49 protein-coding genes and 1 pseudogene (2 of these 50 cut by a window edge) are annotated in these 57671 nt (G+C 49.3%); 20 read left to right on the top strand and 30 right to left on the bottom strand.

Translation table 11 applies throughout. From position 1 onward, the window contains the following. Window positions 1–498, bottom strand: the 5' portion of a protein-coding gene (locus CLV25_RS06145) for a Crp/Fnr family transcriptional regulator (protein WP_131838755.1). Its footprint begins 201 nt before the window's first position; only the first 498 of its 699 coding nucleotides appear in the window; the start codon lies at window positions 496–498; its stop codon lies beyond the left edge, outside the window. A gap of 187 nt (window positions 499–685) precedes the next feature. Between CLV25_RS06145 and sqr the strand changes: the two genes are divergently transcribed. The 3 genes from sqr to CLV25_RS06130 all read left to right on the top strand — a co-directional run bounded on the left by sqr (window position 686) and on the right by CLV25_RS06130 (window position 2827). Further along, window positions 686–1918, top strand: coding sequence for a type III sulfide quinone reductase, selenoprotein subtype (sqr, locus tag CLV25_RS06140; RefSeq protein WP_131838754.1), 1233 nt, complete (start codon window positions 686–688; stop codon window positions 1916–1918). 77 nt (window positions 1919–1995) lie between these two features. After that, entirely contained in the window at window positions 1996–2307 is a 312-nt protein-coding gene (locus CLV25_RS06135; RefSeq protein WP_131838753.1) for a TusE/DsrC/DsvC family sulfur relay protein, read from the top strand. A gap of 19 nt (window positions 2308–2326) precedes the next feature. Beyond that, complete coding sequence (locus CLV25_RS06130; RefSeq protein WP_131838752.1) at window positions 2327–2827, top strand: DsrE/DsrF/DrsH-like family protein; 501 nt, start codon at window positions 2327–2329, stop codon at window positions 2825–2827. A 144-nt stretch (window positions 2828–2971) separates the two neighbouring features. On the opposite strand, the gene CLV25_RS06125 is transcribed toward CLV25_RS06130, so the two are convergent. From CLV25_RS06125 to dnaB, 3 genes are all read right to left on the bottom strand, one after another. Beyond that, the gene (locus tag CLV25_RS06125) at window positions 2972–3763 is read right to left on the bottom strand and encodes a carboxylesterase family protein (protein WP_131838751.1); all 792 of its coding nucleotides are present in this window, start codon (window positions 3761–3763) and stop codon (window positions 2972–2974) included. Between the two features lie 198 nt (window positions 3764–3961). Then, window positions 3962–4441, bottom strand: a complete 480-nt coding sequence (locus tag CLV25_RS06120) for an outer membrane beta-barrel protein (RefSeq protein ID WP_131838750.1) — start codon at window positions 4439–4441, stop codon at window positions 3962–3964. A gap of 211 nt (window positions 4442–4652) precedes the next feature. Next, window positions 4653–6221 (bottom strand): replicative DNA helicase, encoded by a 1569-nt coding sequence (gene dnaB, locus CLV25_RS06115; RefSeq protein ID WP_131838749.1) that lies wholly within the window; start codon window positions 6219–6221, stop codon window positions 4653–4655. A 117-nt stretch (window positions 6222–6338) separates the two neighbouring features. Between dnaB and CLV25_RS06110 the strand changes: the two genes are divergently transcribed. Then, window positions 6339–6542 (top strand): hypothetical protein, encoded by a 204-nt coding sequence (locus tag CLV25_RS06110; protein ID WP_131838748.1) that lies wholly within the window; start codon window positions 6339–6341, stop codon window positions 6540–6542. 413 nt (window positions 6543–6955) lie between these two features. Here CLV25_RS06110 and CLV25_RS06105 read toward each other — a convergent pair whose 3' ends face one another. After that, entirely contained in the window at window positions 6956–9013 is a 2058-nt protein-coding gene (locus tag CLV25_RS06105; protein WP_131838823.1) for a M3 family metallopeptidase, read from the bottom strand. A gap of 190 nt (window positions 9014–9203) precedes the next feature. Between CLV25_RS06105 and CLV25_RS06100 the strand changes: the two genes are divergently transcribed. Next, window positions 9204–10106 carry a patatin-like phospholipase family protein gene (locus tag CLV25_RS06100; protein ID WP_131838747.1) on the top strand — a complete coding sequence of 301 codons (903 nt, stop codon included), beginning with the start codon at window positions 9204–9206 and terminating at the stop codon, window positions 10104–10106. Between the two features lie 60 nt (window positions 10107–10166). On the opposite strand, the gene CLV25_RS06095 is transcribed toward CLV25_RS06100, so the two are convergent. Continuing rightward, entirely contained in the window at window positions 10167–12269 is a 2103-nt protein-coding gene (locus tag CLV25_RS06095; protein WP_207895594.1) for a M3 family metallopeptidase, read from the bottom strand. Between the two features lie 436 nt (window positions 12270–12705). On the opposite strand from CLV25_RS06095, the gene CLV25_RS06090 reads away from it, so the two are divergent. Genes CLV25_RS06090 through CLV25_RS06070 form a run of 5 tightly spaced genes read left to right on the top strand, consistent with a single transcriptional unit; the run spans window position 12706 to window position 15739 of the window. Continuing rightward, window positions 12706–13542 (top strand): ABC transporter ATP-binding protein, encoded by an 837-nt coding sequence (locus tag CLV25_RS06090; protein ID WP_131838746.1) that lies wholly within the window; start codon window positions 12706–12708, stop codon window positions 13540–13542. 9 nt (window positions 13543–13551) lie between these two features. Then, window positions 13552–14307, top strand: coding sequence for a hypothetical protein (locus CLV25_RS06085; RefSeq protein ID WP_131838745.1), 756 nt, complete (start codon window positions 13552–13554; stop codon window positions 14305–14307). A gap of 12 nt (window positions 14308–14319) precedes the next feature. After that, window positions 14320–14691 (top strand): GntR family transcriptional regulator, encoded by a 372-nt coding sequence (locus CLV25_RS06080; RefSeq protein ID WP_131838744.1) that lies wholly within the window; start codon window positions 14320–14322, stop codon window positions 14689–14691. 9 nt (window positions 14692–14700) lie between these two features. Then, window positions 14701–15357 (top strand): hypothetical protein, encoded by a 657-nt coding sequence (locus CLV25_RS06075; RefSeq protein WP_131838743.1) that lies wholly within the window; start codon window positions 14701–14703, stop codon window positions 15355–15357. 43 nt (window positions 15358–15400) lie between these two features. Beyond that, complete coding sequence (locus CLV25_RS06070; RefSeq protein WP_131838742.1) at window positions 15401–15739, top strand: hypothetical protein; 339 nt, start codon at window positions 15401–15403, stop codon at window positions 15737–15739. 189 nt (window positions 15740–15928) lie between these two features. On the opposite strand, the gene CLV25_RS06065 is transcribed toward CLV25_RS06070, so the two are convergent. The 11 genes from CLV25_RS06065 to CLV25_RS06015 all read right to left on the bottom strand — a co-directional run bounded on the left by CLV25_RS06065 (window position 15929) and on the right by CLV25_RS06015 (window position 27906). After that, complete coding sequence (locus tag CLV25_RS06065; RefSeq protein WP_131838741.1) at window positions 15929–16909, bottom strand: chorismate synthase; 981 nt, start codon at window positions 16907–16909, stop codon at window positions 15929–15931. 167 nt (window positions 16910–17076) lie between these two features. After that, window positions 17077–18315: a 3-phosphoshikimate 1-carboxyvinyltransferase gene (gene aroA / locus CLV25_RS06060; RefSeq protein ID WP_131838740.1), complete on the bottom strand. Its 1239-nt coding sequence runs from the start codon at window positions 18313–18315 to the stop codon at window positions 17077–17079. Further along, complete coding sequence (locus CLV25_RS06055) at window positions 18287–19258, bottom strand: shikimate dehydrogenase family protein (RefSeq protein WP_131838739.1); 972 nt, start codon at window positions 19256–19258, stop codon at window positions 18287–18289. The genes aroA and CLV25_RS06055 overlap by 29 nt, the downstream gene beginning before the upstream one ends. After that, window positions 19248–19889 carry a type I 3-dehydroquinate dehydratase gene (locus CLV25_RS06050; protein WP_131838738.1) on the bottom strand — a complete coding sequence of 214 codons (642 nt, stop codon included), beginning with the start codon at window positions 19887–19889 and terminating at the stop codon, window positions 19248–19250. Before CLV25_RS06050 ends, CLV25_RS06055 begins: the two co-directional genes overlap by 11 nt. Next, on the bottom strand, window positions 19886–20923 hold the full coding sequence (aroB, locus tag CLV25_RS06045) for a 3-dehydroquinate synthase (RefSeq protein ID WP_131838737.1): 1038 nt from the start codon (window positions 20921–20923) through the stop codon (window positions 19886–19888). Before aroB ends, CLV25_RS06050 begins: the two co-directional genes overlap by 4 nt. Window positions 20924–20929: 6 nt before the next feature. Next, window positions 20930–22024: a chorismate mutase gene (locus CLV25_RS06040; RefSeq protein ID WP_131838736.1), complete on the bottom strand. Its 1095-nt coding sequence runs from the start codon at window positions 22022–22024 to the stop codon at window positions 20930–20932. Window positions 22025–22585: 561 nt separating this feature from the next. Continuing rightward, window positions 22586–23578: a prephenate dehydrogenase gene (locus CLV25_RS06035; RefSeq protein WP_262709461.1), complete on the bottom strand. Its 993-nt coding sequence runs from the start codon at window positions 23576–23578 to the stop codon at window positions 22586–22588. A gap of 84 nt (window positions 23579–23662) precedes the next feature. Then, window positions 23663–24832, bottom strand: coding sequence for a pyridoxal phosphate-dependent aminotransferase (locus tag CLV25_RS06030; RefSeq protein ID WP_131838734.1), 1170 nt, complete (start codon window positions 24830–24832; stop codon window positions 23663–23665). Between the two features lie 21 nt (window positions 24833–24853). Beyond that, window positions 24854–25705, bottom strand: a complete 852-nt coding sequence (locus tag CLV25_RS06025; RefSeq protein WP_131838733.1) for a prephenate dehydratase — start codon at window positions 25703–25705, stop codon at window positions 24854–24856. A 668-nt stretch (window positions 25706–26373) separates the two neighbouring features. Continuing rightward, window positions 26374–27195 (bottom strand): ferredoxin--NADP reductase, encoded by an 822-nt coding sequence (locus CLV25_RS06020; protein WP_165877007.1) that lies wholly within the window; start codon window positions 27193–27195, stop codon window positions 26374–26376. 114 nt (window positions 27196–27309) lie between these two features. Continuing rightward, on the bottom strand, window positions 27310–27906 hold the full coding sequence (locus tag CLV25_RS06015; RefSeq protein WP_131838731.1) for an HdeD family acid-resistance protein: 597 nt from the start codon (window positions 27904–27906) through the stop codon (window positions 27310–27312). A 218-nt stretch (window positions 27907–28124) separates the two neighbouring features. Here CLV25_RS06015 and CLV25_RS06010 point away from each other — a divergent pair, with 218 nt between their 5' ends. Continuing rightward, the gene (locus CLV25_RS06010; protein ID WP_131838730.1) at window positions 28125–28724 is read left to right on the top strand and encodes a class I SAM-dependent methyltransferase; all 600 of its coding nucleotides are present in this window, start codon (window positions 28125–28127) and stop codon (window positions 28722–28724) included. A gap of 1 nt (window position 28725) precedes the next feature. Here the strand turns inward: CLV25_RS06010 and CLV25_RS06005 are convergent, their stop codons facing one another. Next, the gene (locus tag CLV25_RS06005) at window positions 28726–29574 is read right to left on the bottom strand and encodes a LytR/AlgR family response regulator transcription factor (RefSeq protein ID WP_131838729.1); all 849 of its coding nucleotides are present in this window, start codon (window positions 29572–29574) and stop codon (window positions 28726–28728) included. Window positions 29575–29792: 218 nt separating this feature from the next. On the opposite strand from CLV25_RS06005, the gene CLV25_RS06000 reads away from it, so the two are divergent. Beyond that, window positions 29793–30965, top strand: a complete 1173-nt coding sequence (locus CLV25_RS06000) for a DUF6051 family protein (RefSeq protein WP_131838728.1) — start codon at window positions 29793–29795, stop codon at window positions 30963–30965. A 60-nt stretch (window positions 30966–31025) separates the two neighbouring features. Here the strand turns inward: CLV25_RS06000 and CLV25_RS05995 are convergent, their stop codons facing one another. Then, complete coding sequence (locus tag CLV25_RS05995; protein ID WP_131838727.1) at window positions 31026–32504, bottom strand: pseudouridine synthase; 1479 nt, start codon at window positions 32502–32504, stop codon at window positions 31026–31028. A 218-nt stretch (window positions 32505–32722) separates the two neighbouring features. On the opposite strand from CLV25_RS05995, the gene glmM reads away from it, so the two are divergent. The 5 genes and pseudogenes from glmM (at window position 32723) to CLV25_RS05970 (ending at window position 39637) form a co-directional block, all read left to right on the top strand. Then, window positions 32723–34111 (top strand): phosphoglucosamine mutase, encoded by a 1389-nt coding sequence (gene glmM, locus CLV25_RS05990; RefSeq protein ID WP_131838726.1) that lies wholly within the window; start codon window positions 32723–32725, stop codon window positions 34109–34111. A gap of 72 nt (window positions 34112–34183) precedes the next feature. Continuing rightward, window positions 34184–35419 (top strand): efflux RND transporter periplasmic adaptor subunit, encoded by a 1236-nt coding sequence (locus tag CLV25_RS05985; protein WP_165877006.1) that lies wholly within the window; start codon window positions 34184–34186, stop codon window positions 35417–35419. 26 nt (window positions 35420–35445) lie between these two features. Further along, window positions 35446–36933 carry a TolC family protein gene (locus CLV25_RS05980; RefSeq protein WP_131838724.1) on the top strand — a complete coding sequence of 496 codons (1488 nt, stop codon included), beginning with the start codon at window positions 35446–35448 and terminating at the stop codon, window positions 36931–36933. 136 nt (window positions 36934–37069) lie between these two features. Continuing rightward, window positions 37070–38004: pseudogene (mdh, locus tag CLV25_RS05975) on the top strand (malate dehydrogenase). Window positions 38005–38236: 232 nt separating this feature from the next. Then, window positions 38237–39637, top strand: a complete 1401-nt coding sequence (locus CLV25_RS05970) for a Gfo/Idh/MocA family protein (RefSeq protein WP_131838723.1) — start codon at window positions 38237–38239, stop codon at window positions 39635–39637. Between the two features lie 108 nt (window positions 39638–39745). On the opposite strand, the gene CLV25_RS05965 is transcribed toward CLV25_RS05970, so the two are convergent. The 8 genes from CLV25_RS05965 to CLV25_RS05930 form a co-directional block, all read right to left on the bottom strand. Continuing rightward, window positions 39746–40225, bottom strand: coding sequence for a universal stress protein (locus CLV25_RS05965; protein ID WP_131838722.1), 480 nt, complete (start codon window positions 40223–40225; stop codon window positions 39746–39748). A gap of 373 nt (window positions 40226–40598) precedes the next feature. Then, the gene (locus CLV25_RS05960) at window positions 40599–41225 is read right to left on the bottom strand and encodes a lipoate--protein ligase family protein (protein WP_131838721.1); all 627 of its coding nucleotides are present in this window, start codon (window positions 41223–41225) and stop codon (window positions 40599–40601) included. A gap of 266 nt (window positions 41226–41491) precedes the next feature. Continuing rightward, window positions 41492–42838, bottom strand: a complete 1347-nt coding sequence (lpdA, locus tag CLV25_RS05955) for a dihydrolipoyl dehydrogenase (RefSeq protein ID WP_131838720.1) — start codon at window positions 42836–42838, stop codon at window positions 41492–41494. A 27-nt stretch (window positions 42839–42865) separates the two neighbouring features. Then, window positions 42866–44158: a dihydrolipoamide acetyltransferase family protein gene (locus CLV25_RS05950; RefSeq protein WP_131838719.1), complete on the bottom strand. Its 1293-nt coding sequence runs from the start codon at window positions 44156–44158 to the stop codon at window positions 42866–42868. Window positions 44159–44169: 11 nt separating this feature from the next. After that, window positions 44170–45165 carry an alpha-ketoacid dehydrogenase subunit beta gene (locus CLV25_RS05945; RefSeq protein WP_317129313.1) on the bottom strand — a complete coding sequence of 332 codons (996 nt, stop codon included), beginning with the start codon at window positions 45163–45165 and terminating at the stop codon, window positions 44170–44172. Continuing rightward, on the bottom strand, window positions 45144–46238 hold the full coding sequence (gene pdhA, locus CLV25_RS05940) for a pyruvate dehydrogenase (acetyl-transferring) E1 component subunit alpha (RefSeq protein ID WP_131838718.1): 1095 nt from the start codon (window positions 46236–46238) through the stop codon (window positions 45144–45146). Before pdhA ends, CLV25_RS05945 begins: the two co-directional genes overlap by 22 nt. Window positions 46239–47093: 855 nt before the next feature. Next, window positions 47094–49949, bottom strand: a complete 2856-nt coding sequence (gene uvrA, locus CLV25_RS05935) for an excinuclease ABC subunit UvrA (protein ID WP_131838717.1) — start codon at window positions 49947–49949, stop codon at window positions 47094–47096. Next, entirely contained in the window at window positions 49930–50847 is a 918-nt protein-coding gene (locus tag CLV25_RS05930; protein WP_131838716.1) for a lytic transglycosylase domain-containing protein, read from the bottom strand. Before CLV25_RS05930 ends, uvrA begins: the two co-directional genes overlap by 20 nt. 177 nt (window positions 50848–51024) lie before the next feature. On the opposite strand from CLV25_RS05930, the gene CLV25_RS05925 reads away from it, so the two are divergent. Then, window positions 51025–51597, top strand: coding sequence for an NAD(P)H-dependent oxidoreductase (locus tag CLV25_RS05925; protein ID WP_165877005.1), 573 nt, complete (start codon window positions 51025–51027; stop codon window positions 51595–51597). 277 nt (window positions 51598–51874) lie between these two features. Here the strand turns inward: CLV25_RS05925 and CLV25_RS05920 are convergent, their stop codons facing one another. Continuing rightward, window positions 51875–52585, bottom strand: a complete 711-nt coding sequence (locus tag CLV25_RS05920; RefSeq protein WP_165877004.1) for a glycoside hydrolase family 25 protein — start codon at window positions 52583–52585, stop codon at window positions 51875–51877. A gap of 147 nt (window positions 52586–52732) precedes the next feature. Between CLV25_RS05920 and CLV25_RS05915 the strand changes: the two genes are divergently transcribed. Together CLV25_RS05915 and CLV25_RS05910 are read left to right on the top strand one after the other, a co-directional pair. Then, window positions 52733–55120 (top strand): penicillin-binding protein 1A, encoded by a 2388-nt coding sequence (locus tag CLV25_RS05915; RefSeq protein WP_165877003.1) that lies wholly within the window; start codon window positions 52733–52735, stop codon window positions 55118–55120. A gap of 102 nt (window positions 55121–55222) precedes the next feature. Then, a complete protein-coding gene (locus CLV25_RS05910) occupies window positions 55223–55495 on the top strand; it encodes a hypothetical protein (protein ID WP_131838712.1) in 273 nt (90 codons plus the stop codon). Between the two features lie 106 nt (window positions 55496–55601). Here the strand turns inward: CLV25_RS05910 and CLV25_RS05905 are convergent, their stop codons facing one another. Both CLV25_RS05905 and CLV25_RS05900 read right to left on the bottom strand, forming a co-directional pair. Then, window positions 55602–56948: an EF-hand domain-containing protein gene (locus CLV25_RS05905; RefSeq protein WP_131838711.1), complete on the bottom strand. Its 1347-nt coding sequence runs from the start codon at window positions 56946–56948 to the stop codon at window positions 55602–55604. A gap of 6 nt (window positions 56949–56954) precedes the next feature. After that, window positions 56955–57671 carry the 3' portion of an SPOR domain-containing protein gene (locus CLV25_RS05900; RefSeq protein WP_165877002.1) on the bottom strand. Its footprint extends 663 nt past the window's final position, so 717 of the gene's 1380 nt are visible here — the last part of the coding sequence; the start codon falls outside the window, past its right edge; its stop codon occupies window positions 56955–56957.

Here is a 57671-nt window from a genome sequence, read left to right as displayed (position 1 = left end):
GAAGAGCAGGATGTAGGCGATGCGCCCGCGCAGGTTTTTGCTGTTGATGTCGTTGTTACGGCGGAGGATGTTGTCGGTGGTTCGGCTGATGCGCGCTAGTAGGTCGAGCGCAAACTCGCCGTTGGTTCTTACCAAATCCTTAATTCTATTTAGGTCGAACTCGCACACCACCGTATCCTCGATGGCGGTGATGGAGAGGTTGTAGCGGGTATCCGAAAAAACGGAGAGGATGCTGATGAGGTCGAACGGTAGGGCTATGGAGATGATCTGGTCGTAGGCCGAGTCGGCTGTGTGGCGGTGCAGCTTCACCAGCCCCTTCTGGATGTACAGGAACGAGGTGATGGGGTCGCCCTCGTGGATGATGGCTTCTCCCTTTTTGTAGTTTCGCTCGGTTTTGGTGGAGCAGTAGTCGGCTAGCTCATCCACCGAAACATGCTCGAAGATGAGGTTTCGGACAATACATTCCTTGCATGAGCACAGCATCCCGTTATTTCCCATGTTTTTGCTCGTTTTATAAATGTGATAAATATCATGTGCTGATCTTTATCATGCCATCCAATTGATAATGCGTTAATCTCCGTCGTAATATTGCACTAGCAGAGGGCGATCAACCCGAACGAAATTATATAAAATTTTGAATCTGCAAGACTTTAGAGGTTCCATCCGAAAAACGAAATAGAAAAGGATGAAAAAAGTGGTAATACTTGGTGCGGGAACGGCTGGCACCATAATGGCAAATAAGCTGGCAAAGATGCTCGACCGAAAGGAGTGGGAGATTGAGGTTTTAGACCGAAACAACATCCACTACTACCAGCCCGGTTTCCTGTTTATCCCCTTTGGGATTTACTCGCCTAAGGATGTGGTGAAGAAGAAGGATGCGTTCATTCCTCGTAACGTAAAGTTCACGGTTGCCGATATTCTTAGCATCGATGCCGAGGAGAATGTGGTAAACCTTGTAGGTGGCGAGGCCATCCGCTACGATATCCTGATTGTGGCTACGGGTACGGTGCCAACTCCATCCGAAACGCCCGGCTTGGTTGGCGAGCGCTGGTACAAGAACATCTTCGACTTCTACACCTTCGAGGGGGCTGTAGCGCTGCACGACTATCTGAAGGATTTCCGAGGCGGCAAGCTGGTGATGACCATCACCGAGCTACCCTACAAGTGCCCCATTGCTCCGCTGGAGTTCGTCTTTTTGGCTGATGCCTTCTTCGCCAAGAAGGGCATTCGCGATAAGGTGGAGATCATCTACACCACGCCGATGTCGGGCGCATTTACCAAGCCCGTTGCCACCAAGATGCTGAGCTCGGTGCTCGAAGAAAAAAATATAACGGTAGTAACCGACTTCTACGTGGAGGGAGTGGACGAAGAGAAGAACATCATCCGCTCGTACGACGGGCGCGAGGTGGAGTTCGACGGTCTGGTGGTGGTGCCCGTTAACCTAGGCGAGGAGTTCCTAGCCTCATCGGGTTTGGTGGACGATATGAACTACGTGCAGGTGGATAAGGGAACGATGCAATCGGTGCATAAGCCCAACGTGTTTGCCATTGGCGATGCGGCCAACCTGCCCACCTCCAAGGCGGGATCGGTTGCCCACTTCGCCGCCGATGTGCTGGCCGAGAACATCGTGGAGTATGCCAACGGCAAGGCGCCCTCGCACCAGTTCGATGGGCATGCCAACTGCTTCATCGAAACGGGGCATGGCAAGGGAACGCTTATCGACTTCGACTATACCAACGAGCCGCTGCCCGGCATGTATCCTCTTCCAGGTATTGGGCCTATGAAGCTTTTGGGCGTAACCCGACTAAACCACTGGGGCAAGCTGGCGTTTAAGCTTATATACTGGGAGTTCTTGCTGAAGAATCGGAGGCTACCGGTATCAAGCAAGTTCAGCCTAGCCGGCAAGAAGAAGGTTTAACAGGAATCGGTAGAGACGCGATTTATCGCGTCTTAATAAACAAGAACAACGTAACAAAAACAAAACAAAATAAAGACATGGCACAAAAAGAATACGCAGGCGTAATGGTAGATGTAAACGACGAAGGCTACCTCGAAAACGCTAACCAGTGGACCAAAGAGGTGGCTGCTGCGATTGCAAAGGAGAACAACCTTGAACTTACCGATAAGCACTACCATGTGCTCGATTTCCTACGCGAGAGGGTGGCCAAGGGCGAGGCGCTTACCATTCGTAGCGTTGGCAAGTCGGGTGTTGTAGACATCAAGGGCTTCTACGAGCTCTTTCCCGGAGCACCTCTGAAGTTGGCTACCAAGATAGCCGGTGTTAAGAAACCGCTAAGCTGCGTTTAACCCTCAAAAACCGAATACTATGAACAACGAAGAATATCCATTGAAAAAGGTGTGCATTATATGCGCCAAAGGGAGTCTTGAAGATGTGTATGCTGCCCTAGTAATGGCCAACGGAGCCGTAATGGAGGGCATCGAAACTAAGGTATTCTTTACCTTCTTTGGTCTTGATGCTATTACCAAAAAGCAGATGAGTAGCCTCCATACGGCAGCCGTTGGCAATCCTGCCATGCGCATGCCTGGCGGATTACCTTTCCCAACGCTGCTGGGCGTTTTACCCGGTGTTGAGGCTGGTGTTTCGAAGATGATGAGAGCCGAGATGGAGAAGTTGGATATCCCTACTGTTCCTGAGTTTCTGGAGATGATTACCGCAGGTGGCGGCGAAATCTACGCCTGCAAGCTGGCGATGGACATGTTTAAGCTCAAGAAGAGCGACTTGAGCGACGAGGTTAAGGATGTCCTTACTGTTGGACAGTTCTATGAACTGTGCGGCGGTCAGGGTACGCAGATCATTTTTACCTAAGCTGCATTACTGTCCAATTATATAAAGAAGGGGCTGCATCGTAGTTGGTGCAGCCCCTTTTTAGTCGTTAGTTAAAAAAATAGATGCCATAGATAACGGCCCGGTAGCCGAGCGAAGTCGAGTCTGAAATTTAGATTCTAAAACTTACTTCTTTCTCTTCTGCTTAAAGAGCCATTCGAAGAAATCGGGCTGGTTGAAGGCCGGATTCCAGCTGTTGTGCTCTACGCCGGGGAACTCTATGTAGGTTACGCACGCTCCAAACTCTTTTAGTGCTAGATAGGCCTGACGCGAGTTGCTGCACGAAACAACAGGATCGGCATCGCCGTGGTAGATGCGAAATTTAACGGTTTTAGCCGCGTCCTTAAGGCGAGGTGCATAAACGCCTCCGCAAATAGGAATTGCCGCAGCAAACAGATTGGGGTAGCGGGCCACTAGGTCGAAGGTGCCCATGCCGCCCATCGAGAGCCCCATGATGTAGATTCGTCTAGGATCAACCTTTTCGTTGGCAACGTAGAAGTCGATAAGCTTCTTCACCTTTTCGAGCGATGGGGCAATGGGGGTGTTGGCCATTTGGCTCCAGTCAATGTTCGCCTTTTCGTCGCGTTGGGGAAGGCTATTCCCAATCCAGGTTTCGGTGGCTGGACATTGTGGGAAAAGAACGATTGCAGGGTGCTTCTCCATGTTTACGGGGTTGGTAAACATTCTTGATCCATGCTTTAGCTGTAGCATGTTGTCGTTCGAACGTTCGCCAGAGCCGTGAAGGAAGATTACCAAGGGGTATTTTTTGTCGGCGCTATAGCTTTCGGGAAACAGCACCTGATACCTGAGCGTATCGCCCTGCGTTGGTACAAAGTTCTTTTTTTGGAATTGTTGTTGACCAAATGCGCTGCTGCCTATAAGTCCAGCGAGGGCTATTGTTAAAATCCAAGTTCTCATCAGTGTAAAGTTAGGGTCTACAATAGTTGTACAGGAGTTTACTTTCTCTTCAATTCTGAAAAGTACGTAAAAAAAGAGGCTACACCTATACTTTGATGGATAATTAGAATTTTATAGCAGATTGGAAAAAGGCAAAAAAAGGCGAGAGCGTTTCAGCCACCGCTCTCGCCATAAAACACGCTGTATGGTAAGTTTGAATTAGAATTTGAATGTCACGCCAAATTTGCCTCCAGAGAGAATATCTCCTCCGCGGAATTCTGCGTTAATGCCAAAGTTTGGGGTAAAGAAGTAGCGTCCGCCTACCTGAATCCCTGGGAATAACCCGGTTTCTCTATCTACGTAGTCGTGGTCGTACTTGTAGGCAACGGCATTAATGCTACCACCTGCGTAGAAGTCGAAGTTTCTGGGGATGTTCAGTATTCGGTTGAAGTGGTAGTTGCAGTTTCCGGCAAAGCTCCATGCTGTGTAGTGGTCGGCACGATCCTGAAATGCGGTTTCGAAGCCAACTGATAGGTCGTATCCGATGCCGAAATCCATTCCAAAGTAAACGGGTACCGAGTAAGCACCAAGTCCGAATCCTGCGTTAAGATTTTTAGTTCCCTTTGGGATTGGGTTTTGCGCTTGAGCGATTCCTGATAGTAGCGCCACTGCGCTTACTAGTAGTAGTAACTTTTTCATTCCTAAATTATTTTATGGTAAGTAACTCAACAAAAATGAGGCCAACCGCTGCCCCAATAACGCTTTTTATAGCTTCTGGCTTGTAAACGGTATGGATGCAGCGCTTTATGAAGACAGCTTGCAGTAGGTTAGAGCAAGCCCCTCCTGTTGTTTGTTAAAAATAGTCGTCAAACTGTGGAGCTATTTCAACAGTGCTAAGCGCCGTTCTGCATTAAAATGGTACATCTGTGGTAAAGCCGTTCTTGATGCCAAGGTCGAACTCGCCGCCTCCAGGGAAGTCGTTGTTCATCTTCGAGCCAACGGTAAAGGCCTGTGCTCCGCCATCCATTCCGCCTCCTGACGCGTTGCCCTGAGGTAGCAGGTTGGCGTAGGCGCTGATGTCGCCATCCTCGAGGTCGAGGAATCGGGCTCCCTCCTTTTGGAAGCGTAGGCGCACGTCGTCTACCGAACCGTTACGGTGCTTGGCCACGATGATCTCGGCGATGCCGATGAGCGAGTTGCCGTCCTCATCCTCGGTGTGCCCGTAGTACTCGGGACGGTGGATGAACGATACGATATCGGCATCCTGCTCGATGGCTCCCGATTCGCGAAGGTCCGATAGCTGCGGGCGCTTGTTGCCGCCGCGCGTTTCCACCGAACGGTTAAGCTGCGACAGGGCGATGATGGGGATGTTGAGCTCCTTGGCAATGGCCTTAAGCGAGCGCGAGATCACCGACACCTCCTGCTCGCGGTTGCCGCGCGTTTCGGGTGGTCCCACCATCAGCTGCAGGTAGTCGATTATTATGATGGCAATGTCATGCTGTGTTTTGAGGCGACGCGCCTTGCTGCGGAACTCGAAGATCGAGAGGGCAGGGGTGTCGTCGATAAAGAGCGGCGCTTCGGTAAGATCCTTGATGCGCACCTCGAGCTGTGCCCACTCGTGGGGCTCGAGCTTACCGTTCTTTACCTTATCCGATTCGATGCCGGTTTCGCCGATGATCAGACGCATGGCCAGCTGGGTGGCACCCATTTCGAGCGAGAAGAAGGCCACAGGCTTGCGGTGGTCTACGGACATGTTACGGGCCATCGACAGGGTGAAGGCCGTTTTACCCATCGCCGGACGGGCCGCCACGATGATGAGATCCGAAGGCTGCCATCCCGAGGTGAGGCGGTCGAGCCCCACGAATCCGGTGGGCACCCCGCTCAATCCATCGGTACGCTTGGAGGCTTCCTCGATCTGTGCAATGGCATCCTTAACGATGGAGTCCATCTTAAGGGCCTCCTTCTTAACGTTGCCTTCGGCCAGGTTGAAGATCTCCATCTGCGCGGTGTCGAGCAGCTCCTCCACGTCGATGGTCTCGTCGAACGAGTTGCGCTGGATGTCGCTTGAAATGCGGATCAGCTCGCGCTGGATGTACTTCTGGGCAATAATCTTGGCGTGGAAGGCTACGTGCGCCGCCGATCCCACCTTTAGCGTAAGCTGCGTAAGGTAGTAGGGACCGCCGACGAGGTCGAGCTCCTCGGTGCGCTTCAGCTCCTGCGATACGGTGTAGATATCGATGGGCTCCATACGGGTGGAGAGGCGCGAGATGGCCATAAAGATCTTCTGGTGCGCATCCTTGTAGAAAGCCTCGGGCTTTAGCACATCCATTACGTTCATTATCGCATCCTTCTCGAGCATCATTGCGCCCAGCACGGCCTCTTCGAGGTCGAGCGCTTGGGGTGGTACCTTGCCCATCTCCAGCCCAACGGTTGCCACGTTGGTGGTTTGGGGCTTCTTGCTGTAGTTTCCTTTAGCCATCTTTATTCGGATAGGTTTACAAAAGTAGCTACAATTTCGAAAGGGTCGTTCGGCCTGCCCAAGAGTTTATGACTAATTACCCACCGCGTACTAACCGATGATGAACAGCTACCTGTAATGGCCTCCGGCATATATTCGGTGTGGGGGAATGGGCTTTGCTCGCCCTTTAGAGGCTTATCTCCCAACCTAAGCGGGGCTTCGAAGGGCTTAGGCGGACGATCGGTGATGCGGGTTGCCCATGCGCAGACCTCCGGTGGCCCATCTCCGATGCGGTTGGTGCTGTCGGAGGTTGCAATATTGGAATACTACCGGAATAGCTGAATATTGCAGCGCAATATTGAATTTGACCGGTGTAATTTTAATATTTAGGCTACAATATTAAAATATTCCAGTCGAATTTAAGTATTGCAACGCAATAATCAAGTTCGACTGGTGTAAAATAAATATTGCGCTGCAATATTAGAGTTCGGCTGGTTTAAGTAAATATTGCAGCCTCCGACAGTCGTTTGGGATAGGGAGATGGTGCGGGAAAGATGTTGCGATGCACTTTTCTGATTAGGGATCATCGGCTGGAGGTGTTTGTACGAGCTTTTATCTTGAGGGATCGGCTGCAGAAGTGTTCGTACGCGCAGAAGAGGTTCGGGAATGGCCCTTCGGATTGCTGCTCGCATAAAAAGAAAGCAGCGGAGATTGCTCCCCGCTGCTTCATCAAGTATGCTAAATCGGTAGATGGTCTACTTTAGTCCACGGTTCTTCAAAAGTGGCTCGAGGCTTGGCTCGGCGCCACGGAAGCGCTTGTACATGGCCATAGCATCGTCGGCAGCGCCCTGCGAGAGCACGTTGTCGCGGAAGCTCTTGGCCGTTGCTGGGTCAAAAATGCCCTTTTGCTTGAAGAGCTCGAAGCCGTCGGCATCCAGAACCTCAGCCCAAATATAGGCGTAGTATCCAGCCGAGTATCCACCACCCCAAATGTGGGCGAAGTAGGTGGTACGGTAGCGAGGCGCAATCTGTGGGATAAGGCCAAGCTTACCTAGGGTTTCCTTCTCGAACTTGGCGATGTCGAGGTTGGCAACGTCGGTAAGGGTGTAGTACGACATATCGAGCAGCGATGCAGCCAAGTATTCGGTAGTTGCAAAGCCTTGGTTAAACTTGTCGCTCTTGCCCATCTTCTCAACTAGGGCAGCAGGAATAGCCTCGCCAGTTTTGTAGTGCTTAGCGTACACCTTAAGCACCTCGGGATCGAATGCCCAGTGCTCGTTGATCTGCGATGGCAGCTCTACGAAATCGGTTGGGATGGCGTAGCCGGTCTTGTTGTAGGTAGTGTTGGCAAGAAGGCCGTTAAGGGCGTGGCCAAACTCGTGGAAGAAGGTTTCGGTTTCGTCCATGCTCAGTAGGGCAGGGGTGTCGCCGCTTGGCTTGGTGAAGTTGCAGGCAATGGATACCACTGGTGCTACAAACTTACCGTTGATGTTGGTTTGCTGACGGTATCCGGTGCACCATGCGCCGCCGCCCTTGCTTTCGCGAGGGAAGAACTCCATGTAAAGGATGCCCACGTGCTTACCCTTTTCGGTAACCTCGTAAGCTACCACATCCTTATGGTAAACGGGTACGTTGTTGATTTGCTTGAAATCTAGCCCGTAGAGCTTATTAGCGCAGTAGAAGATTCCCTTGGTTACATTCTCGAGGCTGAAGTAAGGGCGAATTTGCTCCTCGTCGAGGTCGTACTTAGCCTTGCGAACCTTTTCGGCGTAGTAGTGCCAGTCCCAGCTGCTAAAGTCCTTGATGCCATCCTTAGCGGCAATAGCCTCCATGTCGGCAAGCTCCTTCTTAGCCACGTTAAGGGCTGGAGTCCATAGCTGGTTGAGCAGCTTAAACACGTTGGCAGGAGTCTTCGACATGTTGATGTCGAGGATATAGTCGGCAGTGGTGTTGAAGCCAAGCAGCCTCGAGCGCTCGAGGTTGTACTTAAGGATATCCTTAATAACCGCCTTGTTATCGTTCTTATTGCTGTTGTTACCACGGTTGAGGTAGGCGGTGTAGATCTTCTCGCGGAGATCGCGGCGCGACGAGTAGGTAAGGAATGGGGTGATGCTCGAGCGGTCGAGGGTGAATACCCACTTACCATCCATCTTTTGCTCCTTAGCGGTAGCGGCAGCACCGTCAATCACGCCTTGAGGTAGGCCTGCAAGGTCTTCCTTCTTGTCGAGCACCAGCTTAAAGGCGGCATTCTCGGCCAAAAGGTTCTCCGAGAACTTCACGCCAAGCAGCGAAAGCTTCTCGTTGATCTTGCGCAGCTGATCCTGCTTTTGAAGATCTAAAGCCGCGCCTGCACGGATAAAGTCTTTGTAGATGAGCTCTACCAGACGGTTTTGCTCGGTGTTTAGTCCGAGGGTCTGGCGCTTGTCGTAAACGGCTTTAACGCGCTCGAACAGGGGCTTGTTAAAGGTAATGTCGTCGGAATGCTTCGAGAGCATTGGGGCAACCTTACCGGCAACCTCCTGCATCTTATCGTCGGAGATAACCGACTTTAGGTTGAAGAAGATTATCGATACGCGGTTAAGAAGGGCGCCGCTGGTGTCGAGCGCAACAATGGTGTTCTCGAACGTTGGGGCCTCCTTGTTTTCAGCAATTGCCTTAATATCGGCATCGTGCTGCTTAATGCCCTCCTCAAAGGCAGGCATGTAGTGCTCCGTTTTGATCTTATCAAAAGGAGGTACTTCGAACGGGGTGTCGAACTTCCCTAGAAGCGGGTTGTCGGCTTGCTTTTTGCCACAAGCTCCAAAAATCACCATAGCGGCAAGAGCAATAATGGTTAATTTTTTCACGGGTTTAAGAATTAAGTTAGCAGATTGTCGTTGCTATTTGCAGCTGTGCTGCATTAAGCTGTAAACATATAAAAAAATATGGAAGAAAATGTTAAGTAGAAAGCATCTAAGGCTCTACTTCGATTAACTTGTTGGTGGCAATGGCCGCCGCTACTAGATGAAGAAGAAATCGGATATACAGCGCGAGGTGACAATTGTATCGGATAGCTGCCGGCATCCGTACACCTGCGATGCGCCTATATACAAGGTGGGCGTGGTATTGAGCGGTGGTGGAGCGCGAGGGTTTGCCCATGCCGGCTTCTTTAAGGCGATGGACGAGCTGGGCGTTAGGCCAAATGTCATATCGGGAACGAGCGCAGGGGCAATCGCCGGAGTAATGTATGCTGGCGGGAAATCGCCAGATGCCATGCTGGATATCTTTAGTAACATTCGGCTGCTGCAGCTTCCCCGTTTTAGAGCAAACGGAAGAAACCCGGATGCTGGTAAGGACAAGCGCAATCATCACCTGCTCTTTAAGGCCAAGGATCTGCTCCAAATACTTCGCCAAAATTTGCCCAAGACAACCTTCGAGGGGCTAAACATCCCGCTAGTGGTAAATGCAACCAGCCTCGAAAGAGGGCAAAACGTTTACTTTTACACGGGTGATGTGCTAAAACCCGTTGTCGCATCGAGCGCCATCCCGATGGTTTTTAAGCCGGTTTTGATTGATGGTCAGCATTACGTTGATGGAGGGGTGATGCAGAACCTGTCGGTATCGCCTATTCGGAGGGCCTGCAAGTATGTTATCGCCATGCACGTTAATCCGCTTGAGGACTATTCGGCTCACGGCAGAATGTACGAGCCGGAATGGGAGCGCATATTTAAGCTCATGATTCGGGCCAATACGTTTACGGACAAGGAGCAGGTTGACCTGTTCATAGAGCCTTCCGAGCTGGTTCGGTACAAGATCACCGAGACTCGCCTAGGAAGTGAGATGTTCTGGATAGGCTACTACGAGGCTAAGCAATCGCTGGAGGCCTTTATTCGGGAGCATCCCGATATTGTTGATGGCCAGGAGTAGGAAAATAAAAGCCTGACAGTACGCTGTCAGGCTTTTATTTTATGCTGCTATATGCTTAAGCTAGTTAAGCCCACGATTCTTTAGTAGCGGCTGAATGTTTGGCTCAGCACCGCGGAAGCGCTTGTAGAGGGTCATCGCCTCGTCCGAACCACCCTTTGATAGGATGTTGTCGCGGAAGCTCTTGGCCGTTGCCTGATCGAAGATGCCCTTTTCAGCAAACGCCTCAAACGCATCGGCATCGAGCACCTCGGCCCACATGTAGCTGTAGTATCCAGCCGAGTAGCCACCACCCCAGATGTGGCTAAAGTAGGTGGTGCGGTAGCGTGGCGCAATCTGAGGGATGATGCCCAAGTTGGCCATAGACTGCTTCTCGAACTCGTTTATGTCGAGGTTGCTGAAATCCTTTTGGCTGTAGTAGTCGAGGTCGAGGGTGGCTGCAGCAACGTACTCTACGGTTGTAAATCCTTGGTTAAACTTGCCGCTCTTATCGAGCTTCTCGATTAGTTGAGCAGGAATAACCTCTCCGGTTTTGTAGTGCTTAGCGTACACCTTTAGCACCTCTGGCTCAAATGCCCAGTGCTCCATGATTTGCGATGGAAGCTCAACAAAGTCGCGCTTCACCTGGGTTGCGGCAACTCCCTTGTAGTGAACGTTCGAGAGCAGGTTGTGCAGGCCGTGGCCAAACTCGTGGAAAAGGGTTCCTACCTCGTCGGCATTGAGTAGGGCAGGGGCATCGGCAGTTGGAGCCGAGAAGTTGCACACGATAGAAACCACAGGGGTTATGTACTTGCCATCAACATTCGACTGGCGGCGGAAGCTGGTACACCATGCGCCAACGCGCTTGGTGGCACGTGGGTGGTAGTCCATGTATAGGATGCCAACGTGCTTACCCTTTTCGGTAACCTCGAAGGCCTCGGTTTGCTCCTGATTGGGAACGGGGATGTTGGTAATCTTCTTAAACTCTAACCCGTAAAGCTTGTTGGCTACGTAGAATACCCCTTCGCGAACGTTCTCGAGCTTAAAGTAGGGGCGAAGCTGTTCCTCGTCGAGGTCGTACTTGGCCTTGCGCACCTTTTCGGCGTAGTACCACCAGTCCCACGATTGTAGGGTTTCGTTCATGCCCTCGCTCTTGGCCAGCTCCTGCATGTCGGCCAGCTCTCGCTTAGCAACGGCAAGGGCTGGAGTCCAAACCTGCTTAAGCAGGTTGTATACGTTGGCAGGGGTCTTGGCCATACGGTCGTCTAGAATGTAGTCGGCGGTAGTCTCGAAGCCAAGAATGTTGGCGCGCTCCTTCGAGAGGGTAAGAATCTTCTTGATAACCTCCTTGTTGTCGTTCTCGTTGTAGTTGTTGCCACGGTTGAGGTAGCCCTTGTAGAGGCGCTCGCGTAGGTCGCGCTTCTCCGAGTACTGAAGGAAAGGAATCATGCTAGGCTTTTGGAGCGTAAACACCCACTTGCCTTCGAGGTTTGCCTTTTTGGCCTCTAGTGCGGCCGCGTCAACCACGCTTTGTGGAAGGCCTTTTAGGTCGGCAGGATTCTCCAGAACCAGCTTAAAGTTGTTGGTTTCGGCAAGGTTGTTATCCCCAAACTTAAGCGAAAGCATCGACAGCTCGCCGTTAATTTGGCGGAGACGGGCAATCTTATCGACGGGTAGACCTGCACCCGAGCGCTTGAACCCTTTATAGGTATTCTCGAGGAGCATCTTCTGCTCGGTAGTCAGCTTGCTGGTAATCTTTTTATTGTTGTAAACCGCCTCAACGCGCTTAAAGAGCCCTTCGTTAAAGTTGATGTCGTCGTAGTGCTTTGAGGTTAGCGGCGTGATTTGCTTGGCCAAGTCGCGCATGGCCTTATCGCCATCGGTTCCCATTACGTTTCCAAAGGTTGAGCCTACGCGTCCGAGCATCTCTCCCGAATTGTCGAGGGCAACGATCGTATTTTCGAAGGTTGGCTTGGCCTTGTTGTTAACAATTGCCGCAATTTCGGCATCGTGCTGCTTGATTGCCTCTTGGTAGGCAGGAAGGTAGTGCTCCAGCTTAATCTTCTGGAAATCGGGCACCTGATACGGAGTTTTAAACTCGCTAAAGAACGGATTTTCTTGGGCTTTACCCTCTAATCCTCCTAAAAGTATGGCTATGCTTGCGGCCATTGTAAGAATTCTTTTCACAGCTTGTTCGGTTTTTATTAGTTACCTATCGTTGAACGATAGGGTAAAAAAAGCAAAAAGGTACGATACGCCCAAAAGGAAACCCGTAAATCGTACTCCTTATGGTTAAGTAGACAATTTTTTAGCAAAAAACTTGTTGCCAATCAAAATCTTTAGGTGAAAAAGACCCTGTTTTGCGCTCCACCAACTTTGGGGTAGGCATTTGAGATCTGTTTTGTGCCCATACTATACCTTAAATACCCCTCAAAACTATGAATTGTATGGCATAGCTCGCGGCGATGCACTTTTTCTGCTACTTGTACATGCTTAAATATCAGTGAAAAAAGATTTTTTTGAAGAAAAAGTAAAAAAATATTTGATAAAAGCTTGCGGATACCAAAAATAGTGTTCTATATTTGCAGTGTACTAGCAAAGTAGAACACTAAAACAATAAACGATGATTGACATCAAAAACTTGCAGTTTGGCTATAGCAAAAAGAAGGTGCTTTTCAAGGACCTTTCTTTAGGCCTCGAAGCAGGGCATATATACGGTTTGCTGGGTAAGAATGGCGCAGGCAAAACCACCTTGCTTAAGGTAATTCAGGGGATGCTTTTCGCAACCAACGGCAGCTGCTCTGTATTGGGCTTCAACCCCAAAAAGAGAGAGCCCAACTTTTTGAGCGATGTCTTCTACATTCCAGAGGATATCCACACCAACGATATGCGAATCCGCGATTTTGTAGCAGCTAACGCTCCGTTTTACCCCAAGTTCGATTTGGGTAGCTTCCTTAACTATATAAGGGAGTTCGAAATTAGCTACGACGAAAAGCTGTCGAGCCTATCGTACGGGCAAAAGAAGAAGGCCATTATCGCCTTTGGGCTGGCCACCAGCTGCTCGGTGCTTATCCTCGACGAGCCTACGAACGGCCTCGATATCCCTTCGAAGAGCCAGTTCCGTAAGATCGTGGCCTCGGTGGCAACCGAAGAGCGCTGCATCATCATCTCCACCCACCAGGTGCGCGACCTCGACAACCTTATCGATACCGTTATTGTGCTCGACGAAGGCGTGGTTGCCCTTAACCAACCTGTTGATGCCATCACCGAAAAACTGGTGTTTAAGACTGTTGATGTAGAGAAGGCCCCTACGGCTATCTACGGCGAATCGTCACTACGCGGATTTACCGGGGTTTTCCATAACGCCAACGGCGAGGCCAGCAAGCTCGATATGGAGATTCTCTTCAACTCTGTGCTAGCCCAAAAGAGTACCATTCAACAAGTGTTTAACAACAAATAAGCCGCTACCATGAAAAGCAACATATTCGACTTTAACCGATTTGGCCTCCTTGTAAGAAAGAGGTTCCTCGATAGCAAATCGTCAACCATTTATGAGATACTTGGTCTGGCCGCGGTGTTAGCCATAATCTTTGGGCTTATAGCGACAACGGGTTCAATTCTAATTGTACATCAAACTGGTGTGCTTGGTGTGGGAATTGTTATTCTAGGAATCGTTTATGCCGATAGGGCATTTTCTGAAACTAAGGGTAAGCTAAAGGGGATGGCCTTCCTTGCAACGCCCGCATCCCAGCTGGAAAAGCTGCTAAATGCCATCCTATATACTTCGGTTCTATTTCCTATCGTTTTCTCCCTGATATTTTTAGCGGTTGATGGGCTTTTTTACGCTGCCGCTAATGCAACAGGGATATTTAGTATGGAGAACATTTTTAGTATCGATGGCTTAAACTTTGCCGAGACTATTCGCAATATCCTCATCGTGCAGTCGGTGTACATGCTGGGCTCCATCTGGTTTGGCAAGCGCAGCCTGCTGAAAACAACGCTGGCAGTAGTCCTCTTTTACGGGGTGATTTTTGCCGTTGCAGGCATCATTATTAGAATGAACTACGAGCTACTTAAAACTTTTAGCGAAAGCAGTAATGGAGTCAATGTTCATTGGGATGGCAACGATATTATTAGAGGGCAATTTATGAAACCTGCTCTTTGGCTTCTTCCTCCCTTCTTCTGGACAGTGGCATACTTCAGGCTATCAGAAAAACAAATCTAAAAACACGTAGCCATGGAATTTAGCAGCACTAAATCAATATACATCCAGATTGCCGACTACATGTGCGATTGCATCATGATGGGCAAGTGGAAGGTCAACGAAAAGATTATCTCCATCCGCGAGCTGGCCGTAGAGCTCGAGGTGAACCCCAACACCGCCATGCGCGCCTTCGAGCATCTGCAAAGCCGTGGAATCATCTACAACAAAAGGGGCATTGGCTACTTTGTGGCCGAGGATGCCGTGCAGAGGGTGAAGAGCCTGCTGCGCGAGGAGTTCATCACCGACTCGCTCCCCAATTTCTTCAAGAGCATCTTTCAGCTCGAGATCAGCTTCGATGAGCTGAACCGCATGTACAACGAATACAAGGTTAACCTTACCAAATAAAACAATCGTATGAAAACAAGTAATATCCTTATACTATCATTTGTAGCCCTTTCGGTTGTACTAACAGCGGTTGCTACAAGCAAGGTAATACGCACCCTTAAGGCGGCCAACGAGCGTAGCGTGGCCATTAAGCAAAATAAGCTTGGCATGAAGGAGCTAACCTTTGCCCCTTGCCAATCGGTAGCCGTAAATGGCACCAACAGCCTCGACGTGGTGGTACGCCTAGGTGCATCAAACCGTACGGCTGTATTTGTAGAAGATACCTATAAGGGGCAGATTGCCGTAGCCGAGTCTAACGGAGCGCTAACCGTTAGCTCGAAAATCAAAAAGGACGATGCCCACGCGGTGGTAATCGTGGAGATGCCTCAGCTGCAGCGCATGGTGCTAAACGATGCCCGCTGCACCATCGACTCGCTGGTGGCCGATCAGCTGGAGATGGAGCTGCTTGGCAACTCGGACCTGAACATACTAAAGGGCTCGGTTCAAACGTTCAGCTACAAGGGGGCTGACAACTCGTCGGGATCTGCAGGTGAGCTGCTTAAGGTGGCAGCCTGGGACATCCGCCTAAGCGATAACGCTGACCTCGATGGGGTATCGCCCAACAGCAAGCTTAGCATGAGCGTTACCGGCAACGCCAACGTCAACCTTAAAGGTGGAAAAGAATAGCTTTTTACGAATACCCAAAATTTAGCTGCTAATACCATCAACAATGAAAGCACTTGTAACCAACCGAACCGACCGAGTAATGCTAGCCGTAACGGCATTCAGCGGTGTGATGTTTCTTGCCTGTGTTGGCCTGATGGCCTCCAACTATAGGCCGCTGCTGGGCAAGGATGCTCTAGCGCAGGATCTCAACAAGAAGGTTTACATGGAGCTAAGAACGGGCGCCAGTGTGGTGAAGGCTCAAATGGGTGGGTTGCCTGATATGATTGGCGAATCGTTCAGCACGTTTGGCTCTAGCCGAACAATGATTCCCAACTTCGATCTCGCAGTTCCGGTGCAAGGCTTGATTAACGTAGGCCGTAGCCTGATTAGCAGCGAGAGGTAGGGCCGTTAGTGTAAAATAGCAAGGCACAAGTAGCAAAACATCGTTCTGCAAAATGGCTTGTGTAAAGAATATATCCTGATTGAAAACGTGGTTGTTTTAGCAAATCAGAAATTTGGTTGACGAAAAAGCGCCCCTAAAAGGCGCTTTTTCATTTGTTGAGACGCGTTTCAAACGCATTTCAACAATGTGCTACCGGTAAGCCTTGCCCACGAGCAAAAGGTCGGCAAGGGCGATAGCCGTAGCGGCCTCGAGCACCACGGGTACGCGCAGGGCGATACAGGCGTCGTGGCGACCCTTAATCACCAGTTCCTCCACTTGGCCCGTTTCGCGGTTGAGGGTCTGCTGCGCTACCCCAATGCTCGATGTTGGCTTTATCGCTACCCTAAACACCAGCTCGTTCCCGTTGCTGATGCCCCCGTTGATGCCCCCCGCATTGTTCGACGAGGTTCTTCCATCGGGGGTGATGATTGCATCGTTATGCTCGCTGCCGCGCATCGTGGCGGCGGCAAAGCCCGAGCCAAACTCAATGCCCTTGGTGGCGGGTATGGCAAATACGATGTGCGATATGGCCGACTCCACCGAGTCGAAGAAGGGTTCGCCCCAGCCTACGGGAAGCCCCGTAGCGCGGCACTCCACCACGCCCCCTACCGAGTCGTGCGCCGCCACCACCTCGTCGATCACCGCATCGATGTCGGTACGCCCGCCCACCGATAGCAGCTTCGCGCTGATGGTAACGCCCTCAACTATCTTCTTGGCGATAGCTCCTGCGGCAACTAGGCCAAGGGTAACGCGCCCCGAGAAGTGCCCACCGCCGCGGTAGTCCTGGTATCCCTTGTACTTCTCCTGCGCCACGTAGTCCGCATGGCCTGGGCGGGGCGAGGTTACAAGGTTCGAGTAGTCTTTGGAGATGGTGTTGGTATTTCTGAATATGATGGTGATGGGCGCACCCGTAGTATGGCCGTTGAACACGCCCGAGATGATTTCTGGCATATCCTCCTCGCTGCGGGGCGTAGTACCCTTGGCGCCGCTCTTACGGCGGGCAAGGTCGGCCATCAGGTCGGCCTCCGCGAGGGCAATCCCCGCCGGGCATCCGTCGATGTTGATACCCACCGAGGCGCCGTGCGACTCGCCAAATATGGTAACCCTAAAAAGTCTTCCAAATGAGTTCATATCTTTTTTAGATGTTAGATATTAGACGTTAGATTTTAGACACAAGACACAAGTATCACGACACACGACTGAAAGATGAGGAATAAAAGTCTTTATGCACTTTGTGCTATCCTTTGTGCCCTTTGTGTTTAAAACATTATCTGTAAAAATCAGCTTCACCAGTAAAATCAGTGTTCTAGCACGTTTTCCAGATGCTCCCAAAACTCCGGATACGATTTGGCAACGCATTCCGGCGTGGTGATACCAATCTGTCCCGATGCGATAAGCGCCAGCGTTGCCGCAGCCATCGCCATGCGGTGGTCGTTGTACGACTCCATGGTGCAGGACTTGGGCGTTGCTCCCTTGATGTACATCTCGTCGCCCTCAATTACCACCGAGATGCCCGCCTTGGCAAATTCGTTCTGGATGGCCATAGCGCGGTTGCTCTCCTTATGGGTTAAGCGCGATACGCCCTTAAGCAGCGTTGTTCCCTTGCAGGCTGCTGCCAGCACGGCAAGCGGAGGGAAGAGGTCGGGGCAGTTGGTGGCATCGAACGAGAAGGCTTTTAGTGGTGATTTCTCCACCTCGAAGAAGCCGTTGCCCTCGGTAATTCGTCCTCCGGCCAGCTTAATTGCCGTAACAATCTCCTTATCTGCCTGCTTGGAGGCTGACGATATATTTTCTACCCGTAGCTTACCCGCAATTACCCCTGCAACCAGGAAGAATGCCGCTCCGCTCCAATCGCCCTCGGCGCGAAGCTCGTAGGGCTTGTACTGTTGATTTGCCTTCACGCGGAAGTGCTGGTAGCTGTTATTCTCCACCTCCACGCCAAACTGCAGCATCACCTCAATGGTTATATCGATGTAGGGGCGGCTCTTGAGGTTGGCTACGTTGAGGGTTACATCCTGCTTGGCAAGCGGGGCCGCCATTAGCAGTCCGGTAAGTATTTGTGAACTTAGTGATCCATCGATGTTGGCTGTACCGCCCATCATTGGTCCTTGAACGGTTATAGGAAGCAGCCCGTTGGTGGTTTGGCACGTTGCCCCTAGCTGGTTGATGGCCTCCTCCAATCCGCCCATCGGACGGGTGGTAAGCGAGCCATGTCCTGTTAGCGTTTGCTTTGTAGCCAACGTCGAAACGATAGGGGTGAACATGCGGATGCTTAAGCCCGCTTCGCCGCATGACAGCTCCGTGCTGCTCGGACGAAAATCACCCGTAATGGTCCACCTGTTGGGCTCCTCAACCACCGTTGCGCCCAGCTGACGGGCCATGTTGAGCGCCGCCAAGCAGTCGTTGCAGGTGCTGGGGTTATGGATGATGGAGGTGCCCCGCGCCAGCATGGCCGCAGCCACGGCACGCTGCACCACGCTTTTTGATGCGGGGATGCATACGGTTCCCTTAACTTCCGAAGGCCTTACTTCTTTCATCTTTATAGATTTCTTCAACCTCGTTGGTGCCCAAGGTGGGGGTGTAAATCACCAAGTCGGGTTGGTGTAGGTTTATGATGCTTTCTGCTTTATGTTTTGGTGCAGCCCAAAGTTCTTCGCTGATTTGCTGCGGTTCATCCACGTTGCAGATGGCTACAGCCTTGATGTTGGTGTTGCGGGGTTGCTTCAGCGCTTGGTCCATCACCTCTACCGATGGCGTTGTGCCAAAGATATGCTCGTATGCCTTTACCGCCTGATGTAGCAGCCACTGGCTACCGTCTACTATTGGATTGCCGTTCTTTTTTGCCATCTCTACCAGCGCCGATGCGTGGTAGTTGGCGTCGAACACCCAAAGCCCTTTAGGTAGATGGTTGATTGGAATCTTTGCCGAAGGTATTAGCACTGATACGAATAGTTCTGCATCGGCAATGAGTATTGGCAGCTCTTCTAACCTTCCCATTCTGCAGCCTAGCTTGCGCGATACCTCTACAGCCTTTGATGCTGTCCGGTTTACAAGGGTAACATCGGCACCTTCTTTTACTAGACCATAGGCAACAGCTTTTCCGGCTCCGCCCAACCCGAGAAGTACCACTTTCAATCCTTTTAAAGATAGCCCGCTCTGCTTAATGGCCTGCGTTGCGCCGTACCAGTCGGTGTTGTAGGCGGTAAGGCGACCGCTGTTGTTGACAAGCGTGTTGGCGCCGCCAATTAGCGATACCTCCTCCGATTGCTCATCAACAAAAGGAAGAACCTCCTCCTTAAAGGGTGCGGTGATATTGGCCCCGGCAAGGTTCAGGTGGCGTGCTGCCTCGGCAACATCTTTGCCCGACTGCACCCTGATACGCGTATATAAGCCGCTGTCGCCTAAGAGCGCGTTAAACATCAGCGGACTTTTGCTGTGTAGGATGGGGTTGCCAAAAACGGCCAACAGCTTACTCTTCATGGCCTATAGCATTATAGATGATCTCCATTTCGGTATTGGTTAACTGACCGGGTGCGGTGGCTGCCCCTTCGGGAGCCGCAAAGGTAAATGGCGCTCCCAGTAACGGGATTGCCACACGGGTTACCTTTCCTGCTTCGCCCATTGCCAGTGCTACCATCGGCTTTATCGGATTCTCGTAGAGCGATAGGATGCGCGCCGCATCGGCAGCGCTGTTGGCCATGGTTGCCAGCTTCAGGATGTCGGCACCATCGTCCATCATCTCCACCATCATGCTCTGCAGGGTTTCCTTGTCGGGCGTGTCGGTGTAGTTGTGGTACGATACGATAACCTTGCAACCCTTGGCGTGAGCTCCCTCCACCATCTCCTTTTTGAAAGAAGATGGCGCCTCCACCTCCATGTCAACGTAGGCTGCACCACTTTCGATGGCGGTTAGCAGCAGCTCGCGCTGTGCCTCTATGCCCATCGTGTCGGGGCGACAGGTGGCGATGAGGTTGGGGTGCGAGCGGAATACCGCGGCTACCTCATCCTTGGTAAGCCCCAGCAGGTCGATGCGGATCTCGGCCATCTGGGTGGCCTTTAGCCTTTCGAGTAGCTCGTTTAGGGCGATGCTTCCGTAGCTGATGCAGATCATAGCGCAGCCTCCATCTTTTTATAGCAATCCTGCAGCTCGGTGGTGCTAAGCGGCTCCACGCGCGTGCTGCCGATGCCCTCCATCAGCACAAAGTGAATGGTAGATTTCTCCTTCTTCTTATCCTTTAGCATGTAGGTAAAGGCGGTTGCCCTATCGAACGATGCCGATGTGGGCAACTGCAGCTTTTCGAGCAGAGCCTTGAGCCGCTTCACCTCGTCGGCGCTCATCAATCCTTTTTGCGCCGACAGCTGCGCGGCGAACATCATCCCGATGCTTACCGCTTCGCCATGGGGCAGGTGGGTGAGCTTCTCGACGGCATGCCCCCAGGTGTGCCCGAGGTTGAGCTTGCGGCGTTCGCCCTTTTCGCGCTCATCCATCGACACAATATTAGCCTTTATGCGAACTGAGTTCTCCACTACGCGGTTGATGGCCTCGGCGTCGCGGGCCAGCAGCTTGTCGCTGTTCTGCTCGATATAGGTGAACATCGCGGCATCGGCAATGAGGGTGTGCTTAACCACCTCGGCAAGGCCGCTGCGGTAGTCGCGCTCGTCGAGGGTGAGGAGCATCTGCGGGTCGCAGATCACGAACTCGGGCTGGTTGAAGCATCCCACGATATTCTTAAAGCCTTCGAGGTTTACCCCGTTCTTGCCGCCAACGCTGGCATCGACCTGCGATAGAAGCGTCGTAGAAACGAAGCCGAAGCGCACGCCGCGCATGAAGGTGGAGGCTACGAAGCCCGCCACGTCGCACACGATGCCGCCGCCAACGGCTAGGATAAACGAGCTGCGGTCGGCGTCGTTGTCGAGCAGCCAGCGGTAGATCTGCTCCACCGTTTGCAGCGTCTTGTTGCCCTCGCCCTGCCCGATGGTAAAGGTCGGGTAGCCCTCGAAGTGTTTCCCGTAAAGGCTCTTCACCTTATCGTCGGTTAGCACAAACACCCCCTGCGAGGGGAGGTGCTTGGCGATATTCGTGATGGATTCGCCGACAAGGATCGACGAATCGGCGTAGGTGCCCTTAACTTTTACCTCTACCATTTTCCTTTAGTCTCTGGTTACGTTAATCTGATGGTTGATGGACTCCTCGTGGATCGACTGGAAGATTTCGGAGATACACTTATCGCTTAATCCCTTGCCAGCCCCCTTCTCAACCATCTTGTTGATGATGTCGCTCCAACGGGCCGTCTGCAGGATGCTCACGTTGTTTTCCTTCTTGCAGAGACCGATCTTCTCGGCGATCTTCATGCGGGCTTCCAGGATGTTTAGTATCTGGTCGTCGTACATGTCGATCTGCGAGCGGAGCTCATCTAAGGTACGAATAAATTTCTCATCGCTGGTGTGCTCGGTTTTTATCTTCAAACCGCTGAGGATTTCACCCAGTCGGGTAGGGGTAACCTGCTGCTTGGCGTCGCTCCATGCCTCGTCGGGGTTGCAATGGCTCTCGATCATCAACCCATCAAGGTTGAAATCCATGGCGCGCTGCGCGATGTCGGCAATCATGGTGCGGTTTCCGCAGATGTGGCTGGGGTCGCCAATGATGGGGAGATTCGGGTGGATGCGCTTCAGCTCGATGGGCACCTGCCAGTGTGGGGTGTTGCGCAGGTCGCTCTTGCCCCAAGTGGAGAAGCCGCGGTGGATGGCGCCCAGCTTGCGGATGCCAGCCGCGTAGATACGGTTGATACCTCCATCCCACAGCTCGAGGTCGGGGCTAAGCGGGTTCTTTACCAGCACGGGGATGTCGACGCCCTGAAGCGCCTCGGCGATCTCCTGCATGGCGAAGGGGTTGGCCGTGGTGCGGGCGCCAATCCAGATGAGGTCGACGCCGTACTTGATGGCCTCGAACACGTGCTTCACCGAGCCTACCTCGGTGGCCACGGGCATGCCGGTCTCCTTCTTTACCTCGCGAAGCCACTCTAAGCCGATGCTGCCCACTCCCTCGAAGTTGTTGGGGAAGGTGCGGGGCTTCCAGATGCCTGCGCGGAAGATGTCTACCTGGCCAAGGACTTTAATCTCCTTGGCGGTTTGCATCAGCTGTTCGGGACTCTCGGCGCTGCAAGGTCCTGCGATAATTAGCGGTCTCTTGATTCCTGGTAACCATTCCGACATCGGAATCAAATCTTTAAGCTCGTTTGCTGCCATTGTATGATGTTTTTGTTTTGTTTCGTTACTTTTTTAAGACTCTAGATATTAGACGTTAGATGCTAGATGTCTTCGCGTAAACCTGACAGGTTTTCAAAACCTGTCAGGTTTAGCATCAAGTCCGGCGACGCTTCCTCAGCTCCAGCGATATTTCCTCAAGTCCGGTAGCCCAATCTTACAACCCGGTGAGCAAATCTTACGTTCGGCAGAGCAATCTTATGGTTCGGCGAAGCAATCTTACGACTCGGCGGACAAATCTTACGCCCGGTGAAGCAATCTTACGACTGGGCGAGCCAATCTTAGCTCCGGTGGAGTAATCTTATGCTCCGGTGAGCCAATCTTTGGGTCGTAAACCTGTCAGGTTTAGCCGAAAGGTAGAGACATTGCAGTGCAACGTCTCTACGTAAATCCTGCGTATCAGCCTAGATTCTCAAAGTGACTGCTTCTGAAATTCTCTTTGTCTAACTTCCCCGCTAAGGCGGGATGTCGCTTTGCTCCACTTCCGTTTAACTCCCGAATAACTTCGGTATAACTTCCGTTTAACTTCCGTTTAACTTCCGTTTAACTCCTCTTCTCCAGTACCCCCCTAATTCGGTTGGCCTCGCGCATCAGTTCCTTTAGCCCCTCCTCGTCGCGGTTAAGGATGCGCTCCTTAAACTTGTTGAGGTTGTCGATGTAGCTGTCGAGCGCCTCCAGCAGGTGCTCCGAGTTTTCGAGCATGATGGGCGCCCACATCTCGGGCGAGCTCTTTGCCAGTCGAACCGTCGAGGCGAAACCGCTGCCGGCCATGTCGAAGATCGAGCGCTCGTCCTTCTCGATGTCGAGCACCGTTAGCCCCAGCGTAAACGACGATAGGTGCGAGATGTGCGAGACGTAGGCTAGGTGCTTGTCGTGCTCGTCGGAGTCGATGCGCTTGAGCTCCATGCCCAGCTGCACGAATAGGTCCTCCACGCAGTCTACAGCATCGGGGGCGCTCTTCTCCCTATCGCAGATGATGCCCAGCTTGCGGTAGAAAAGGCCGCTGTGCGCTGCCGATGGTCCGCTGTACTCGGTTCCTGCAATGGGGTGGGCGGCAACAAATCGCTCGCGTCGTGGATGCCCTTCCAGCGCCTTGCAGATACTTTTTTTGGTCGAGCCAACATCAAAGATAACGCCATTTGCTGGAAGATGCTGCAGCGCTTCCTTAATAACGGCTGGTGTTGCCCCTACGGGTACGGCAACCACCACCACGTCCGACTGCGCCACGGCCTGATCGAGCGGTAGGCATTGCTCCACCAGCCCAAGGTCCATGGCCTCGCGCTGGTGAAAGGGGTTGGCATCGACGCCTAGCACCCGATGCCCCATGTGCTTAAAGTCGAGGGCCATCGATCCTCCAATTAAGCCTAGTCCTATAATGGTAATGTTCATTCTTGTTTTCTTTTTGAAGTCGTAATTCAAAGAATGGCGACTTTTAATTTCCTGCAATGCCTGTTCAGGGCGATTCCCCTCCTTCTCAAGGAGGGGTGCCCGTAGGGCGGGGTGGTTGGTCAATTTATAATTTCGAGAGTCAACCACCCCCGGCTGCGCTGACCCCTCCTTAAAAAGGAGGGGAGTCGCGTTGATATAACTTTGTGCGGTTATAAGAACACTTCTGTACTACTATTCCTCTAGCTTATACGTGCTAAGTATATCGGCGGCCTCCTTTAAGGTTGCCTTATCAGCGCAGAGCGAGATGCGCAGGAATCGGCTGCCGTTCGATCCGAAGATCGACCCCGGCGTGATGAAGATGCCCTTTTGGTAGAGGATCTTGTCGGCCATCGCCTCGGCGCTCTCCACGCTGTCGGGGATTTTTATCCAGAGAAACATCCCCGAATGTTCCTTGGGCAGCTTGCAGCCTATCTTTCGGGCAATATCCTCGGCTAGCACCAGCCTTTTGGCGTACTCGGCATTGATGCTGTCGAACCAATCCTGATCGGCGCTCAGTGCAGCAGCAGCGGCCATCTGTATGGGTAGGGCCATCCCCGAGTCCATGTTGCTCTTAAAGGTGAGCACCGCGCTGAGGTGCTCGGCGCTGCCAGCCAGCATCCCCACGCGCCATCCGGCCATGTTGTGCGACTTGCTCAGCGAGTTGAGCTCCAGCGCCACCTCTTTGGCTCCTTCAACGGCCATCAGGCTTAGCGGCTCCTTGTTTAGGATGAAGCTGTAGGGGTTGTCGTGGCAGATGAGGATTTGGTGCTTTCTGCCGAACGCCACCAGCTGCTCGAACAGCTCCCTCGTAGCCTTTGCGCCCGTTGGCATGTGGGGGTAGTTCACCCACATTATCTTTACTTTTGAAAGATCGCGCTGCTCTATCTCCTCGAAGTTGGGGTGAAACCCGTTCTCCTCGGTAAGGTTGTACTCCACCGGGATACCGCCTGCCAGCTTGGTTGCCGAGGTGTAGGTGGGGTAGCCAGGGTTGGGAACCAGCACCTCATCGCCCTCGTCGAGGAAGGCCATGGAGATGTGCATGATGCCCTCCTTCGATCCCGTTAGTGGAAGAATCTCGTTGGCTGGGTTTAGCGTCACGCCGTAATATCGGTGGTAGAAATCGGCAAAAGCCTGGCGAAGAATGGGGCTGCCAATGTAGCTCTGGTAGCCGTGAACACCGCTCTTTCGGCTGGTTTCACAAACGCCCTCAACCATTGCGGTCGATGGCTGCAGGTCGGGGTTGCCAATGCCTAGGTTGATGACCTTCGTGCCGTTGGCCCTCATCTGGTCAATCTCCTTTAGCTTCTTCGAGAAGTAGTACTCGCTTACCTTCCCAATTCTACTCGATGGTTTTACGTGCATGGTATTGCTATTGCTTATAAATTAAAATATTTCTGATCCAGCTTGGTATTCGCCCAGCACCTTAAAGTAGGTGGCTGTTTCGTTGAGCGTCTTAACGGCCTGTAGGTACTGCATGTAGCTATCGTACACAAGGTCGGCATGGAAGATGTACTCCCACTTTGCCCCAACCTTGGGGAGCGAGTGGAGCATGGTAAGGTCTACGCCGCAGTCGGCAATGTCCTTGAGGATGGCTGCCAGCGCACCAGGCTCGTGCTTGGCCGAAAAGCAGATGCTTGCCTTGTTGGAGGTGGTGTTGCGTATCTTTCCATCCTTTTTTGTAAGGATGAGGAAACGGGTGTAGTTCTCCTTGTTCGATTCTATTTCGGGAGCAAGGATGTTAAGCCCGAACAGCTCGGCAGCCAGCGACGAGCCAATGGCCGCCTTCCCTCTGATTTCACCCTCCGATATCTTACGTGCGCTAAGGGCGGTATCTTCCGACTCGATGATCTTCCACTCGGGATGCTCTCCCAAGAAATCGGTACACTGCTGTATGGCCATGGGGTGCGATTCCACCTCTTTTATGGACTCTAAGGTTTCGCCCGGTAGGGCTAGCAAGTTCTGTACGATGCGCAGGTAAACCTCGCCAACAATCTGTAGCTCCGAGTTGCGGAGCAGCGCGTAGTTTGGAAGGATACCTCCTGCAACGGAGTTTTCGATGGCCATAAGAGCGGCATCAACCTTTTCCGATTCGGTTGCAGCAACCAGCTCGCGGAATGTTAGGCACTCTACAGGGATGATATCGTTACCAAGGGTTTCTCTTGCGGCAATCTCGTGGAAAGCTCCTCTTACTCCCTGTATGGCTACTCTCAATGGCGATTCGTACTCTAGTGTCATTTGTTTTTGTCTTTTTGGTCGGATATAAAAAAGGCCCCATTTGTGATGGGGCCTTTATGTTCGTTGTTGTCGTATACAATCTAGTACGCACATAAAAACCCCCGCTTTTCCCAGTAGTAATAGAAAAAGTAGAGATACGAAGCGCTAAATAGCGAACGTAACCGCATCTGCTGCTCTGCCCTCGTTGTTTCTATGGTGTGTGCTGTTTTCATTCTGATATTATGGTAAAAAAAAGAGCCCCATTTCTGGGGCTCGTCTATTCTCGTGTTGTTGTTTACATTCGCGCAATAGTCAAGCCCCCTCTTTCGTAAAAAAAGAAGTAATAAAAAAAGTAAAACCAATTTGTTACTTGTAGGGACTTCATCTCTTTGTTTGTTTTGACGAATGCAATATTAGTTGTTTCTGCTTACCGATGTTCGGTTATGCGTTGTTTTATAACCATCCTTAACGGTAAATAGATTGCTGTAAGATTCTTGTGAACTACTAAAAAGGATGTGTTTTTGGGGTATTGTTACTTGCGATAAACTTTAAAGAATGGCTAGGTTTCAAATTAGAAGAAGATAAACCTTTAATCAAATATTTTGTAAGAATGAATTCTTATAGAAAGAAAGAGGCGAAAAGGTCTATGAGAACCTCTTCGCCTATGCAAAATGGAGTGTATGGCTATGCTAAAAGAATATTTCCGTATAGATGTCGCTACCTTTTATTCCTTGCGACTGAAGAATGGAAATAGCATCCTCAATCATCTGATTATTTCCGCAGAGGTAGCAGAGCGTACCTTGCTCAACTGGGTTGGCTTTAAGGTAATCGGTGACTCTTCCATAAAAATCTCCCGATTTGTCACGCGAGGTACAGGCAACATACCTTTCTTTTGGATATTCTTCCATCTCATACCTGTCGCTCCCGTTTCTTACCCCGTGAATTAGCTTATAATCGAGGTTCGGATGCGACTTGATGAAGCTATGGAATGGCGATATTCCAGTTCCCGATGCTATGAAAAGGAACTTCTTAGATTCAACGTCGTTAGGTTTTACCCTAAAGTGGCCCCAAGGTCCTTCAATAAGCACCTTATCACCGGGTTTAAGATGATGTAGCTTAACGGATACTATTCCGTCATCAACCTCCTTTATAAGAAAGTCTAGCGTTTCGTTGTTTTCTCCACTGTAAATGGAGTAGTGGCGAGCCTGAATATCGCCCGGAATGTTAAGCGAAAAATATTGTCCACTTCTAAATGTTACGTCCTTCTTTTCGAGCCTTAGAATGTAGGTTGCATTAGGTAGTTCATCTACCCTTACCACCTGATGCTGCTTTTCTATCTCCTCTACATTTACTTCAATAGTTTCACTTATCAGTTTGGTGATTTGCATTGCATCTATTGGGTTGCTTACGAGTAGTAATGGCTTTTTCTTGTTTTTACTTTTACATCCGCAGCTCTTTACTTCAATAATGGTATCGGCGGCTGCATTCGATTTACATGAGCATTTACCCATATCTTTCCTCTCTTTTTTGGTTTTGTGGTGGAAAAACATTGATCAAGGACAAATGTTTTCGCTTTAGCTTTTAAAAAGAAAAAGGCTTTCGGAAAGAAAGCCTTAAAAGAGAACCTATACCTTGGCAAGTTTGCTCAGAATCTTTTGGGGTAGCTTGTGTAGCTGCCTGATGTGTAAGGCTGAGCCAACCATTACCAATCCGAGTAAAATAAAAGCGTAGGAGGTTAGTGTTACTAAGTTTGCTATCCCCACAACGGGATTAATCACAACAAAGATTCCTAGAACGGCAGCTGCAATAAAAAATGCGAGCATCCACCACCAAACTTTTAGCCCGTATTCTTTTAGGTCGATGGAAAAGCTAACTCCGTTTATGCCTTTAAATATAAGCCAGAGCCCAACAAAATAGGGGAGTAATTCGGCAGAAATGATATTCCGAGAAATCAAGATTAGACCTACAATAAGGTCGAAAGCCCCATTTGATAGGTACCATCCCCAGCCGGCTAGCAGTTTGCTATTACTTATGGCATAGTAGAGTTGTGCGGTGCCTTCGGCAATAAGAATTATGGCAAATAAAAGGTAAAGCGAAAAGAACGAGGCCTCGGGTGTTTGGTGGGTCTCTAAACCAAAACCAATAAAGGTTAACCCTACAAATATGTGTATCCACCAATTTTTCACTGCCTTCACGAGCCTTTTTTGTGGGAGTAACTTCATCTTTTACGGTTTAGTTTGACAGTTATCAATGTCATCCTCAATTATGGAGAACGTGACTAGTTTTCAACAATGTTTTTTGTTTGATGTTCTAATCCCTCTTTATTTTAAGATTGCTAGCCTTTATATGTAGATAGGTAATTCATAAATGATATTGGGTGTATTTACTATTTTTGTTTGTTTTTATGCTTTGCGATAATATATGGATAAATAATCACTAGATGAACGATTTTAATTCAAGAGCAGCCGAATGGGATACACCTCAGAGGGTAAAACTAGCGCAGCGTGTTGCTGCTGCCATCGAAGGTGTTGTGGCGCTGAATCCCTCGATGGATGCAATGGAATATGGATGTGGAACTGGCTTGGTCGGTTTGCCGCTAATCGATAAGGTTGGGACAATAACATTTGTAGATACTTCTGAGGGAATGCTGGAGGTGCTTTCCTCAAAAATTGGAAAGGAACAACAGGGGAAAGCAAAGGTTTGTAACGTAGATCTTTCAGTAGGTGCTTCTTTTGATGGATCTTTCGATCTTATATTTTCGTCAATGACCTTGCATCACATTTCCGATTATGCCGCTATTATATCCCGCTTTTCCAGACTCCTTAAACCTCAAGGTAAGTTGGCAATAATCGATCTGGTTTCCGAGGACGGCTCTTTCCATGGCGAAGGTTTCGACGGTCACAAAGGCTTTGACCTCGCTCAGTTAACTCAAGCAATTGAAGCCTCAGGCTTAACGGTAATCCATTTGAATGTGTTTATGGAAATAAAGAGGGACAACGGACTAAACTATCCACTATTCATTATAGTTGGAGAGAATTAAGTTAGCGGCAGTATTTCCCGAAAGTATCCATCACGCTTTCGACGTACGATTTTGATACAGGGATGTCTTGAGCATTAGGAATGTCAAGTTCAAGCCTGAGGCCATCCTTATCCTTTCGGATAATTCTAACCTTTTCGAAGTTTACGATGTAGGAACGGTGGCAGCGCACCATTTCGGAGTTGGCAAACATTTCCTCCAACCTTTTTAGAGAGTTACGAAGCATAAATTTCGAAACCTTACCCTTATTAAAGTAGTGGATGTTTACGTAGTTATCGGCAGCTTCTATATAGATGAGATTTTCTGTTTTTAGAGATAGCCTTAGCACGCCTTTTTCGTCGTGAAAGGCAACCAATTTTGAGGCATCAAAAGAGGTCTCTCCCTGAATAAGCGCTTCTAGTTTGTCCTTGTTCTCTTTCCACGAGAAGTAAAGCCATAGCACCGAATAGGGCAGTAATATAATAAGAGCTGTGTTTTGAACAGAGATTGTGGCTAAATCTATAAAATTGCGCTTTTCGTGAAGGATTACAGACTCGTAAAGCGTATAGAATAGAGACATAAAAATAATCTCAGCTAGAATCCAAAGTAGGTATTGCCAAAGTAAAAGCGTTCTTTTTTTGCTTATCTGGTACATTAAAACCCTACTTATAACCACAACTAGCACTCCTGTTAGAATTACTAGGCTAGAATAGAAGAATAGTTCTAAGGGGGTTACATTATACCATGTTTCTACTCCAAAAGGGGAGTAAATATTGATGAATACAAGGGCAAATGCAGCGGTAAAGAATATCAGTCTGACAATATTCCCTTTGTTGGTAATGTAGTTTGGTATTGGTTTTTGAATGTCTACCATTTTCTGCTTTTCTCTTGTTGAACAAATGTAGTTTTTCTCTCGAATAAATACAAAAAGGAGTATTGATAGCTTTGGGACTTTTGTGATTTCACCCCACATTTGGCATTTTTGCCCCTAAATAATAAATTTTACCCCATCGGATTTGCTCTTGACCCATAAAATTGGACGACTAGTAATCTCGCTTTAATTTTGCAATCAATAAACTAATCGTCAGCAATATGGGATACATGAGTGCTTTGGATGATTTTAAGAAAATAGATGTTTTAGCTAGCGGAAGCGTTGATTTTCCTACTGCTGATTTGAAAATTCGCACCCTAAACTTTCATTCGAATAAGGTTGAACGCTTTCGTCTGCCAAATCATCCAGACGTTTTGGTTAGTTCTTGTTGGGAAAATGAGGTTTTGTCGGATTTTGATGATATAAATATCAACTTTTCATATCCTGTTTTTTTACCTGAAGGAGAAAAGAGGTACGATAAGGTAATCGTTCTACTCCATGGGTTGAATGAGCGTACTTGGATGAAGTATATGCCTTGGGCCAATGAGTTGGCAAGGTCTACTAAAAGTGCGGTTCTTCTTTTCCCTATATCGTACCATATGAATAGGGCTCCTAAGGAATGGGCAGATCCTAGAGTTATGCTTGCAGTCCTAAACAGTGGACATCTAAGGTATGACAAGGCAAATAGTACTTCGTTTGTTAATGTAGCTTTAAGCCAGAGACTATTGTCCGATCCTTTACGTTTTTTTACCTCTGGATACCAGAGTGCAAATGATCTGGCAAATCTTTTGGAAGAAATAAAAATGGGGAAGGTTTCTTATATAAGCCCTAACGCTCAAGTTGACTTTTTTGCTTACTCTATAGGAGCATTTCTCTCCCAAATACTTTTTATTGCAAATCCTAACGATATTGTTTCTAACTCCAGGCTTTTCATGTTTTGCGGAGGCGCCTTCTTTAACGAAATGAACGGCGTTTCTAAGATGATTATGGATGAGCCATCCTTTAGTAAGATTTTCAACTACTACAATGATGAGTTTGAAAAGGAATCTGCTCGTCAAACACGGTTGGGATTATTTATAAAGGATAATCGATTTGCCATGGCCTTTCGTTCAATGCTCAACATGAACAGACTAAAGGATTTTCGTTGTGATATGCTCTCGAAATTTAAAGGACAAGTGTATGCCATCTCGCTTTTAAAAGATAAGGTGATATCACCTACTGGAGTATCATCCTTCTTTAGAAGCATTGGCAGTAAAAATATAGAGATGGTGGATTTTACTTTTCCCCACTCGCACGAACAACCGTTTCCAATTATTGGGAAGCCTACTATAAGCGATGCTGTAGATGGAGGCTTTAAACATGTCTTCAGACGGGCAGCCTGCTTTTTAGGCTAGTACCCAAAAAGAAGAGAGAATGGTGTGAACCATCCTCTCTTTTGTTTTTTAGTAAAGGGTCTATTCGTAAGATCCCATCTTAAGCATTCCAACCTCACGTTGGGTTAGGAAACGCCATCTTCCTCTTGGAAGACCTTTCTTGGTTAATCCTGCAAAGTAAACTCTATCTAGTTTTATTACTTTATATCCAATGGTGTCGAACAAGCGACGGATAATTCGATTCTTACCAGAGTGAATCTCAACGCCTACCTGAGACTTGTCGCTGCCGTCAACATAGCTAATGGCATCAGCATAAGCTACACCGTCATCAAGATCTACACCTGTAGCAATACGCTCCATATCCTCCTCGCTTATCCTTTTGTCAAGGAAAACGTGATAGATTTTTTTCTTATTGTAGGTAGGATGGGTAAGCGTTTTGGTAAGTTCTCCATCGTTGGTGAGAAGAAGAACGCCAGTGGTCGACTTATCTAGACGTCCAACCGGATAAACACGCTCGTTGCAGGCACCTTTGATGAGTTCCATTACTGTCTTTTCAGCATGTGGATCGTCAACCGAGGTTACATATCCCTTAGGCTTGTTAAGGATAAGATAAACCTTTTTTTCTCCCTTGATGATAGTTCCGTTAAACTGAACTTCGTCGCCCATTTTAATCTTTGTTCCAAGGGTTGTTACCACTTCTCCGTTCACAGTAATTTCACCGGCCAAAATGTGGTTGTCAGCCTCACGACGTGAACAAACGCCCGAGTTGGCGATGTACTTGTTTAGGCGAATTTCTGCTTCTGGATCAATTGGCTCTTCGATATACTTAGGGCCGAGTCCTGCACCAATTTTTGGACGATCAAACTCTTCTCCGCGGTTTTTACGTGGACGAAGGGTGCGGTTGCTGTTATCATTGCGGTCGTTGAAGCCTCCTCCGTAACTTTTTTTCTTTTCAAATGGAGAGTAAAATCCTCCACGATCATCGCGGTTGAAGCTGCGCTCGCGGTTGAATCCTCCACGCTCTCCGCCGCGGTCGTCACGGTTGAAGCTGCGCTCGCGGTTGAATCCTCCACGCTCTCCGCCGCGGTCGTCACGGTTGAAGCTGCGCTCGCGGTTGAATCCTCCACGCTCTCCGCCGCGGTCGTCACGGTTGAAGCTGCGCTCGCGGTTGAATCCTCCACGCTCTCCGCCGCGGTCGTCACGGTTGAAGCTGCGCTCGCGGTTGAATCCTCCACGCTCTCCGCCGCGGTCGTCACGGTTAAAGCTGCGCTCGCGGTTAAACCCTCCACGCTCTCCACGGTCGTCACGGTTGAAGCTGCGCTCGCGGTTAAACCCTCCACGCTCTCCACGGTCGTCGCGGTTGAAGCTGCGCTCGCGGTCAAAACTTCTTTCTCTGCTGTTACTAAAATCTACTTTCCTTTCAAATACCCCTCTGTTAGGATCGGAAATGGTTCTTTTAGGTTTTTCACTTTGCCTTTCATTGAAAGACTCGCCCGAATTGTTGTCGAAGCTTCCTCGCGTAGACTTCTCGGGACTTTCGTCGTAAAATTCATTTTCCATTCTGGTAGCGAATTAAGGTTGTTTATACTCGCATTCTCTGCGAAATCCTTAATTACAAAAATAGTGTTTTTTTTATGTGGAATGGAACACCTCCTTCCAAAATATATTCTATTAAGATATGTTAAGGGTAGATGGTCGGGAATAGGGTAAAGATGTCTTTGCTATATTTACCAATTCAAACTCTAACGCCGTTTTTATATTACTCTAACACGTTTACAATGGCATTAATAAAATCTATTTCTGGCATTAGAGGTACTATTGGAGGTACCCCAGGAAATGGTCTGAGCCCTATTGATGTAGTAAAGTTTACTGCAGCATATGCGCAATGGCTGAAAGAGTCGCTAAAGAAAAACGACCTTAAGGTTGTTGTAGGACGAGATGCTCGTATTTCGGGCCCTATGGTGAGCAACCTAGTAATTGGAACCCTGATGGGGAGTGGCATTAATGTAGTTAATGCCGATTTGGCAACAACTCCTACTGTAGAGCTTGCTGTCACTATGGAAAACGCGGATGGAGGTATAATCCTTACAGCAAGCCATAATCCGAAGCAGTGGAATGCTCTTAAGCTGCTTAATAGCCGAGGGGAATTTCTATCGGATGCAGATGGGAAGCGTATTCTTGCAATTGCAGAGAACGATGCGTTTAATTTTGCAGAGGTTGATGACTTAGGAGAGGTTAAGAATCAGCCTTCGTTTAATCAAAAGCATATAGATTCCGTTCTTGCTCTTAGCACAGTTGATGTTGACGCTGTTAGGAGCGCAAAGTTTAAGGTTGTAGTTGACGCTGTTAACTCAGTTGGTGGTGTGGTTATTCCTGAATTGCTCGAGAAAATGGGAGTTGAGGTGGTAAAACTATACTGCGTACCCAATGGCCAATTCCCTCATAATCCAGAACCTCTTCCAGAGCACTTGGTGGACATCGCGGAGCTGGTTGTAAAGGAAAAGGCAGATATGGGAATTGTTGTAGACCCTGATGTTGATAGACTTGCCTTTGTTTGCGAAGATGGATCTATGTTTGGAGAGGAGTATACTCTTGTTGCAGTTGCCGATTATCTGCTTTCTATCAAGAAAGGGAATGTAGTATCTAATCTTTCATCTTCGCGAGCACTTAAAGATATAGCCATTAAGCACGGTGTGGAATATGCCGCTTCGGCAGTTGGAGAGGTTAATGTTGTTGCCAAGATGAAGGAAGTCGGTGCTGTTATCGGCGGAGAGGGCAATGGAGGAGTTATCTATCCTGAAAGCCATTACGGTCGTGATGCTCTTGTTGGGGTTGCGCTATTCCTCACTCACCTGGCAAAAAGCGGGAAAACCTGCTTGGAACTTCGTAAAACATATCCATCTTACCATATCTCAAAGAATAAGATTGAACTTACACCTGCAATAGATGTTGATGATGTACTGCTTAAGATGAAAGGGAAGTATGCAGATTATCAAATTAATGACATCGACGGTGTTCGTATTGATATCGAAAATCGTTGGGTACACTTGCGTAAGTCGAATACTGAACCAATTATTCGAATTTACTCGGAAGCACCAACGGTTGCTGAAGCTGATGCTTTTGCAGGTCAGATTATTAGCGATATACGTAGTGTTTGCAATCTGTAGTTAAGCACAAATATAGGAGAGCCGGTGTGGCTCTCCTTCTCTTTTTGCCTAACCGTCTAAATTTGAATCAGAGTGAAGAAAAGTAGATTATTACTAGCCGTTGCACTAATAGTTGTTGGAGTTGCAGCCTATTTTACAATTACCTCAGATTTTTTTGCTAATAAGGAGTCGGAGTTGGTTGCAGTGAAGGAAGGTAATATTGATGTTACCATTGTGGCAAATGGCGAACTTGTTGCGAAAAGTTTTACTAGTGTAAAAGCCTCTTCTATATTTAGGTCCAAATCTGATGTTATCGGACAGATTCGGATAAAATCGATCGTTCCGGAAGGAAAAATGGTTAGGGCAGGGGAGGCTATTGCAACCCTTGACAGAGAGCCTATTGTAAATGCCATTAAGGCTGCAGAGAACGAGGCTTCTGATTTGAATGCGCAGGCACAGCGAGCACTTTCGGATACAGCTAACCAGCTTCGAGATGTGAGGTATAATCTTTCTACACTTCGCATTAATATGGAGATTAGTCAGATTAACATGGAACAGTCGTTTTATGATCCGCCTGCAGCACAAAAAAAGACGAAGCTAGAATTTGAAAAATCAAAAATAGCCTACGAGCAAGCATTGCAAAACTGCCTGCAACGGAAGGTCCAAATAGAGAATAACGCCATTTCGTTACAAGCAAGAGCAGAGAGTTCTGCAAAAAAAACGCATGAGTTGCGTAAATTTTTTGGAGCTATAGTCGTTCGTGCACCTCGGAGTGGTATTGTAACATACTATACCGATTTATCGGGAGCAAAACGCCAAGCAGGAAGTATTATAACACCTGAAGATCTAACAGTTGCTTTGATCCCCGATGCTTCTTCATTCTATTCGAAATTTGAACTCGCAGAGGAAGATCTTGCAAAGGTGAAGCCCCTGCAGGAGGCAAAGGTTCGGGTTGCATTGCTGGAGGATACCTCTTTTAGTGGTCGTATAGAGGAGATTTCGGGCCTACCTAAAATTGTAGAGGGGAAAAAGGTTTATACCGTAATGGTTAAAATTAGCGGCACATCGCCGATGCTGAGACCTATGATGACTACTATTAACGATCTTCGTTTAAGCACGCTAAGCAATGTTCTTTATCTCCCTAAAAAAGCGATTGTGGAGGAAAATGGTAAATTTTATGTTTTCACTGAAGATAGCAGGAAACAGGAGGTTGCTCTTGGAGGTGCTAATAGCGAGTTGGTGGCTATCGTAAATGGATTGAAAAAAGGGGAGCAGGTATTCCTAAATCGACCTACGAAGCCTAACCGCTTTACCCTAACCCAACTATAGTAATACGTCTATTTGCAAATACTTACATGAGGAGAGCAATTCTGATAATAGCCATTGCTGTGCTTTGTTTTCTGACATCGTATGGACAGAAAAAAAGTGAAAGCACGCATGAATTCGACTTGGAGAGCTATATTAATGCTGCACTAGAGCGGTCTAACGATGTGAAGAACGCCAAGAACAGCTACCTATTTGCTTATTGGGATTATCGCAGTTTCAAGGCAAGTTTTCTTCCTTCTTTAAATCTAAGCTCTACCATACCTTCCTTTAGTAACTCTATTTCTGAAGTCCTTCAGGGGGATGGAACAACCAAGTACATTACAAAGAATAGATTTGTAAATAGTTTGGCGCTATCGATAAACCAAAAGGTTGGACTTACCGGAGGTGCTTTCTCCATTGAATCTGCGTTAACTCGTAGCGATGACATTGAGCCGCAACGGCAAATTACATACAATTCGTTACCCATAAGCGTTACATATCAGCAAAACCTTTTTGGGGTAAACTGGTTGAAGTGGCAAAAAAAAATAGATCCTCTGCGTTATGAAGAAGCAAGGCGCAGCTACTTATACCAACGTGAAACGGTAATCATATCTTCTATTGAGCGCTTTTTTGATTTAGCAATTGCACAGCAAAACCTTAAGGTTGCCCGTGTCAATCTTAGTAATGCTGATACCCTTTACAAGATAGCCAAGGGACGCTTTCGTTTGGGGTCTATATCCGAGAGCGATGTGATGCAGATGGAACTCTCTAAGCTCAATGCTGAGATTGCATTAAGCGAGAGGTTGGTTGATTTAGAAAGCGCTCAGAACAGATTTCGATCGTACTTAGGGGTTAGCGAGAAGGGTGAAATAAAATTAAACGTTCCGTCTAAGGTTCCCGAAATGATTCTATCGTACGATAAGGTACTTGAGCAAGCCAGAAAGAATAATCCAGATATCGTGCGATTTAATAGGCAGGTGCTGGAAGCAGAGCGTTGGCTCGAGCAAAATAAGCGAGAAACAGGCTTAACGGCAAACTTTAGGGCAAAAGTGGGATTTAACCAAAACTCGGAAGATATTTTTGATGCTTATCGGGGAATTATACCATCCCAAACAGCATCTATTACCCTATCAATGCCTATAATTGACTGGGGCCAGCGTCGAGGAAAGATTAAAAATGCGCAGAGCAACCTCGACCTCGTAAAGGGTAAGGTAGATCAGTCGCAGATAGAGTTCGACCAAAATATATATGTAAAGGTGATGAACTTTAACCAAATGGGACAAAAGTTTCGGATTGCCGCTAAGTCGGATACGATTGCACAGATCCGTTACAAGGTTTCGATGGATCGCTTCATTGCCGGGAAAATTTCGGTACTAGATTTAAACGTTGCCCTTTCGGAGAAGGATGCTGCCAACAGAAATTTCATATCAACGTTGCGGGCGTTTTGGTGGTACTACTACGACTTACGGCGTGTAACGCTTTACGATTTCGAAAAGGGGAAAGAATTAGAGGCCGACTTCGAAAGCTTAATACGTTAAAAACATGCTGTTGAACTTAAAAAATAGGGGATATTATTAGAAATAGTATTCTATATTTGAACTGTGAATTTGTTAGCAGTGGTATGTGCTAACATTCTGAAAATGAAGAGAGGTTTTAATTAAATAATATTCAATTATGAAAATTACAGTTGTAGGTGCTGGTAATGTGGGTGCAACTTGCGCTCACGAGATTGCACGCAAAGATCTTTGCAACGAGGTTGTACTGGTTGATGTTCGCGAAGGCGTTGCTCAAGGCAAGGCTCTTGATATGTGGCAAACTGCACCTATTCAAGGATTCAGCACCCGTGTTACTGGGGTTCAGAAGGTTACGACAAAACTGCTGGCTCGGAAGTAGTTGTTATTACGGCAGGTCTTCCTCGCAAGCCCGGTATGAGCCGCGACGACTTAATCTCTACCAATGCTAAGATTGTAAAAGAGGTTACTGAGAACGTAATTAAGTATTCTCCAGAGGCTAAGATTATCGTAGTTTCGAATCCGCTAGATGTTATGACCTATGCTGCATTCCTTGCTGCTAAGGTTCCATCAAACCGCGTATTCGGTATGGCAGGTATTCTAGATACTGCTCGTTACAAAGCATTTATTGCTTCTGAGCTAAACGTTTCTCCTATCGGAATCGAGGCCCTTCTTCTTGGCGGTCACGGTGATACCATGGTTCCACTACCAAACTATACTTCAGTTAGCGGTATTCCAGTACGCCAGCTTATCCCAGAAGATCGTCTTCAAGAGATTATCAAGCGTACCCAAAACGGTGGCGGCGAGATCGTAGCTCTTCAAGGAACTTCAGCTTGGTATGCTCCTGGTACTGCTGCTGCTCAAATGGTAGAAGCTATCGTACGCGATACCAAGTCGGTATACCCAGTTTGCGCTATGCTTAACGGTGAGTACGGCATGAAGGATATCGCTCTTGGTGTTCCAGTTGTTCTTGGTAAGAATGGTATCGAGAAGATCATCGACCTTAAGCTTACAGAGGAAGAGAAAGTTCTTCTTGAAACTAGCGCTAAGGCTGTTAAGAATGTAATGAACGTTCTTGATGACATGAAGATGTTCTAATCTGATCATACAATCATAAAGGGAAGTCGCTCCATTTGGTGCGACTTTTTTTATTTTTGTTCGGACGTGCTTTGTTGTGCCGTTTATAGGTAAAAAGGAAGTGCAACAATGTGCATAACGAGGTGTCTATTTTTATTCAATCCTCGTTTTTTTCAGCAACGCTATCGCTTTGGGAATCTTTTCGGACGTATTTTTACGACGATTAAAGTTTAATCATCTTAAACCTCAGCTTATGTTGAAACATCTAAGACTGCTACTTATCGCGCTATTAGTCGTTCCTGTAGGAATAAACCTTCAGGCTCAGAAAAAGGTAGCCAAATGCGCCCCTATTGCGGTGCCAACACCACCTCGTCCTGCCGGACAGCAGGATGTTATCCAGCTGCGTTGTGCTCCAATTCCAACCGTTCGTGTTGCGTTTATCGGATTGGGAATGCGTGGGCCTGGAGCTGTAAGTCGTATGACAAATATACCTGGCGTTGAAATTGTCGCTCTTTGCGACGTGTTGGAAAAGAACACCAAAAGGGTAAACGAGATGCTCGTTAAAAAGGGACTTCCTAAAGCACAGGAGTTTTATGGAGATACCTCTGTTTGGCGTAAAGTTACGGCGCTTCCCAACGTAGACCTTGTTTACATTGCTACCGATTGGAAGCATCATGCTGTTATTGGCGTTCAGGCTATGAAAGAAGGAAAGCACGTTGCTATTGAGGTGCCTGCCGCTATGACGATGCAAGAAATCTGGGATCTTATTAATACATCAGAAAAGACCCGTAAGCACTGTATGCAGCTCGAAAATTGTGTGTACGACTTCTTCGAGCTCACTACTCTTAACATGGCTCAGCAAGGGCTGTTTGGAGAGATTCTTCATGTTGAGGGTTCTTACATTCACAACTTAGAAGAGTTTTGGGGCGCTTACTGGAATAACTGGCGCTTGGACTACAACCGTAAACATCGTGGCGATATCTACGCTACTCATGGGATGGGGCCTGCTTGTCAGCTGCTAAACATTCACCGTGGCGATAAGATGAACTACCTCGTTTCGATGGATACTAAGGCTGTTTCTATTCCTGAGTATCTTAAGAGAACCACTGGCGAGGATGTTAAGGATTTCAAGAATGGCGATCATACCATGACGATGATTCGTACCGAAATGGGTAAAACCATCCAAATTCAGCACAACGTCGCTACCCCTCGTCCTTATAGCCGTATGTACCAGCTAACCGGAACTAAGGGATTTGCCAACAAGTACCCATTCGAAGGTTATGCTCTTTCTAAGGGTCAGGTGGGCTCGGATGTTACTCCAAATCATGAGAACTTAAGCGGTCACGACTTCGTTTCGGCTGATGTTAAGAAGGCCCTAATGGAGAAGTACAAGCACCCAATCCATAAACTTTTGGAGGAAAAAGCTAAGCAAGTTGGTGGTCATGGTGGTATGGACTTCATTATGGACTACCGCTTGATTTACTGCCTGCAAAACGGTCTTCCTTTAGATATGGATGTGTACGACCTTGCAGAGTGGTGCTGCCTTGCTCCGCTATCGGCTATATCATTAGAGAACAATTCGGCTCCTGTTGCAATTCCAGACTTTACAAGAGGCGGATGGAAAAAACTTAAAAAGCTAGAGTTTGCTCAGTAAGCTCCTTGGATAGATGGAAAAAGGCTGTTGTTCTAACACAACAGCCTTTTTTGTTGATATGTAGACTCTAAACGCTGGGGCTGATAGCCTCGCGTTGTATGTGATTGGTTAGCCTCTAGTAGGTATAACGAACAGAGGAATCTTTGTTTTGTGCAGTACCTTCTCGGTTACGCTGCCCACTAAAATTTTGTCGAGCCACCTCCGGCTGTGCGAGCCCATTACTATTACATCGGCACGAATTTCCTCTGCAACGCTCAGGATGGCATCGGCCGATTCTCCTTCGGCGATTATGGTTTGGATGCTGTCATCTCCTAGGTGCTCTTTTGATTTATCGAGGTAATTCTGCGTTTCCTTTTTTAGATCATCGGCAGAATAGACTTTGGTTAGGCCTGCATTCCCGAAATCGCCATACCCCATAACAGGGGTGTAAACGGTTGATGTGTAGTATTCCATGTTGGAGATGACGTGCATGAGAATAACATCGGCGTTCATCGTTTTTGCTAATGCATAGCCTGTTTCTGCAACCTTCTCTGCTGTTGGATCGTAGTCTAGCGCTATTAGCACCTTTTTCATTGTAATTTTTTTCATGACGGGTAAAATTTAGCAGTGATGTAAGCAGCGTAGCTCCTCGTCCGTTTGCCAGATGCACAAATTGTTGTTGGACCAACGAATGGGAATCTACTATTAACTACAAGTCTTTTAAGAATATGTTCATGGGGTTAAGCTAACTAGCTTGAAGGGCGATCTTTTATATTCTTTCAGCAATTACATGTACGGTTTGGATTAACAATGCTTATGTTTGTTGTGCTGTTGATTACATGATCAGTACGTTTGGCGTTAAGTATTGTAATTTTCGGGTATGTACCGTGCGTTTAAGAAAATGCGCAGTTTGATTGGAGGGTAAGTCCTTAATATGGGAATTAGCCATTAGAAAATGGGTGCGATACTACTAACCTTATGTTTATTGAGCAGAAGGTTTACTTACCAGCCTATGCATGGCATCGTGAAGCGATCGCTCTATGTCGCGAATGTCAATATCGTTTTTGTTGGTTGCAATGGATGTGACGAAGTCGCCATGAGGTCTTCCTTTGCGGTAGTCGGGCTCTTTGGGCGGGTGCTTTAGGTAACGCTCGAAGGTGGCGTTGGGCTCGGCAACGTTGAGCACGCCATGGTAGAATAGCTTATCCTTACTCCTATAAATTGATGAGCCCAAGACCTTTCGATCCTCGATGGTGATGTCGGAGATGCCCTTATGCGCCAAGTTCTCGACCCCAACGCGCTCGAGGGCGTTGGCAATGGTGGTGTTAATCTTCTTGAATGCCTCCAAGGGATTGGAGGTCGAATTCTGATGAAGGAGCACGGAAACGACAAGCGTCTTGGGCGTGAGCACAACCGTCTGTCCGCCCGATGGGCGCTTATGCACGGCGATTTGGTCGGCCAGCACGTACTCCTCGATGAGCGATTCCTCCGGCTTGTTACCTGCTCCTAAAACAATATAGGTATCCTGGGGATGCCAGATGTGGTAGCTGTCCCCGACACTTTCAAGGATGGAGATGTCGGGGAGGTTGTATTGGTGAATGGGGATCATTGATGGTTTATTTTCTTAGATAGAGTTGTAAGAGAATCTTGTATAGTTGGAAATTTCATCTACAACCACCCCCGGCTTCGCCGACCCCTCCTTGAAAAGGAGGGGAGATGCGTTGATTTAACTTAGGTGTGGATTCTTACAATTCCTGTTTAATTGTTTTTTTTACACCTTACTTGGACCTTCCAATTTTCCATCGTGCGATTTCTCCCGCTTTAGCGGGAGGTGCCCGAAGGGCGGGGTGGTTTAGTCCCAAACGCTGCGTTAGATTACTTGTGAATAGCCTTATCCACCGCCTCGAACCCCGCTTCCATAAAGATTTCCGATACAGAAGGGTGGGCGTGTATGGTTTGTGCCACATCGTATACGGTTCCCTCCATCTGTAGGTAAGCCGATGCCTCTGCAATCATATCGGTGGCGTGATCGGCTACAATCTGTACGCCCAGCACTTCGCCGTACTTCTTGTCGGATAGCATACGGATGAATCCTTCGGTGTTCCCTTCGATTAGGGCCTTGCCGTTGGCAGTTAGCGGAAACTCGCTCACCTTGTACTCAATGCCTTCGTCCTTAATCTGCTGCTCGGTTAGCCCTATCTGCGCAATCTCGGGAACAGTATAGAAGTTTAGCGGGTACTTGTGGATGGCGAATTCCGTTTGGATTCCCTTCAGATGGTTAACCAGCCACAGCCCTTGTGCCGAGGCGATGTGTGCCAAGAAGCTCTTTCCATTAACATCGCCTATAGCGTAAACGCCCGGGATGCTGGTTTCGAAGCTATCGTTGACTGCAATAAAGCCCTGCTCGTTGAGCGATAGCGCAGGTTGGCTTTCGGGGATGATGGCGTTGCGGAAACTGCTGTTGACAAGCGCATCGCAGGCAATCTTTTTATCCTTTACGTACAGGTAGCCATCCTCGAACTTTTCGACGGGATCGCCCACTACGAAAGGAATACCATCGGCCTTAAGCTTTCGGGTGATGAAGGACTGCAGGTACTCGTCGATGCCGGGGAAGAACTCGCTATCCTCCGAAACAACGGTAACCGATTTCCCGATTAGCTGGAAGAACTGCGCCATCTCTATCGACATGACGCCCTTACCGTAAACAACAATATTTTCGGGAATCTCCTTAAGGTCAAAAATCCTTTCGAGATGAACCACCGGGGCGTTGCTGAGCTTATCGCTAAGCGGGGCAGGGTAGGAGCCCGTTGCAATAATGATGCTTTTTGCTGTGATGCTCCGATTATCAACCACCACGGAGCCGCTACCAGTAATCTTGGCCTCACCCATAATAACGTCGACGCCATTCTTTTTGAGCAGGAAGCCGATGCCAGCAGTTAACTTTCGGGTGATCTTCTGCGAGCGAGACTTCACCTTATCCCAGCGGAACGTAAGCGCTTTTGGGTCTATGCCCTCGATGCCGAACTCCGCGCTGTTCTTCATCCTGTTGAACAGCTTCGCGCTTTCGATGATGGACTTAGAGGGGATGCAACCCCAGTTTAGGCACATCCCACCGATGTACTTCTTTTCGATGATGGCGGTTTTCAATCCCACCTGTGCGGCTCTGATTGCGGCTACGTAGCCGGCAGGACCAGCGCCTATGATGATTACGTCGTATTCCATAAACACAATCTTTTTAATGTTGATATCCTACTCGAACTCCATTGCTATTGGATCTTCGAGGTAGCGCATGATGCGAAGCAAGAAGCGCGTTGTTTCGCCACCATCAACAATTCGATGGTCGACGGCCAGCGATAGCGGAAGTATGTTTCCGATGGCTATCTGATCGCCCTTAACGATAGGTTTCTTGAGTAATCGACCCACACCAAGAATACCAGACTGCGGATAGTTGATTACCGGATTGGCGAATATGCCACCAATGGCGCCGTAGTTGGTGATGGTGAAGGTGCCATCCTTCATGTCGTCGAGGGTAAGCTTGCGCTCCTTTGCCTTTTCGCTAAGCGCGGATATTTGCGCTGCAATCTCAGCGATCGATAGCTTATCCGCATTCCTGATAACGGGTACAACGAGACCTTCGTGGGTGTCAACTGCAATGCCTATGTTGAAGTAGTGCTTGTACACCATTCGGTTGTTGTCCAAATCGAGCTGGGCGTTTAGCGCAGGGTGCTGCTTTAGCGCTAGGGCAGTTGCCTTAACGATAAAAGCCAGGTAGGTTAGCTTGATGTTTCTTTCGGCAAGCACCACCTTGTACTTCTCCCTTACGCGCATCAGCTCGCTGATCTCCACCTCCTCGTGCACTGTCATATGTACGGCGTTCTGCTTCGACAGCGACATCGTTTTTGCGATGGTTTTTCGGATTTGGGTGAGGGGCTCGTAGGTTACCTGATCTTCAACATGGGCTACTTCGGTACGTTGTACGGTAGGTTTCCCCGCTCCGTTAACGTACTTATGGATGTCCTCCTTGGTAATTCTTCCTCCGGGGCCTGTCCCTTTTATGCTGTTGATGTCTACGTTAAACTCCTTGGCCATGGCACGCGCAACGGGGGTGGCAAGCGCCTTTTTTTGTGGTTTTTCGGCAGATGGAGTCTCTGCTACTCCTTCCTCGCTGGCAGGTAGAAAGGCCTTATTGCCGGCAACCTCTATGGTTCCTACAACACCGAAGGAGCCCTCTTCAATAGGTTCTTCCGAAGGTTCAACAAAGTCTTTCTTTGTAGCCTCGGCTACTGCCTCTTCGCCGACAACGCCTTCAATCTCGATCTCCACTAAGGGGCTACCTACATGGATGGTTTCTCCTACCTTGCCGTAGGTGGCAACAATGGTGCCGCTCTTGGGCGAAGGAATGTCGGTTACAACCTTGTCGGTTTCCATCAGCACCAGCGGATCGCCCGACTTTACCTGCTGGCCCTTGGTAACATGCCATTCGGCAATGATACCTTCGTCTAAGCCTTCGCCTATATCTGGAAAATTAAATATATACCTCATGGAGTAGGTGGTTAAAATCTAACAGTTCGTTCAATTTCGTAGAAAATCTTCTCGGGCGTTTGCATGTAGAAATGCTCGCCTTTGGCTAACGGTATTATGGTATCGAAGCCGTTTACCCTTCTTGGAGGAGCCTCGAGGTAGAGGAACGCCTCTTCGTTGGCAATGGCCATTATCTCGGCTCCTACGCCAAAGCTTGTTGGCGATTCGGCCACCGTTAGCACTCGTCCCGTTTTCTGTATCGACTGTGCGATGGTTTCCCTGTCAATTGGGTAGATGGTTCTCAGGTCGATTAGCTCTACCGATATGCCGGCCTCCTTGGCCATCACCATTGCCTTTTGAACCTCACGGATCATGGCGCCGTAGGCCACCACAGTAATGTCGGTTCCGGGTGTTACCACCTTTGCCTTACCAATGGGGATGGAGAACTTCTCGGTGGAGACCTCCTGCTTGATGGCGCGGTAGATGCGCTTGGGTTCCATAAATATGATGGTATCGTCGCTTTCGATGGCTGAGATCAAAAGACCCTTTGCATCGTGCGGGGTGGAGGGGATTACCACCTTTAGTCCGGGGATGTGTCCGTAGGTTGCCTCTGGGCTTTCGGAGTGGTGCTCCAGCGCGTTGATGCCGCCGCCGTAGGGGAAGCGAATCACCATTGGGGTTTTAAACTTTCCTCGTGTGCGGTTGTGCATGCGGGCCGCGTGCGATACTATTTGGTTGAAGGCCGGATAGGTGAATCCGTCGAACTGCAGCTCTACTATGGGGCGGAGGCCTGCAATGGCCATGCCTACGGCTGTTCCTACGATGGCCGATTCGGCCAGCGGTGAATCGAATACTCTATTCTCTCCATATTTTTGCTGTAGCCCTTCGGTAACCCTGAAGACGCCACCTTCGTAGCCAACGTCCTCGCCGTAGATAACCACGTTGCTATCCTCGGCCAGCTTAATATCCATCGCATTGTTGATGGCCTGCACCATTGTCATTACGCTCATTTTCGTCCCTCCTTCCATTGTAAGAATTTTTCGTACTCGACCTTTTGACGTCTTAGCTCGTCCGGCATCTCGTAGTGGGTGTACTTAAACACATCGTCCAGCGTGTGGGGTGGGGTTTTTTCGGCCTCCTCGAACTGGCGTTCCACCTCCTGCTTGTACTGCTCGGTAAGCTTTTCCTCATCTTCTGTCCATAGTCCCTTGCTGTCCAAGTAGAACTTTAGTCTTTTAAGTGGATCTTTGGCATCCCACTCCTGCTCCTCCTCCTTGGTTCGGTACTTCGTAGGATCGTCGGAGGTGGTATGAGCACCCCTACGGTAGGTGAAGCCCTCGATTAGCACCGGACCATTCTTGGTCCTAGCGTAATCGGCGGCATGTTTTAAGGCCGCGTACATGGCAAAGATGTCGTTGCCATCGACCTTAATTCCGGGCATCCCGAAGGCCATCGCCTTTACGGCAATGTTCTTCGATTTCGTTTGCTTTCTGATGGGGACCGAGATGGCGTACTGGTTATTCTGCACGATGAAGACAACCGGCACCTTCCATACGGCGGCAAAGTTTAGCGCCTCGCTGAAGTCGCCCTCGGAGGTTCCCCCATCGCCAACAAAGGCGAATACCACCTCGTCCTTCTTGTGCTGGTTGATGGCGTACCCGATGCCCACGGCATGCGGAAACTGCGAGCTGATGGGAACGCTGAAGGGGAGCAGGTGCTTGGCATTTTTAAAGGCGCTTCCCTCCTCGTTGCCCATGTAGTACAGGAATATTTCCTTTAGCGTTGCGCCCTTAGCCAGCCATGCAGCAAGCTCGCGGAAGGCCGGAACCATCCAGTCCTCCTCGCGCATCGCCATTCCAGCTGCTACCGCAATCGCCTCCTGCCCGTAGTTGGATGGATAGGTGTACATGCGCCCTTGCCTTTGGAAAGAAACGGCCATAGCATCGGCAATGCGGGAGAAAAGCATATCCTTATATGCTTTTACAGCAAGCGCATCGCTTATGTCCGGCATTTCGGAGGGATTGATGATCACCCCCATATTATCCATGATCTGAAAAAGCTTGTCTTCAGCAGGATTATAGTTTTCAAATTTTAATGACATAACGTTACTGTTAGTTTTGTAGCATCGCTTTAGGTGATTTCCTTCTGCTGGTATGCTTACATTTCGACTGTCAAAACAGCTGGTAGGTAAAAATGTTAAGCTGATTTGTGCTGTTTTTTGGAAAATATTGCGAGGGAAGACCATCTGGCGCTCTTTTATGAGTGAGAGATCGAAGCATCAGCCTCGGCAACGAGCTTTCACGTCTGCGAGAAGGTTTCCGGGACCTCGGCAACGAGCTTTCACGGTTGCGAGGAGGTTTCCGACCCCTCATGAATGAGCTTTCACGGTTGCGAGGAGGTTCCCGACCCCTCATGAATGAGCTTTCACGTCTGCGAGAAGGTTCCCGAGACCTCGGCAACGAGCTTTCACTATTGCGAGAAGGTTTCTGGGATCTCGGCAACGAGCTTTCACGATTGCGAGGAGGTTCCCGAGATCTCGGAAGCCTCCTGTCTAGGTGTCTACCCATAGCCGTCAAGCTAAGGCAGAATTCAAAAGACGAACGCTTAATAGCAGCACGTTATCCCCTCCATTGGCAATGCCGTTAACTTAAGGAAAAACGTCCCCTCGGAGTGTCATCCCGTGCTTGTCACGGGATCTAATGACTGCCAGAAGGGCCCTTTATAGAATCTATTGGATTCCTCTTTAGATTCCGGGACAAGCCCGGAACCGAGCAAAGCGAGCTCGGCGTAGCCAATGACAGCCCTGATTGAGCGAATCGCTTAACTTAACTTGACGGCTATGGGTGTCCCATGGTCTATCGTCTAAAATCTAAAATCTAAAGTCTTGTTGGAATAAATACGAAGAGGCCCGAACCTACGTCCGAGCCTCCTTATCTAAAGTCTAATATCTAAAATCTTACTTAAGGTACTCCTTCAGGAACTGCCCCGTGTAGCTCTTTTTCTTTTTGGCAACCTCTTCGGGTGTTCCGGTGGCCACCACCAGTCCGCCGCCGGCGCCGCCCTCGGGGCCCATGTCGATGAGGTAGTCGGCCACCTTAATCACGTCGAGGTTGTGCTCGATGACGATCATGGTGTTGCCTCTTTCCACCAGCTTCTGGAGCACCTCCAGCAGCTGGCGCACGTCGTCGAAGTGGAGGCCGGTGGTGGGCTCATCCAGTATATATAAGGTATTGCCCGTATCGCGCTTGGCCAGCTCGGTGGCCAACTTCACGCGCTGGCTCTCGCCGCCCGACAGGGTGGTGGAGGGTTGCCCAAGGGTGATGTAGCCTAATCCGACATCCTGCAGCGCCTTTACCTTTTGGTGGATGGCGGGGATGTGCTCGAAGAAGACCGATGCTTGGTCGATGGTCATGTTCAGCACGTCGCTGATGGATTTGCCCTTGTAGCGCACCTCCAGCGTCTCGCGGTTGTAGCGCTTGCCGTTGCAGGCTTTGCAGGTGACGTACACGTCGGGCAGGAAGTTCATCTCGATGGTTTGTACCCCGGCGCCCTTGCACTCCTCGCAGCGACCTCCCTTTACGTTGAACGAGAATCGGCCCGCCTTAAAGCCTCGGATCTTCGACTCGGGGGTAGATTCGAACAGCTTGCGGATATCGCCAAACACGTTGGTGTAGGTGGCGGGGTTCGAGCGGGGCGTGCGGCCAAGGGGCGACTGATCTACGTCGATTACCTTATCTATATTTTCGATTCCCTCGATGGCCTCGTAGCTCATCGGATCTTTTAGCGAGCGGTAGAAGTGCTTGCTGAGGATGGGGTGCAGCGTGCCGTTGATGAGGGTGGACTTGCCGCTGCCCGATACGCCCGTCACGCAGATGAAGGTGCCCAGCGGCAGCTGTACCGATACATCCTTAAGGTTGTTGCCCGTTGCACCCTTAATGGTGAGGTACTTTCCGTTACCCTCGCGGCGCTTTTCGGGTACGGGTATCTTCAGCTCGCCTCGCAGGTATTTCCCGGTTAGCGAGTTTGCTTTCTTGATCTTGTCGAATGAACCTAGGGCCACCACCTCGCCACCGTGTGCTCCGGCGCGAGGCCCCATGTCCACGATGTAGTCGGCCTCCTTCATCATATCCTCGTCGTGCTCCACCACAATCACCGAGTTGCCGGTGTCGCGCAGCTGCTTGAGCGAGGTGATGAGCTTCATGTTGTCGCGCTGGTGCAGGCCGATGCTGGGCTCATCCAGGATGTAGAGCACGTTCACCAGCTTCGATCCGATTTGCGTGGCCAGGCGGATGCGCTGGCTCTCGCCGCCCGACAGCGTGCCCGAGCTGCGGCTCAGCGACAGGTAGCTCAGGCCCACGTCGAGCAGGAAGCTCAGCCGCTCGCGGATCTCCTTAAGGATGTCGCGGGCAATGGCCTTCTGCTTGGTGTTAAGCTGGTCGTCCACCTGTAGGAACCACTGGTAAAGGCTCTCGATGTCCATATCCGACAGCTCGGCGATATTCTTTCCGGCAAACCTAAAGAAGAGCGCATCCTCCTTAAGCCGGGTGCCCTTACAGTCGGGGCAGGTAATATAGCGGGTAAACTGTTCTATCTTTTTCTTGGCCTTCTCGCTGTCGTCGTCGTCGCGGCTGATGTAGGCCACCACGCCGTCGAAGCTCATCACGTAGCCGGTGGTGCCCATGGGCGTCTCGGCAAGGCGGAAGGTTTCGTCCGATCCGTAAAGGATGATGTTCATGGCCTCCTCCGAGATATCCTCGATGGGGTCGTTGAGCGTGAAGCCGTACTTGCGGCCAATGGCCTCGAGCTGCCAAAAGATGAGCGAATTCTTGAATGCGCCAATTGGCTCGATGCCACCCTTCCGGATGCTTAGCCTAGGGTTGGGGATAATCTTCTCCACGTCGAGCTCCACCACGTGCCCCAAACCGTTGCAGTGCGGGCAGGCGCCCTGCGGCGAGTTGAACGAGAAGGAGTGGGGGGCAGGCTCGTTGTACGATATGCCCGTGGTGGGGCACATCAGGTGGCGGCTGTAGAAGCGGGCGTCGTCGCTTTCGTAGTCGAGCACCATAATGGTTCCCTTGCCCTGGCTCATGGCCGTAACCACCGAGTCGCGGAGGCGCTTGCGGTCGTCGGCCTTCACCACCAGCTTGTCGATAACCAGCTCCACGTGGTGAACCTTGTAGCGGTCCAGCTTCATGCCGCTCTTTATCTCTAGGATATTCCCATCGACTCTGGCGTAGAGGAATCCCTTCTTCACCAGCTGCTCGAAGAGCTCCTTGTAGTGGCCCTTACGTCCTTTTACCAGTGGCGCGAGAACGGCAGCTTTCTTTCCCTCCAAGCGTTCGATGATGAGATCTACAATCTGGTCGTCGGTGTAGCGCACCATCTGCTCGCCCGTATTCTTGGAGTAGGCGATGGATGCGCGCGCAAAGAGCAGACGCATGAAGTCGTACACCTCGGTGATGGTGCCCACCGTCGAGCGCGGATTCTTGTTGGTGGTCTTCTGCTCGATGGCGATAACGGGGCTCAGCCCGGTTATCTTATCGACATCGGGTCGCTCCATGTTGCCCATAAACTGGCGGGCGTAAGCCGACAGCGTCTCGAGGTAGCGGCGCTGCCCCTCGGCGTAAATCGTTTCGAACGCTAGCGACGACTTGCCGCTGCCGCTTAAGCCGGTAATTACGGTAAGCGCGTTGCGCGGTATGGTAACGTCGATGTCGCGGAGGTTGTGCACCCGAGCGCCAAGCACGGTGATGCACTCCTCTTCGCCCATTAGGGCTTCATCCTTTATGATATTATCGTTGTTTGTAGGCATTCTCTCTGAAACCTTCTTTCGGTAGCTTAATGATGTAAGTTTTACCCTCCTTCTTAGGCAGGGTGTTGCTGCGAAGCCATGGGTTGTACAGCTTTAGCAGCTTGTAGCTGGTCTTGTTGGCAATGGCAAAGCTGGCCAAATCGTCGATGGCGTAGTCGACCTTGACCTCGGTGTACTGCAGCTCGGGGTAGCGGTCGTTTTCGCCAAAGTCGAATCCGTACGCTTTCGGATCGGTTAAAATGATTTTGAAAGCTAGGATACGGAAGATGTAGCGACCTGTCTCATCGCCAAGGAGCAGATCGTAGTACGAGGTTTGCTGCTGGCGGTTCATGTGGCGCTTCAAGCCGGTAAAACCGATGTTGTACGATGCGGCTGCCAGTGTCCAGCTACCCAGCGAGTCCTTCGATTTCTTTAGGTAGATGATGGCCGCCTCGGTGGCCTTTTCGATGTTGTAGCGCTCGTCGACATTCTCGTTCACCTCCAGCCCGTACTGCTTGGCGGTGCCTTCGAGGATCTGCCAGGGGCCAGCCGCCTTGGCGGGCGATACCACGTTCTGCAGGCTGCTCTCGGCTACGGCAATGTACTTGATATCGTCGGGCACGTTGTTGGCCTTTAGGATGGGCTCTATCTGCGGGAAGTATCGCGATGCCTGCTTCAGGTTGAAGAGCGTTTGCGAGTGCCAGAAGGTGTTCACCAGAAGCTCGCGCTCGAGACTCTCGTAGGTGTCGAAGTTCTGCAGGGGTACCGTTTCATCGGCAAACGAGATGGCCTTTGGAAGAACTGGAACGTCTACTGGCCGAACTGCTCGGTCCGGCTTAATCCCTTTATCGTCGTCGGCATTCGCCATCGAACCAAAAAGCGCTAAAGCAAGGGTAAGCGCCAGCTGGAATCTTTTCATCTCTCTATCATTCTGGTAACCCACAAATTTAGGCTTTACCCTGCAATAACAGAGTTTGTCCTTTGGATATGCCCTTTAATTAACCTAAAAAAGCTGCCGTAAACGGTGTTTTATGGTCGTATGCACCGACGAATTCTTCCGTCTGTATGTTATATCAGTATCCTAAAAATGAAACGTATGAGGTGTCTTGTTATTTACGCTCATCTGAACCCGTTCAGCTTCAATCACGCAGTTAAACAGGAGGTTGAACGCCTGCTCGAGGAGATGGGGCACGAGGTTAAGGTCTCGGACCTTTACGAAATGGATTTTAAAGCGGTGCTAAAACCAGAGGATCTTAACTTATTGTATAGCGGGAGCGCGGCGGCCGATGTCAAGGTGGAGCAGGAGAAGGTAACATGGGCTGAACGGCTAATCCTTGTATATCCTATTTGGTGGACGGGCTTCCCCGCTATTCTTAAGGGGTATATCGACAGGGTTTTCTCGTACGGTTTTGCCTATGCTATCGATGAAAGGGGGTGGGTCCAGCCGCTTAAGGGTCGGAAGGCGCTTCTGATCACAACCCACGGTCAGCCAGAATCGGTTTACCACGATAGGATGTACACCTCGTTGAGGGATACCCAGGATGTGGGCGTGTTCCAATTTTGTGGGATAGAGGCGCAGCACGTATTCTTTCCTGGGATAATGGGCTCTTCCGACGAGCTGCGGCAGGGCTACCTCAACAGCCTGAGGGATGCCCTTGCGGAGCTGTAGGGGGCTTCCTCCAAGGTGCGGAGAGCTAGAAAAGTGGAATTAGCGGCTCTTTTATGGTGCGGTGGCTAATAAAATTGGCTTTTCGGCCCCATCGAAGGTTCGGTGGCTAAGAAAAATGGAATTTGCAGCCCATCGAAGGTGTGAAGAGCTAGAAAAGTGAAATTTGCGGCTCTGCTAAGGTCGGAAGAAGTTTAAAAACGTACCGCTCTAATCCCCTTGCGTGCAGCAGCGGGGGCATAGCAAAAGGGGCTGCCCTTTAGGCTGCCCCTTTCTATATCTAATCCATAAGTAATTCTCGTAGCTCGCGTTTCGAACCGATAAACACGTTTCGGTCTACTCGGGTATTTACACCATTCAGGCGGTACTTGTCGGTTTGCTGCCAGAAGGTCCAGTCGTCGGGTTCGCCGTAGTAGTCGGTAATCCACAGCATGTACTCTTTGCTGATGGACCCCTTGAGGTACTTCAGGTAGAAATCGTAGTCGAGGTAAATGATGGGCTTTACCTTGTAGTGGTTCTCAACATCCTTAAGCCAAGCCTTAACCTCGGTGATGATCTTGGCGCGCGAAGGCATCCTGCGCTTGAACTCAACGTCGAGTACAGGCGGCAAATCACCCTTCGAAAGCTTCACCGTGTTTATGAAGTTCTTGGCCTGGTTCTTTCCGGTAGATTTGTAGCTGAAGAAGTGGTAGGCACCCCTTATTATATTGTGTCGCTTTAGCTCGTTCATGTGGTTTTTGTACATCGGATCCTGTACCGTAACTCCTTCGGTTGCCTTCACAAAAACGAAGTCAATGCCGCTCTCCGACACCGATTCCCAGTTTATGTGGTTTTGATGTCGTGATACGTCAATTCCCCAAATCGGGTATTTTGATTTGTCGACGTCAAAGTAAAATTCTGAACCTTTGTCGGTCGACTTGCTGCCGCAGCAGGGCATTACAACTAGTGCAACAAACGCTGGTAGTAGCTTTTTCGAAAAATTGAACCTCATTTTAAATATCTCAACGTTACAGCTGCAAAAGTAATTATTCTTGCTTACGAAGCACTCCATTAAATACATAGAAAAGCTATTTTACAATGTTAAATGCACATCAGAATATCGAGAAAAGCTATCTTTGCGCCAAATCAAGGACTTAGGATGAATATTCAAAAAGGGCAGCTCCTAGCTGCGCTCAACTGGCTTAAGGGTATTTCGAAGAGGCTTTTAGCATGGGTAAAAGGCCGATTTGTGAAGGCAAAATCGTATAAGTGGTACCAGAAAATTGCCTTTTATACGGGGGTAGTCTTTGTTTCGATATTCCTTGCCCTTTTTCTGATCGACATCAACATCTTTTGGCTGTTTGGCCGCTCTCCCAAAATTGCCGATTTGAAGGACCCGAGCATGAACGTTGCTTCGGAGCTTTACTCCGATAGCGGGAAGCTTATTGGCAAGTACTTTGTCGAAAACCGCACGCCTGTTGACTACAGGGATCTTCCACCTTCGCTAATCAATGCCTTGGTGGCAACCGAAGATATTCGCTTCTACGATCACTGGGGGATCGACTTTAAGGGTACGGCTAGCGCGCTTTACTCTACCGCAAGGGGCGACCGACGAGGCGGGAGCACCATCACCCAGCAGCTGGTTAAGAACCTCTTCAAAACCCGCGACGACTATTCCAAAGGGCTGATCGGGTATATCCCCGGCATTAACGTTGTTATCTATAAGCTAAAGGAGTGGATCACGGCTATTAAGATAGAGATGTTCTACGATAAGCAGGAGATCCTTACTATGTACTTCAACACGGTGAGCTTCGGCAGCAACTCGCACGGCATAAAAACGGCGGCGGCAACCTTCTTCTCCAAGAAGCCCATCATGCTTCGTACCGAGGAGTCGGCGCTGCTGGTTGGCCTGCTTAAGGCGCCTACCTACTACAGCCCCATCCGAAGGCCAAAGAATGCCTTCGAGCGCCGTAACGTGGTGCTCGAGCAGATGGCCAAGTACGGCTACATCTCCGCCTCGATGCGCGATTCGCTGCAAAGGCTGCCCCTGAAGCTGGCCTATAACCCCGACGAGAATATCGACGGTAACGCCTCCTACATTCGCGATGCGGTAAGCAGTTACCTAAAGCCCTGGCTGAAGGAGAACGAGATCGACCTGTACGAGGATGGTCTTAAAATATACACCACCATTAACCTAGACATGCAGGCGTATGCCGAGCTGGCCGTAGCCGAGCAAATGAAGTTGCTGCAGCGCCGCTTCGAGTGGCACTGGGAGGGGCGTAGCCCTTGGGCAGATGCTAAGGGCGTAGAGATTCCCGGATTTATAGAAGATGCCGCAAAGCAAACTAGGCGTTACGCTGCCCTTAAGGATAAGTTTAAAGGGCGAGTAGACTCTATCGACTACTACATGAACCTGCCCCGTAGGATGAAGGTGTTCACTTGGGATGGCGTAAAGGATACCACCTTTAGCCCCATGGATTCGCTCCGCTACTACAAGCGCTTCCTGCATGCCGGATTTGTGTCGATGGATCCGAACTCGGGCTACATAAAAACGTGGGTGGGGGGCATCAGCTACCCCTTCTTTAAGTACGACCACGTAAAGCAGTCGAAGCGCCAGCCCGGCTCGCTCTTCAAGGCCTACGTGTACGCAGCAGCAATGGATGCCGGATTCGGTCCTTGCGACAAGCTGGTGGATAGCCCCATTACCGTAAACTACGTGGAGAAGGGGGTGCAAAAGTCGTGGACCCCCAAGAACGCCAATGGAAGCTTCTCCGGGGCGCAGGTTACCCTAAAGCACGCCTTCGCCAAGTCGATCAACTCCATTGCCGTTCAGCTTACTCAGCATGTGGGCTGGAACAAGGTAATAGAGTACGCCCACAAGATGGGAATTACCGCATCGTTGGCTAGCGTTCCATCGGTATCGCTGGGCTCTAGCGATGTTTCGCTCTACGAAATGGTGAACTCGTACGCCCCAATGGTGAATGGAGGCTACTCCGTAAAGCCAATCCTGGTTACCAAAATCGTAAATAAAAAGGGAAAGGTGATCTACGAGGCCACTCCCGAAAAGAAGCGAATCCTGAACGATCTTACCGCATTCTACATGCTCGAGCTGCTAAAGTCGGGGCTTACCGAGCCCGGAGCCACCACCCAAGCGCTCTTCGAGTACGATTTATTTAAGTGGGATACCGACTTTGGGGGCAAAACCGGAACTTCGTCTAACCAATCCGACGGATGGTTTATTGGCGTTTCGCCAAATCTAGTGTCGGGAAGCTGGGTAGGTGCCGAATCGCGCGCTGTTCACTTCCGCACAACAGAGCTGGGCGAAGGCTGCAAAACCGCGCTCCCCATTTACGGGCGCTTCATGGAAAAGGTGATGAACGATGGACGTTTCACCCAGTTCCGAGGACGATTCCCAAAGCCACAGGGAAAGGTGCCTAAGGAGTACACCTGCCATACGCGCTACGCCCCCAAAGAGCACTCGCTTGACTCGTTGCTCGATAATACGGTCGATTTTGGGATGGAAGAAGAGGAGCAGCCTGCCGAATAGATAGGCCGCTAACCGCATACGATTAAAGCCGGGCACAACGCTCGGCTTTTTGCTTTTGCTCGGGCGTAGCAGCTGCTGTTTCTGTTGCTAGCGACTTATCAGGTGTCGCTGGTCGCTCTTCATCTGTTGCTGGCGAATTATCAGCTGTCGCTAGTCACTCTTCGGCTGTTGCTGGCAAATTATCAGGTGTCGCTGGTCGCTCTTCAGCTGTCGCTAGCAATTTATCAGTTGTTGCTGGTCTTTCTTCAACTGTTGCTGGCGAATTATCAGGTGTCGCTGGTCGCTCTTCAGCTGTGGCTGGCGAATTATCAGCTGTCGCTGGTCACTCTTCAGCTGTGGCTGATGAGCTATTTGCAGCTTTCCCGAATCAATTAGAGTATGCCTACGATCCTTAAGCTATGGGATAAAACGCATCAGGGGATGCTCATCTTAATCGTGAGCATCCCCTGATGGTTGTCGTATTCTTTCCTAACCTTTAGCGCTACTGTGCGAAGAAGTACTCGTAGATTTCAGATATTTCGTCAACCGTGAAGGACGATTTCTTGTCGAGGAAATCCTCTACGGCACGCTTCAGTTCGTCGTAGGAGATGTCGCCATCCTTGTTGGTGTCCACCGATCGGAACTTGTCGGGCATCTGTCCCTTTTGCTTGTAGGCATGCTTCCTTCCGTTATTCGAAAGGAAAATGCGGGCATCTTCGCGCCGAACGGCAGCAAATTGGTTGTCTAAGATGCTGAAATCGTCCTTGCTGATAGCTACACCCTTATTGTTAACCGTTGAGCCAACAGCAGTTTTATTGTCCGTATCCAGATAATCCGGAATTCCATCGGTATCGGTATCTAGCGGACAACCGTTTTCGTTAACTTTTGCTCCAGCAGGAGTGTCAGGACAGTCGTCGCCAGGATCAAGAACGCCGTCGAAGTCCTGGTCGCTTTGCAGGCTAGGCTCGTTCTCGACGTCCATTGCAAGCTTGGTAATGATGTACGATTTCCTATCCGAGAATAGGTCGAAGTTGAGGGAGAGGTAAGTAAACAGGTATGAATCCTTTTTACTGTTTATTTTTAACGTGGTAGGTACCTTAGGCTCTTTAGTTCCGCTGTTAATTATGCTGGCAGTCTTGGGCGATACATTGTCGAGCTCATCCGAGAACGTAATGTTATATGAAGCACCAAGCCTAATGCCAATTCTATCGTGCAGCGCAAAATCTAGTCCAGCATCTATTGGAATAGAAAAAGTGTTTTCACCGTAGCTTAAATCTTTGTAGTATTTTTTGAGGTTGGTCTCGTACTTACCATCTGGGTTTAGTATTGTTGTTGCGGTATAAGGCTTTCCATCTTTATCAATGAAGTCTCCCATTGGCGAGAAGTTGAGAGGAGCAAAACCAACAGATATAAAAGGATGAAATTTTCCCTTTCTAAATATCGAGTTGAAGGTGTACTCTAAGTTTGCACCAAACTGGTTTACGCTGGTCTTAAAGTTGATATAGCTAAAGGCCCCTTCGTTTTCGATAAACCTTCCTGAAATTTGGCCGTTTAGCCAAAATACGTTCCACTTGAAGTTCCTCTTTTTATCAATAAAGCCGGATAGGTTTACTTTGAAAGCCGAATTTCCTAGCAGCGATGAGTTTCCCATGTTTTGGACATCGCCCCAAAAGGTCAGAAACCCTGAACTTATGCCAATTACAGGACGGTAGGTTGGGTTCTCAACCTGAACTTCAGTACGTAAGTTCTTTCGCCAGATTTCTTCTAACTCATCCTGCTGAGCCATAGCGCTGTTTGCTCCAGCGATGAGTATTGTTGCGAATACAATTTTTTTCAGAATGTGCTTCATCCAGCTTTAATTTTTTTCAGATGCAAAGGCTTCATTTATGCTAATACGCGAACCTTGCTGGTTGTAGGCTACAATGAATGCATCTTTATAGCCGTTCTGTTTTGCCTTGCTTTTAACGTTAAGAGCTTCGCTGTAGCTTGTATATGGCCCAACGAGATACCTTACAATTCCGCTTGTTTCCTCTTTTGAAAGTGGTGTGTCTGTCTTGAATTTGCTAGCCACACCTGCATTGTCAGCCTCTTTAGACACTGCCGCAAGTTGTACTTTAAAGACCACCCCTGCTTTAACTTTTCTCTGTTCTTGAGGGTGTTGGTTGCTTGTCTCCTCCTTGTTGCTAGTCTCTGTTTGCTTGACGGCTTTCTTTGACGAGGTTGGTGTCGATGGCTTTGCTAGTGGTTGTTCTACTTTTGTAGCATTTTCTTTCTTGTCCTGTTTTGCTTGCTTTGCTATTCCTACATATTTAATAGGTATATCGCGAGCACCACTAGCCGAGGTTACGCTGCCTTTATATTTTATGTCAGTATTAATTGCAAATTTTTTCAAATCTGCTTGAATTTGGGCTACTTCATGAATCTCTGTAGCATCCTCAATCATGAAAGCAAAATATCCAGTTATTGATAGCTCCTTTTTATCTGCTTGTTTTGCTTTAGGTTTTAGCCTGTAACTTACAAGGAACCGGGCTTGGTTCGGAAGATCGAGCCATAGGAACTTTACTTTCCCGTT

Origin of the sequence: Acetobacteroides hydrogenigenes (genome assembly GCF_004340205.1) — a bacterium.
Taxonomy (GTDB): Bacteria; Bacteroidota; Bacteroidia; order Bacteroidales; family ZOR0009; genus Acetobacteroides; species Acetobacteroides hydrogenigenes.
Note: the sequence above shows the minus strand (reverse complement) of the source record. Positions and strands in the feature narration are given on the sequence as shown.

Bases quoted from the DNA above. Each gene is read 5' to 3' on its own strand.
- CLV25_RS05925 (WP_165877005.1), top strand. From the start codon at position 51,025: ATGAGGTGTCTTGTTATTTACGCTCATCTGAACCCGTTCAGCTTCAAT.
- CLV25_RS05930 (WP_131838716.1), bottom strand. From the start codon at position 50,847: ATGAAAAGATTCCAGCTGGCGCTTACCCTTGCTTTAGCGCTTTTTGGT.
- CLV25_RS06015 (WP_131838731.1), bottom strand. From the start codon at position 27,906: ATGAAGTTACTCCCACAAAAAAGGCTCGTGAAGGCAGTGAAAAATTGG.
- CLV25_RS06070 (WP_131838742.1), top strand. From the start codon at position 15,401: ATGAAAGCACTTGTAACCAACCGAACCGACCGAGTAATGCTAGCCGTA.
- CLV25_RS06105 (WP_131838823.1), bottom strand. From the start codon at position 9,013: ATGGTGATTTTTGGAGCTTGTGGCAAAAAGCAAGCCGACAACCCGCTT.
- dnaB (WP_131838749.1), bottom strand. From the start codon at position 6,221: ATGGCTAAAGGAAACTACAGCAAGAAGCCCCAAACCACCAACGTGGCA.
- CLV25_RS06025 (WP_131838733.1), bottom strand. From the start codon at position 25,705: ATGACACTAGAGTACGAATCGCCATTGAGAGTAGCCATACAGGGAGTA.
- CLV25_RS06040 (WP_131838736.1), bottom strand. From the start codon at position 22,024: ATGGCAGCAAACGAGCTTAAAGATTTGATTCCGATGTCGGAATGGTTA.
- CLV25_RS06065 (WP_131838741.1), bottom strand. From the start codon at position 16,909: ATGAACTCATTTGGAAGACTTTTTAGGGTTACCATATTTGGCGAGTCG.
- CLV25_RS05945 (WP_317129313.1), bottom strand. From the start codon at position 45,165: ATGGAAGGAGGGACGAAAATGAGCGTAATGACAATGGTGCAGGCCATC.
- CLV25_RS05905 (WP_131838711.1), bottom strand. From the start codon at position 56,948: ATGAAGCACATTCTGAAAAAAATTGTATTCGCAACAATACTCATCGCT.
- CLV25_RS05970 (WP_131838723.1), top strand. From the start codon at position 38,237: ATGTTGAAACATCTAAGACTGCTACTTATCGCGCTATTAGTCGTTCCT.
- CLV25_RS06005 (WP_131838729.1), bottom strand. From the start codon at position 29,574: ATGGTAGACATTCAAAAACCAATACCAAACTACATTACCAACAAAGGG.
- glmM (WP_131838726.1), top strand. From the start codon at position 32,723: ATGGCATTAATAAAATCTATTTCTGGCATTAGAGGTACTATTGGAGGT.
- CLV25_RS06055 (WP_131838739.1), bottom strand. From the start codon at position 19,258: ATGAAGAGTAAGCTGTTGGCCGTTTTTGGCAACCCCATCCTACACAGC.
- aroA (WP_131838740.1), bottom strand. From the start codon at position 18,315: ATGAAAGAAGTAAGGCCTTCGGAAGTTAAGGGAACCGTATGCATCCCC.
- CLV25_RS06125 (WP_131838751.1), bottom strand. From the start codon at position 3,763: ATGAGAACTTGGATTTTAACAATAGCCCTCGCTGGACTTATAGGCAGC.
- CLV25_RS06020 (WP_165877007.1), bottom strand. From the start codon at position 27,195: ATGGGTAAATGCTCATGTAAATCGAATGCAGCCGCCGATACCATTATT.
- CLV25_RS05995 (WP_131838727.1), bottom strand. From the start codon at position 32,504: ATGGAAAATGAATTTTACGACGAAAGTCCCGAGAAGTCTACGCGAGGA.
- CLV25_RS06000 (WP_131838728.1), top strand. From the start codon at position 29,793: ATGGGATACATGAGTGCTTTGGATGATTTTAAGAAAATAGATGTTTTA.
- CLV25_RS05920 (WP_165877004.1), bottom strand. From the start codon at position 52,585: ATGAGGTTCAATTTTTCGAAAAAGCTACTACCAGCGTTTGTTGCACTA.
- uvrA (WP_131838717.1), bottom strand. From the start codon at position 49,949: ATGCCTACAAACAACGATAATATCATAAAGGATGAAGCCCTAATGGGC.
- sqr (WP_131838754.1), top strand. From the start codon at position 686: ATGAAAAAAGTGGTAATACTTGGTGCGGGAACGGCTGGCACCATAATG.
- CLV25_RS06120 (WP_131838750.1), bottom strand. From the start codon at position 4,441: ATGAAAAAGTTACTACTACTAGTAAGCGCAGTGGCGCTACTATCAGGA.
- CLV25_RS06110 (WP_131838748.1), top strand. From the start codon at position 6,339: ATGGCCTCCGGCATATATTCGGTGTGGGGGAATGGGCTTTGCTCGCCC.
- CLV25_RS06075 (WP_131838743.1), top strand. From the start codon at position 14,701: ATGAAAACAAGTAATATCCTTATACTATCATTTGTAGCCCTTTCGGTT.
- CLV25_RS06030 (WP_131838734.1), bottom strand. From the start codon at position 24,832: ATGCACGTAAAACCATCGAGTAGAATTGGGAAGGTAAGCGAGTACTAC.
- CLV25_RS06090 (WP_131838746.1), top strand. From the start codon at position 12,706: ATGATTGACATCAAAAACTTGCAGTTTGGCTATAGCAAAAAGAAGGTG.
- CLV25_RS06080 (WP_131838744.1), top strand. From the start codon at position 14,320: ATGGAATTTAGCAGCACTAAATCAATATACATCCAGATTGCCGACTAC.
- CLV25_RS05915 (WP_165877003.1), top strand. From the start codon at position 52,733: ATGAATATTCAAAAAGGGCAGCTCCTAGCTGCGCTCAACTGGCTTAAG.
- aroB (WP_131838737.1), bottom strand. From the start codon at position 20,923: ATGGTAGAGGTAAAAGTTAAGGGCACCTACGCCGATTCGTCGATCCTT.
- CLV25_RS05965 (WP_131838722.1), bottom strand. From the start codon at position 40,225: ATGAAAAAAATTACAATGAAAAAGGTGCTAATAGCGCTAGACTACGAT.
- CLV25_RS06135 (WP_131838753.1), top strand. From the start codon at position 1,996: ATGGCACAAAAAGAATACGCAGGCGTAATGGTAGATGTAAACGACGAA.
- CLV25_RS06050 (WP_131838738.1), bottom strand. From the start codon at position 19,889: ATGATCTGCATCAGCTACGGAAGCATCGCCCTAAACGAGCTACTCGAA.
- CLV25_RS06085 (WP_131838745.1), top strand. From the start codon at position 13,552: ATGAAAAGCAACATATTCGACTTTAACCGATTTGGCCTCCTTGTAAGA.
- CLV25_RS06130 (WP_131838752.1), top strand. From the start codon at position 2,327: ATGAACAACGAAGAATATCCATTGAAAAAGGTGTGCATTATATGCGCC.
- CLV25_RS06010 (WP_131838730.1), top strand. From the start codon at position 28,125: ATGAACGATTTTAATTCAAGAGCAGCCGAATGGGATACACCTCAGAGG.
- CLV25_RS05950 (WP_131838719.1), bottom strand. From the start codon at position 44,158: ATGAGGTATATATTTAATTTTCCAGATATAGGCGAAGGCTTAGACGAA.
- CLV25_RS05980 (WP_131838724.1), top strand. From the start codon at position 35,446: ATGAGGAGAGCAATTCTGATAATAGCCATTGCTGTGCTTTGTTTTCTG.
- CLV25_RS05960 (WP_131838721.1), bottom strand. From the start codon at position 41,225: ATGATCCCCATTCACCAATACAACCTCCCCGACATCTCCATCCTTGAA.
- lpdA (WP_131838720.1), bottom strand. From the start codon at position 42,838: ATGGAATACGACGTAATCATCATAGGCGCTGGTCCTGCCGGCTACGTA.
- pdhA (WP_131838718.1), bottom strand. From the start codon at position 46,238: ATGTCATTAAAATTTGAAAACTATAATCCTGCTGAAGACAAGCTTTTT.
- CLV25_RS06100 (WP_131838747.1), top strand. From the start codon at position 9,204: ATGAAGAAGAAATCGGATATACAGCGCGAGGTGACAATTGTATCGGAT.